45 protein-coding genes and 1 pseudogene are annotated in these 48,388 nt (G+C 58.9%); 16 read left to right on the top strand and 30 right to left on the bottom strand.

Annotated features, from left to right (window positions below):
* From D8U18_RS08145 to D8U18_RS08130, 4 genes are all read right to left on the bottom strand, one after another.
* The coding region (locus tag D8U18_RS08145) for an FAD-dependent oxidoreductase (RefSeq protein ID WP_177435003.1) at window positions 1-649 on the bottom strand (649 nt) is incomplete at its 3' end.
* Between the two features lie 60 nt (window positions 650-709).
* Complete coding sequence (locus tag D8U18_RS08140) at window positions 710-883, bottom strand: DUF3094 domain-containing protein (protein WP_007970531.1); 174 nt, start codon at window positions 881-883, stop codon at window positions 710-712.
* A 51-nt stretch (window positions 884-934) separates the two neighbouring features.
* A complete protein-coding gene (locus D8U18_RS08135) occupies window positions 935-1,462 on the bottom strand; it encodes an MOSC domain-containing protein (RefSeq protein WP_056855645.1) in 528 nt (175 codons plus the stop codon).
* Complete coding sequence (locus D8U18_RS08130; protein WP_007970534.1) at window positions 1,459-2,085, bottom strand: DUF1780 domain-containing protein; 627 nt, start codon at window positions 2,083-2,085, stop codon at window positions 1,459-1,461. The genes D8U18_RS08135 and D8U18_RS08130 overlap by 4 nt, the downstream gene beginning before the upstream one ends.
* Window positions 2,086-2,304: 219 nt before the next feature.
* On the opposite strand from D8U18_RS08130, the gene D8U18_RS08125 reads away from it, so the two are divergent.
* The 3 genes from D8U18_RS08125 to D8U18_RS08115 are packed head-to-tail and all read left to right on the top strand — an operon-like array spanning window position 2,305 to window position 6,142.
* On the top strand, window positions 2,305-3,648 hold the full coding sequence (locus D8U18_RS08125) for an aromatic acid/H+ symport family MFS transporter (protein ID WP_131107423.1): 1,344 nt from the start codon (window positions 2,305-2,307) through the stop codon (window positions 3,646-3,648).
* 3 nt (window positions 3,649-3,651) lie between these two features.
* A complete protein-coding gene (locus D8U18_RS08120) occupies window positions 3,652-4,863 on the top strand; it encodes a benzoate/H(+) symporter BenE family transporter (protein ID WP_131107422.1) in 1,212 nt (403 codons plus the stop codon).
* 10 nt (window positions 4,864-4,873) lie between these two features.
* Complete coding sequence (locus tag D8U18_RS08115; protein WP_131107421.1) at window positions 4,874-6,142, top strand: OprD family porin; 1,269 nt, start codon at window positions 4,874-4,876, stop codon at window positions 6,140-6,142.
* Between the two features lie 8 nt (window positions 6,143-6,150).
* Here D8U18_RS08115 and D8U18_RS08110 read toward each other — a convergent pair whose 3' ends face one another.
* Entirely contained in the window at window positions 6,151-6,393 is a 243-nt protein-coding gene (locus tag D8U18_RS08110; protein WP_056855641.1) for a DUF2790 domain-containing protein, read from the bottom strand.
* Window positions 6,394-6,642: 249 nt separating this feature from the next.
* On the opposite strand from D8U18_RS08110, the gene D8U18_RS08105 reads away from it, so the two are divergent.
* Window positions 6,643-7,332 carry an energy-coupling factor ABC transporter permease gene (locus D8U18_RS08105; protein WP_056855640.1) on the top strand — a complete coding sequence of 230 codons (690 nt, stop codon included), beginning with the start codon at window positions 6,643-6,645 and terminating at the stop codon, window positions 7,330-7,332.
* A gap of 27 nt (window positions 7,333-7,359) precedes the next feature.
* On the opposite strand, the gene yacG is transcribed toward D8U18_RS08105, so the two are convergent.
* The 5 genes from yacG to pilB are packed head-to-tail and all read right to left on the bottom strand — an operon-like array spanning window position 7,360 to window position 11,971.
* Window positions 7,360-7,560 (bottom strand): DNA gyrase inhibitor YacG, encoded by a 201-nt coding sequence (yacG, locus tag D8U18_RS08100; RefSeq protein WP_056855639.1) that lies wholly within the window; start codon window positions 7,558-7,560, stop codon window positions 7,360-7,362.
* Entirely contained in the window at window positions 7,557-8,180 is a 624-nt protein-coding gene (gene coaE / locus D8U18_RS08095; protein ID WP_131107420.1) for a dephospho-CoA kinase, read from the bottom strand. The genes yacG and coaE overlap by 4 nt, the downstream gene beginning before the upstream one ends.
* The gene (locus D8U18_RS08090; RefSeq protein WP_056855637.1) at window positions 8,177-9,049 is read right to left on the bottom strand and encodes an A24 family peptidase; all 873 of its coding nucleotides are present in this window, start codon (window positions 9,047-9,049) and stop codon (window positions 8,177-8,179) included. Before D8U18_RS08090 ends, coaE begins: the two co-directional genes overlap by 4 nt.
* A 1-nt stretch (window position 9,050) precedes the next feature.
* A complete protein-coding gene (locus tag D8U18_RS08085; protein ID WP_056855636.1) occupies window positions 9,051-10,268 on the bottom strand; it encodes a type II secretion system F family protein in 1,218 nt (405 codons plus the stop codon).
* A 2-nt stretch (window positions 10,269-10,270) separates the two neighbouring features.
* The gene (gene pilB, locus D8U18_RS08080) at window positions 10,271-11,971 is read right to left on the bottom strand and encodes a type IV-A pilus assembly ATPase PilB (RefSeq protein ID WP_056855635.1); all 1,701 of its coding nucleotides are present in this window, start codon (window positions 11,969-11,971) and stop codon (window positions 10,271-10,273) included.
* Between the two features lie 225 nt (window positions 11,972-12,196).
* On the opposite strand from pilB, the gene D8U18_RS08075 reads away from it, so the two are divergent.
* Both D8U18_RS08075 and D8U18_RS08070 read left to right on the top strand, forming a co-directional pair.
* Window positions 12,197-12,604, top strand: a complete 408-nt coding sequence (locus D8U18_RS08075; RefSeq protein WP_056855634.1) for a pilin — start codon at window positions 12,197-12,199, stop codon at window positions 12,602-12,604.
* A gap of 305 nt (window positions 12,605-12,909) precedes the next feature.
* Window positions 12,910-13,263: a BON domain-containing protein gene (locus D8U18_RS08070; protein WP_130903548.1), complete on the top strand. Its 354-nt coding sequence runs from the start codon at window positions 12,910-12,912 to the stop codon at window positions 13,261-13,263.
* Between the two features lie 277 nt (window positions 13,264-13,540).
* On the opposite strand, the gene D8U18_RS08065 is transcribed toward D8U18_RS08070, so the two are convergent.
* The 15 genes from D8U18_RS08065 to dksA form a co-directional block, all read right to left on the bottom strand.
* On the bottom strand, window positions 13,541-13,837 hold the full coding sequence (locus D8U18_RS08065) for a DUF2845 domain-containing protein (protein WP_056855632.1): 297 nt from the start codon (window positions 13,835-13,837) through the stop codon (window positions 13,541-13,543).
* On the bottom strand, window positions 13,837-16,788 hold the full coding sequence (locus tag D8U18_RS08060; protein WP_131107419.1) for a DUF748 domain-containing protein: 2,952 nt from the start codon (window positions 16,786-16,788) through the stop codon (window positions 13,837-13,839). Before D8U18_RS08060 ends, D8U18_RS08065 begins: the two co-directional genes overlap by 1 nt.
* A 93-nt stretch (window positions 16,789-16,881) precedes the next feature.
* Window positions 16,882-17,898 (bottom strand): class I SAM-dependent methyltransferase, encoded by a 1,017-nt coding sequence (locus tag D8U18_RS08055; protein WP_131107418.1) that lies wholly within the window; start codon window positions 17,896-17,898, stop codon window positions 16,882-16,884.
* A gap of 192 nt (window positions 17,899-18,090) precedes the next feature.
* A complete protein-coding gene (locus D8U18_RS08050; protein WP_131107417.1) occupies window positions 18,091-18,963 on the bottom strand; it encodes an oxygenase MpaB family protein in 873 nt (290 codons plus the stop codon).
* Window positions 18,964-19,091: 128 nt separating this feature from the next.
* Window positions 19,092-21,029: an acetate--CoA ligase gene (gene acs, locus D8U18_RS08045; protein ID WP_130907400.1), complete on the bottom strand. Its 1,938-nt coding sequence runs from the start codon at window positions 21,027-21,029 to the stop codon at window positions 19,092-19,094.
* 191 nt (window positions 21,030-21,220) lie between these two features.
* A complete protein-coding gene (pgi, locus tag D8U18_RS08040; RefSeq protein WP_131107416.1) occupies window positions 21,221-22,885 on the bottom strand; it encodes a glucose-6-phosphate isomerase in 1,665 nt (554 codons plus the stop codon).
* 362 nt (window positions 22,886-23,247) lie between these two features.
* Entirely contained in the window at window positions 23,248-24,108 is an 861-nt protein-coding gene (panC, locus tag D8U18_RS08035) for a pantoate--beta-alanine ligase (RefSeq protein ID WP_130907401.1), read from the bottom strand.
* Window positions 24,105-24,905, bottom strand: coding sequence for a 3-methyl-2-oxobutanoate hydroxymethyltransferase (panB, locus tag D8U18_RS08030; protein WP_130903546.1), 801 nt, complete (start codon window positions 24,903-24,905; stop codon window positions 24,105-24,107). Before panB ends, panC begins: the two co-directional genes overlap by 4 nt.
* A 361-nt stretch (window positions 24,906-25,266) precedes the next feature.
* On the bottom strand, window positions 25,267-25,752 hold the full coding sequence (gene folK / locus D8U18_RS08025; protein ID WP_130903545.1) for a 2-amino-4-hydroxy-6-hydroxymethyldihydropteridine diphosphokinase: 486 nt from the start codon (window positions 25,750-25,752) through the stop codon (window positions 25,267-25,269).
* Window positions 25,753-25,755: 3 nt separating this feature from the next.
* Window positions 25,756-27,156 (bottom strand): polynucleotide adenylyltransferase PcnB, encoded by a 1,401-nt coding sequence (locus D8U18_RS08020; RefSeq protein WP_056855623.1) that lies wholly within the window; start codon window positions 27,154-27,156, stop codon window positions 25,756-25,758.
* A gap of 745 nt (window positions 27,157-27,901) precedes the next feature.
* Window positions 27,902-29,341 carry a sigma-54 dependent transcriptional regulator gene (locus D8U18_RS08010; protein WP_056855622.1) on the bottom strand — a complete coding sequence of 480 codons (1,440 nt, stop codon included), beginning with the start codon at window positions 29,339-29,341 and terminating at the stop codon, window positions 27,902-27,904.
* A 22-nt stretch (window positions 29,342-29,363) separates the two neighbouring features.
* The gene (locus D8U18_RS08005; protein ID WP_177434431.1) at window positions 29,364-32,318 is read right to left on the bottom strand and encodes a sensor histidine kinase; all 2,955 of its coding nucleotides are present in this window, start codon (window positions 32,316-32,318) and stop codon (window positions 29,364-29,366) included.
* Window positions 32,302-32,478 carry a hypothetical protein gene (locus tag D8U18_RS08000; RefSeq protein ID WP_003176118.1) on the bottom strand — a complete coding sequence of 59 codons (177 nt, stop codon included), beginning with the start codon at window positions 32,476-32,478 and terminating at the stop codon, window positions 32,302-32,304. The genes D8U18_RS08005 and D8U18_RS08000 overlap by 17 nt, the downstream gene beginning before the upstream one ends.
* Before the next feature lie 77 nt (window positions 32,479-32,555).
* Window positions 32,556-33,452, bottom strand: a complete 897-nt coding sequence (gene gluQRS, locus D8U18_RS07995; RefSeq protein ID WP_056855620.1) for a tRNA glutamyl-Q(34) synthetase GluQRS — start codon at window positions 33,450-33,452, stop codon at window positions 32,556-32,558.
* 203 nt (window positions 33,453-33,655) lie between these two features.
* Window positions 33,656-34,099 (bottom strand): RNA polymerase-binding protein DksA, encoded by a 444-nt coding sequence (dksA, locus tag D8U18_RS07990; protein ID WP_131107415.1) that lies wholly within the window; start codon window positions 34,097-34,099, stop codon window positions 33,656-33,658.
* A 333-nt stretch (window positions 34,100-34,432) separates the two neighbouring features.
* On the opposite strand from dksA, the gene D8U18_RS07985 reads away from it, so the two are divergent.
* Both D8U18_RS07985 and sfsA read left to right on the top strand, forming a co-directional pair.
* A complete protein-coding gene (locus tag D8U18_RS07985; protein WP_056855618.1) occupies window positions 34,433-35,605 on the top strand; it encodes a pyridoxal phosphate-dependent aminotransferase in 1,173 nt (390 codons plus the stop codon).
* Window positions 35,605-36,318: a DNA/RNA nuclease SfsA gene (gene sfsA, locus D8U18_RS07980; RefSeq protein ID WP_056855617.1), complete on the top strand. Its 714-nt coding sequence runs from the start codon at window positions 35,605-35,607 to the stop codon at window positions 36,316-36,318. The genes D8U18_RS07985 and sfsA overlap by 1 nt, the downstream gene beginning before the upstream one ends.
* On the opposite strand, the gene D8U18_RS07975 is transcribed toward sfsA, so the two are convergent.
* A complete protein-coding gene (locus D8U18_RS07975; protein ID WP_056855616.1) occupies window positions 36,315-36,632 on the bottom strand; it encodes a Rieske 2Fe-2S domain-containing protein in 318 nt (105 codons plus the stop codon). The genes sfsA and D8U18_RS07975 overlap by 4 nt on opposite strands.
* 162 nt (window positions 36,633-36,794) lie before the next feature.
* Here D8U18_RS07975 and D8U18_RS07970 point away from each other — a divergent pair, with 162 nt between their 5' ends.
* Window positions 36,795-37,667, top strand: a complete 873-nt coding sequence (locus D8U18_RS07970; protein ID WP_131107414.1) for an ABC transporter substrate-binding protein — start codon at window positions 36,795-36,797, stop codon at window positions 37,665-37,667.
* A 302-nt stretch (window positions 37,668-37,969) separates the two neighbouring features.
* On the opposite strand, the gene D8U18_RS07965 is transcribed toward D8U18_RS07970, so the two are convergent.
* The 3 genes from D8U18_RS07965 to D8U18_RS07955 all read right to left on the bottom strand — a co-directional run bounded on the left by D8U18_RS07965 (window position 37,970) and on the right by D8U18_RS07955 (window position 40,478).
* Window positions 37,970-38,242, bottom strand: coding sequence for a TfoX/Sxy family protein (locus D8U18_RS07965; RefSeq protein ID WP_056855614.1), 273 nt, complete (start codon window positions 38,240-38,242; stop codon window positions 37,970-37,972).
* A 244-nt stretch (window positions 38,243-38,486) separates the two neighbouring features.
* Complete coding sequence (locus D8U18_RS07960; RefSeq protein WP_056855613.1) at window positions 38,487-38,831, bottom strand: pentapeptide repeat-containing protein; 345 nt, start codon at window positions 38,829-38,831, stop codon at window positions 38,487-38,489.
* Window positions 38,832-38,921: 90 nt separating this feature from the next.
* Window positions 38,922-40,478, bottom strand: coding sequence for a bifunctional aminoglycoside phosphotransferase/ATP-binding protein (locus D8U18_RS07955; protein WP_131107413.1), 1,557 nt, complete (start codon window positions 40,476-40,478; stop codon window positions 38,922-38,924).
* Between the two features lie 116 nt (window positions 40,479-40,594).
* On the opposite strand from D8U18_RS07955, the gene mrcB reads away from it, so the two are divergent.
* From mrcB to D8U18_RS07940, 3 genes are read left to right on the top strand one after another with little or no spacing between them, the layout of a single operon-like run.
* Window positions 40,595-42,913, top strand: a complete 2,319-nt coding sequence (gene mrcB / locus D8U18_RS07950; RefSeq protein WP_056855611.1) for a penicillin-binding protein 1B — start codon at window positions 40,595-40,597, stop codon at window positions 42,911-42,913.
* Window positions 42,914-42,929: 16 nt separating this feature from the next.
* Window positions 42,930-43,664 carry a hypothetical protein gene (locus D8U18_RS07945; protein WP_131107412.1) on the top strand — a complete coding sequence of 245 codons (735 nt, stop codon included), beginning with the start codon at window positions 42,930-42,932 and terminating at the stop codon, window positions 43,662-43,664.
* Window positions 43,664-43,999 (top strand): YqcC family protein, encoded by a 336-nt coding sequence (locus D8U18_RS07940; RefSeq protein ID WP_130907405.1) that lies wholly within the window; start codon window positions 43,664-43,666, stop codon window positions 43,997-43,999. Before D8U18_RS07945 ends, D8U18_RS07940 begins: the two co-directional genes overlap by 1 nt.
* Before the next feature lie 49 nt (window positions 44,000-44,048).
* On the opposite strand, the gene D8U18_RS07935 is transcribed toward D8U18_RS07940, so the two are convergent.
* On the bottom strand, window positions 44,049-44,471 hold the full coding sequence (locus D8U18_RS07935; protein WP_131107411.1) for a DUF4124 domain-containing protein: 423 nt from the start codon (window positions 44,469-44,471) through the stop codon (window positions 44,049-44,051).
* Between the two features lie 400 nt (window positions 44,472-44,871).
* On the opposite strand from D8U18_RS07935, the gene D8U18_RS07930 reads away from it, so the two are divergent.
* From D8U18_RS07930 to D8U18_RS07915, 4 genes and pseudogenes are all read left to right on the top strand, one after another.
* Complete coding sequence (locus D8U18_RS07930; RefSeq protein WP_131107410.1) at window positions 44,872-46,596, top strand: acetolactate synthase 3 large subunit; 1,725 nt, start codon at window positions 44,872-44,874, stop codon at window positions 46,594-46,596.
* A 2-nt stretch (window positions 46,597-46,598) separates the two neighbouring features.
* Window positions 46,599-47,090, top strand: coding sequence for an acetolactate synthase small subunit (ilvN, locus tag D8U18_RS07925; protein WP_003176102.1), 492 nt, complete (start codon window positions 46,599-46,601; stop codon window positions 47,088-47,090).
* A gap of 45 nt (window positions 47,091-47,135) precedes the next feature.
* The gene (ilvC, locus tag D8U18_RS07920) at window positions 47,136-48,152 is read left to right on the top strand and encodes a ketol-acid reductoisomerase (protein WP_003228216.1); all 1,017 of its coding nucleotides are present in this window, start codon (window positions 47,136-47,138) and stop codon (window positions 48,150-48,152) included.
* Between the two features lie 145 nt (window positions 48,153-48,297).
* A pseudogene (locus tag D8U18_RS07915) lies at window positions 48,298-48,388 on the top strand (CDP-diacylglycerol--serine O-phosphatidyltransferase); the annotation flags it as partial.

Raw genomic sequence — 48,388 nt, 5'->3', positions numbered from 1 at the left:
GTGGCCCGGCTTCGATCAGGGTGATGTGCATGTTTTCCGGTTTGATCCGGTCCAGACCATAGGCTGCCAGCTCATGTGCCGCGTTGTGCAGTTCGGCGGCCAGTTCGACCCCGGTGGCGCCGGCGCCGACGATGGCCACGCTGATCTGCTCGACTTTGTCGGTCTGCCCGGCATGGGCGCGCAGGTAGTGGTTGAGCAATTGCTGGTGGAAGCGTTCGGCTTGTTTGCGGGTATCGAGGAACAGGCAGTGCTGGGCCGCGCCCAAGGTGCCGAAGTCGTTGGTGGTGCTGCCGACGGAGATCACCAGCGAGTCGTAAGGTACTTCGCGGGCGGGCACCAGTTCCAGCCCGGCTTCGTCATAGGTGGCAGCCAGCTGGATTTTCTTGTTCGCACGATCGAGCCCGCTCATGCGCCCCAACTGAAACTCGAAGTGGTTCCATTTGGCTTGGGCAACATAGTTGAGTTCATCTTCGGAGGAGTTCAGCGACCCGGCCGCCACTTCGTGCAACAACGGTTTCCAGATGTGGGTCAGGTTCGCGTCGACCAGCATCACGCTGGCCGTACCGCGCTTACCCAGAGTCTTACCCAGACGGGTAGCCAACTCCAGACCGCCGGCGCCGCCGCCGACAATGACAATACGATGGGACATGGGGATAACTCGCAAGGCTAAAGGAAATCGGTGCAATTACCCGTGCGAGCGCGAGGCAGCTCATAGCGTCAGGTAACTGATAAGTCGGCTCAACAGGCCCAAACCAATGGTCACTGCCAGCACCAGCACAAGGAGCATCCACGGCCGGAAAGGTCGGCGCTCGACTTGGTGCTGGGACAGTTGCAGGTACTCTTCGACATGCTTTTGGTCGTCGGGGTTCAGGCGGCTGGTCATAAAGGCCTCGTCAGGTAGACGTTGCTGAGTGTGTAGAAGCTACAGGCTGATTTAACGAACGTTGAACGGAGCATAGCCGGTGTCCGGAACAGGCTCGACGCTCAGCGTATCGTCCAGACGGATGATGCCACTTTGTAACACTCGGGCAGTGATCCCGCCATGTCCGCGTACGGCCTGAAATGTCCCTGGGCCGAGGTTGTTTTGCAGGCGAGCGCACGGTTGGCACCAGCCGGTGGTTTCGAAAATCGCCTGGCCGATACGGAAGCGCCGGCCCTTGAGACTGAACAGGTTGATCCCGCTGATAACGAGATTGCGCCGCAGATCCTCAGGCTTGACCGGTCGATCATCCGGGCGGCCCATCAATGAGCTGATCACAGCCAGATGCTCCCACTGAATCAGCGTCACCTGCCGCGCATTGCGCACACCGGGACGTGCGCGATCACCGGTCAACCCGGCCTCGAGCCGGGCTTCCACGGCATCCAGCTCGATCATTGGCACGTGCGGTGCGGGGCGCACGCCGATCCAGCGAACGCGGCCGGTTTGCGGGACTTGGGCAATCAGTTCCTGCAATGGACTCACAGGCTGATCCCTACATCGAACACGATGCTGCGTCCCAGGTTGCTGCGCAGAAAGTCCGGTGCATCGGGATGGGCGAACAGCACACGGGCGAATGTAGGCCCCACCAGCGACAGCGAGCGCCAACCCTGGCGCAGGTACTCGGTGGGCGGCGGGAAATGGCTGTTGAGGTCCAGCACCTCGCGCTTGAGGCTGGCGAAGGCAATGATGTCCAGTTCGCCCAGGTCCATGCCGCGTTCTTTGTAGTTATGCGCCTTTTTGCGCAAGGTCGGCGCCAGCCGCAGCAGGAACTCGTTGGCCGGGATGCGTCGTGGCTTGGCCTCGCGACGCACCAGTTGGCTCAGGGAAAACGCACTGCGTCGACGTTGCAGTTCATCGCGCCACTCATCATTGAGGCGCCGGCCCTCATCGAGCACGAAGAACACTTCGAAACTGGCATCGCGAAACAACACATCCGGCGGTTCCCCGGCCGGGGCGAATTCGTCGGCGCGATAGGGAATGTTCAGCCCTTGCAGCAGGCGTTGGCAGACCCAACGCTCACGCTCCCATTTGCGGGCATTGGACAGGAACGCGTTGGCTTGCTCGGCCGCGATGGTCAGCAGGCGTAAGTAATCTGAGTCATCCATAGGCCCAAGCTTAGCGTCCAAATGTGTTCGCAAAGAAGACAATTTGTCGCAGAGGGCCGATTCCTCACGTTCCCATGCCCGTTTCAGGGCGCTGCACAAAACGGATAGTGATCTGCGCGCACTGGATATTGCCGCGTATCCGCTGGCTCTACCCTCGGCTGTACGGACGTAAGCCGTGTTACCGACGCTCTAAAAAAACAACAACAAGAGATATATGCCATGCGCAAGATCGACGTACATGAGGTTATCGACAACGCTCGTTTCAACCGCTTTCACTGGATGGTGCTGTTCTGGTGTGCGCTGATCATCATCTTCGACGGCTACGATTTGGTGATCTACGGCGTGGTCTTGCCAATGCTGATGAAAGAGTGGGGGCTCAGTCCCCTGCAGGCCGGTGCTCTGGGCAGCTATGCCCTGTTCGGCATGATGTTCGGCGCGCTGTTTTTTGGCCCGTTGTCTGACCGGATCGGCCGCAAGAAAGCCATCACTCTCTGCGTAATACTCTTCAGTGGCTTCACCGTGCTCAACGGTTTTGCACGAAACCCCACCGAGTTCGGCATTTGCCGCTTCATTGCCGGGCTCGGCATTGGCGGCGTGATGCCCAATGTCGTGGCGCTGATGAACGAATACGCGCCAAAAAAAATCCGCAGCACGCTGGTAGCGATCATGTTCAGTGGTTACTCGGTGGGCGGCATGTTGTCCGCTGGGCTGGGCATTGTGCTGATCCCGAGTTTCGGCTGGCAGTCGGTGTTTTACGTAGCGATCCTGCCGTTGCTGTTGTTGCCGCTGATCATGTATTTCCTGCCGGAGTCGGTGGGCTTCATGTTGCGTCATGGGCGAAATGAAGAGGCGCGCAACGTTCTGCAACGCATTGATCCCGCTTACGTCGCGCAAACGTCTGATCAATTGCACATGGCTGAAGTCAAGGGCACGGGCACTCGGGTGTTGCAGCTGTTCCGCGAGGGCCGTGCGTTGCGTACGCTGATGCTGTGGCTGGCGTTCTTCTGCTGCCTGTTGATGGTCTACGCGTTGAGTTCCTGGTTGCCGAAGCTGATGGCGAATGCCGGTTACAGTCTGGGTTCGAGTTTGTCGTTCCTGCTGGTATTGAATTTCGGGGCGATTTTCGGCGCTGTGGGCGGCGGGGTATTGGGCGACAAACTCAATCTGCCGAAAGTGCTGGCGGGGTTTTTTGCCATGGCGGCGGTGTCGATCACCCTGTTGGGCTTTAACAGCCCGATGCCGGTGTTGTACCTGCTGATCGCCATTGCCGGCGCCACTACCATCGGTTCGCAGATTCTGTTGTACGCCTGCGCCGCGCAGTTTTACTCCATGACCATTCGATCCACCGGCCTGGGCTGGGCTTCGGGCATCGGACGCAACGGCGCCATTGTCGGTCCGCTGCTGGGCGGTGCCTTGCTCGGGATCAGCCTGCCCCTGCAACTGAACTTCATGGCGTTTGCCGTGCCCGGTGCGGTGGCGGCCCTGGCCATGACCGTGTTCGCCATCAGCAGCCGACGCAGCGCCTTGAGCGTCAGCCCGGCGCTGCCAGCGACCGGTGCCTGAGTCATGAAACGGTTTTTCCAGGACTTCTCGCTATCAGCGGCCGTGGCTGGATTCATCGCCACGGTGATTTCCTACGCCGGGCCGCTGGTGATCATCTTTCAGGCGGCTGAAGCGGCAGATCTTTCTCGGCAAGTGTTGTCGTCCTGGATCTGGGCGATCTCCATCGGCAGCGCTGTGCTCGGAATCGGTTTGAGCCTGCGCTACCGCGTCCCGGTGATCATCGCCTGGTCGGCGCCGGGCTCGGCGTTGCTGGTGGCGCTGTTGCCGGAAATTTCCATGGCGCAGGCGGTCGGCGCTTATCTGGTGAGCAGCCTGATCATTTTCCTGGTCGGCATTTCCGGAGCTTTTGACCGGATCATCAGCAAGCTTCCCGCCGCCATTGCCGCGGCGATGCTGGCGGGGATCCTGTTCAGTTTCGGTACCGGGTTGTTTGTGTCGATGCAGCACAAGCCGTTGCTGGTGCTGACCATGTTTGCCAGCTACCTGGTGTGCAAGCGGGTGATGCCGCGTTATGCGGTGATGATGGTGTTGCTGGTGGGCTGTTCGATTGCCGCATTCACTGGCGATTTGCATCGTGAAGCGTTGGTGATCGGCCTGGCCACGCCGGTGTGGATCACGCCCGAGTTCAGCCTGGGTGCAATCCTGAACATCGCCTTGCCGCTGGTGATGGTGGCGCTGACCGGTCAGTTCGTGCCCGGTATGGCGGTGCTGCGCGCCAGCGGTTATCCGACGCCGGCCAGCCCGATCATCGCCAGCAGTGCGCTGGGCACGGCGCTGCTGGCGCCGTTCGGTTGCCATGGGCTGAATCTGGCGGCGATCACCGCCGCGATCTGCACCGGTCGCGAAGCCCACGAAGACCCACGCAAACGCTATGTAGCCGGGGTTGTTGGCGGCCTCTGCTACCTGCTGCTCGGGATCTTCGGTGCCACGCTGGTTTCGCTGTTTTCGGCGTTCCCCAAAGAGTTGATCGCGGCGCTGGCCGGGTTGGCGTTGTTCGCCGCCATTGCCTCGGCATTGGCGGGTGCGATGGCTGTGCCGAGCGATCGTGAAGCCGCGCTGGTGACCTTTCTGATCACGGCCTCGGGCATGTCTTTGTTTGGCTTGTCCGCGGCGTTTTGGGGATTGATTTTCGGCATGGTCACCCATGCGCTGTTGAACGTCCGTCGCGAATCCGCTGCAACTGAAGCTCTTCAACCTGTCGATCAAAAACAATAAGAGAAAGACAATGAAACAGAGTCTCCCAACAACCGGTTCAGCGTTGTCCCTGGCTGTCGTCTCGGGTTTTTCCACGGGCGCAATGGCCGCAGAAAAAGGCTTTATCGAAGACACCACAGCGACGTTGCAGGCGCGCAACTATTACTTCAGCCGTGACTATTCCGACATCGTCGGCGCCAACCGGCAATCGAAGGCCGAGGAGTGGGCGCAAGGCTTCATTCTCAATGTGAAATCCGGTTACACCCAGGGTACCGTCGGCTTCGGTGTGGACGTCATTGGCCTGCTCGGCCTCAAGCTCGACAGTGCCCCTGACCGGACCAATACCGGTTTGTTGCCGGTGCAGGACGACGGCCGTGCGGCGGACAACTACAGCCGTCTGGAGGGCGCATTGAAAATGCGCTACTCCAGAACCGAGCTGAAAGTCGGTGAGCTGCAACCCAATCTGCCGGTATTGGTGTTCAGCGATATTCGCCTGCTGCCTCCGAGTTACCAGGGCGCAAGCATCACTTCCAACGAGATCAATGGCCTGACCCTGCAAGGTGGTCATTTGCGTTCAACCAGCCTGCGCAACGAGGCTGGCGATGAAAAGATGCAAGCCATGCTTGGCCACGTTCCGCAGCGTCAGGCCAGCAGTGACGGGTTCAATTTTGCCGGTGCTGATTACGCCTTCAACGAAAAGCGCACCTCGGTCAGCGCCTGGTACGGTCAGCTGGAAGACATCTACAACCAGCGCTTCCTCGGTCTGAAGCACAGTGAGCCTTTGGGCGACTGGATTCTCGGCGCCAATCTCGGTTACTTCGATTCGCGCGAGGACGGCAAAAAGTTACTGGGCAACATCGACAACCAGGCGCTCTTCTCGTTGCTGTCGGCCAAGCGTGGTGGCCATACGTTTTACGTCGGCTATCAGGGCATGTTCGGCGACAGCGCGTTCCCACGGGTGTTTGCCAACATCTCGCCGCTGGGCAACGAAGTGCCGACCTACGAGTTCGCCTACACCGATGAACGTTCCTGGCAGGCGCGCTATGACTATGATTTCGCGGCGCTCGGAGTTCCGGGGCTGACCAGTACCGTGCGCTACATCAGTGGTAACAATGTCGATACCGGGCAAGGCTTCGAAGGCAAGGATCGCGAGCGAGACCTGGACATCGGCTATGTGCTGCAGAGCGGCAGTCTCAAGGGTTTGGGCATACGCGTGCGCAATGCCATGGCGCGATCCAACTACCGCAGCGATATCGATGAGAACCGCTTGATCTTCAGTTACACCTGGACCTTGTTATGAAGCGCTGATCACAGATTGCTGGTGCAATCACCCATGACGTCGTAGGTCACGCGATGGGTCTGGCCCTGATGATCGATGTACACCATGGTCGCCGGTACAACCCCGCAGGCGGTCGCTGTGTCGGACACCGAAACCACCTTGGCGATGTCCAGTGGCTGCGCCGGGTTGTACATCACCGCGGCAGGTTGGTTGTCGGCAGCCATGGCCGAGGTGGCGATGACGGTCAGCAACAGGCTGATCAACGTTTTCATGCTGGCGTGCTCCGGTTCGGTTTCATGGGTAAATTTTAGTCTTCGCCAGCGTCCGATAAAGGGGCGAATGCCGGATGCAGTCTTGCGTAAAACGTAACAATCACGGCCTGCTCTGTGCAGCGTTGGCGAAATTGTTCGCCGGGTGGGAGGCGGTCATCGACGATCTCCAGCATTGGGCATGAGATCGAAAGGGGCGGTGTAGACTGGAGGCCTGTCCGCCTACGGCAAGAAAAGGGAGTGCGCTTCGTCATGATCGGTGCCGAGTTACTGTCTTGCGCAACCCTCACCGTGGGTTGGTTGATCTACGTACCGGTTTTGATTTGGGCTGCTGCGCGTGCGCCTTGGGTCGAACTGTTCACCGACAGTCGTCGCCAGCATTTGCTGTTCGGGACGGTGTTCGCGTTGTTTCTGTTGTGGTTGGTACGGCGCGATTTCGATACCGGCGTGTCTTACCACTTCATCGGCATGACGGCGGTGACCCTGCTGCTGGACTGGCCGCTGGCACTCGTCGGCGGGTTGGTGGCGCAGATGGGGCTGGTGCTGCTGGGGCGTCAGGACCTGGCCGCTGTCGGGGTCAACGGCGCCTTGTTGATCGCCTTGCCGGTGCTGGTGACCGAATGCTGTGCAATCCTTGTGGAGCGCGCGCAGCCGCGTAACCCCTTCGTGTACATCTTCGTTTCCGGATTTTTTGCGGCGGCTCTGTCGGCGTTACTGTGCCTGCTGCTGGCGCTTTGGTTGCTGTGGTTCGACGAACGTTTCGCCATGCCGTACTGGCTGGAAGATTTCGTCGGTTACCTGTGGCTGATCATTTTTCCGGAGGCGTTCATCAACGGCATGGTGGTCAGCGCGTTGGTGGTGTTCTGTCCCGAGTGGCTGGAGACCTTCAACCGCACGCGCTATCTGTCGGCGCCGTGGAAGGACGACGATCCCAAGTCTTGATGAGCCCGGGATCGTCGTTGCGACGGCTCAGTGGCGCGGATCGAAATCGCCGCTGAACAGTTCGTCCTCGGCATCGGGGGCGACCGGAATTTTATGCTCTTCCGACGCCCAGGCGCCGAGGTCGATGAGTTTGCAACGGTCCGAGCAGAACGGCCGGAATTTACTCTCTGCACTCCATTCCACAGGGGCGCCGCAGGTCGGGCATTCGACGGTTGGGGTTTGGCTCATGACTGGCCTCCACGCAAAGTTAGGTAAAAGTGATGCAGGCGTTCGACCTCGCTGTGCAGCCAGGCGAGGTCGCGGTCATTGACCACCACATCGTCGGCATGGCTGATGCGATCCTGACGGCTGGACTGCGCCTTGAGAATCGCCTGGATCTGCTGTTCGCTGGTCTTGTCGCGCTGCAAGGTGCGTTCGATCTGTAGCTGTTCAGGGGCATCGATGACCAGCACCCTTTGGGTCATCGCGTATTGGCCGGACTCGATCAGCAGTGGTGATACCAGGATCGCGTAAGGTGATTTTGCCAGTGCCAGGTGATGGGCGATTTCTTCACCGATCAGCGGATGCAGCAAGGCTTCCAGCCAGCGACGTTCATCCGGGACTTCGAAGATCAGATTGCGCAACGCGGCGCGATCCAGTTGGCCATCGGCCTGCAATACGCCGGGGCCGAAGTGTTCGGCGATTTTCGCCAGCGCTGGCCGGCCCGGTTCCACCACCCAGCGTGCGGCGTGATCGGCATCGACCGCGTGCACACCCAGGTCGATGAAATGCTGGGCAGCCGCGCTTTTGCCGCTGCCAATGCCGCCGGTCAGGCCGAGAATCCAGGGTTTTTCCACAGGGGTATTCATTTCAAACCGACAAACTGCCAATAGAAGTCGGTTATTTGACCACCCCAGAGCAAGGCAATCCAGCCGGCAATTGCCAGATAGGGGCCAAAGGGGATCGGCGTCGACGTTCTGGCGTTGCGCACACGCAGGTAAATCACGCCAACAACAGCGCCCACCAGGGACGACAACAGGATCGTCAGCGGCAGAATCTGCCAGCCGCCCCAGGCGCCAAACATCGCCAGCAGCTTGAAATCTCCATGACCCATGCCGTCCTTGCCAGTGAGCAGCTTGAACAGCCAGAACACCGACCAGAGCGCCATGTAACCGGCAATCGCGCCCCACAACGCATCAGGCAACGGCACGAACAGAGCGAAACTGTTGACGATCAACCCCAGCCACAGCAAGGGCAGTACCAGCACATCCGGCAACAGTTGGTGCTCGGCGTCGATCAGGCTCATGGCCAACAGGCCCCAGCTGAGGGCTAATGCCATGCACGCTTGCCAGCCGAAACCGAAATGCCAGGCAATGAATGCCGACCCGAGGCCGCAGGCCAGTTCGATCAGCGGATAACGCTTGCTGATCGGTGCTGCACAGCCAGAGCAGCGCCCGCGCAGGAACAGGAAACTGAGCAGTGGAATGTTTTCCCACGGGCGAATCCGGTGGCCGCACTGTGGGCAATGGGAGTGCGGCAGCATCAGGTTGAACGTCGGCAGCGGCGATTCGCCGGGCAGGCCGAGGATTTCATGGGCCTGCACGCGCCATTCGCGCTCGAGCATTTTCGGCAGGCGCCACACCAGTACGTTGAGAAAGCTGCCGACCAGCAGGCCGATCACCCCGGCGATCACTACGAACGCCAGCGGGTGTTGAATCAATATTTCGCTCAAGGGCATGTCAGATCGCTGAACCGAGTTGGAAGATGGGCAGGTACATGGCAACCACCAATCCCCCGACGATAACACCCAGCACCACCATGATGAACGGTTCCATCAGGCTGGTGAGGTTATCGACCATGTTGTCGACCTCGTCTTCGTAGAACCCGGCGACTTTGTCGAGCATGTCATCCAGTGCACCGGACTCCTCGCCGATGGCGGTCATCTGCACCGCCATGTTTGGAAAAATGCCGGATGTACGCATGGAGAAATTCAGCTGCATGCCCGTCGACACGTCTTGCTTGATGCGCAGTACCGCACGCTTGAACACGATGTTGCCGGTGGCCCCGGCCACCGACTCCAGGGCTTCCACCAACGGTACGCCGGCGGCGAAAGTGGTCGACAGCGTGCGGGCAAAACGTGCCACGGCGGACTTGTACATCAACGTGCCCACCAGCGGCAGCTTCAGCAGCCAGGCGTCCGTGCGATCGCGAAAGCCCTGTGACGTCCTGAAGGCGTGGCGCACTCCAAAAATCGCCGCAATCAGCGCGCCGAGCATGACCCACCACCAGTCCTGCATGAACCGTGAAAGGCCGATGACCATGACGGTGAACGCTGGCAGTTCGGCACCGAAGCCTTCGAACACCGACTGGAACTGTGGCACCACCTTGACCAGCAAAATGCCGGTCACGATGATCGCGACGAACACCACCACCAGCGGGTAGGTCATGGCTTTCTTGATCTTGGCCTTGAGACTTTCGCTCTTTTCCTTGTAGGTCGCTACCCGTTCCAGCAGCGTATCCAGCGCGCCGGCCTGCTCACCGGCGTCCACCAGGTTGCAGTACAGCTCATCGAAGTATTGCGGTTTTTTGCGCAAGGCGGCGGCGAAGCTGTTACCCGCCGCGACTTCCTGTTTCACCTCGTCCACCAGCTTGCGCATCATCGGGTTGTCGAAGCCTTCGCCGATGATGTCGAACGATTGCAGAAGCGGTACACCGGCTTTCATCATGGTCGCCATTTGCCGGGTGAAGAGGGCAATGTCGTGGGCCTTGATGCGTTTGCCCATGTCGAAAATCGACGTGGTTTTCTTGCGTACCTTGCCCGGGTTGATGCCTTGCTTGCGCAGTTGGGCCTTGACCAGCGCCGGGTTCTGCCCACTCAGCTCACCGCTGATTTTAGTGCCTTTGCGGTCTGTGCCTTCCCAGGCATACACGCTGATTTTCGCTGCCTTGACCGCCATGTTCAGTCCTTGGTGACCCGGTTGATTTCTTCCAGGCTGGTGATGCCCTGCATGGCCTTGAGCAGCCCTGAGGTGCGCAGGTCGTTGAAACCATCCTTGCGCATCTGGTCATCGATTTGCAGTGCGTTGCCTTCGGCCATGATCAGCCGTTGCAGGTCCGGCGTGTTCTTCACCACTTCATAAATCCCCACTCGCCCTTTGTAACCGCCATTGCAGTGATCGCAACCGACCGGTCCATAGATCGTGAAGGTGCCGATGCGTTCCTCAGGAAAGCCTTCCTTGATTAACGCTTCGCGGGGAATTTCCAGCGGAACGCGGCAATGGCTGCACAACTTGCGCGCCAGGCGCTGGGCAATGATCAGGCTGACGGAGGTGGCGATATTGAAACCCTGGATGCCCATGTTGTGCAGACGGGTCAGGGTTTGCGCGGCGCTGTTGGTGTGCAGGGTCGACAGCACCAGGTGCCCGGTCTGCGCAGCCTTGATGGCGATTTCGGCGGTTTCGAGGTCGCGAATTTCGCCGACCATGATCACGTCCGGGTCCTGCCGCAGGAATGAACGCAGCGCCTGGGCGAAATCCATGCCCTGTTTCGGGTTGACGTTGACCTGGTTGATGCCTTCCATGTTGATTTCGACCGGGTCTTCGGCGGTTGAAATATTGATATCCACGGTATTGAGAATGTTCAGCCCTGTGTAGAGCGAAACCGTTTTGCCCGAACCCGTGGGGCCGGTCACCAGAATCATTCCCTGCGGCTGTTTCAGCGCAGCCATGTACAGGTCTTTCTGGTCCGGCTCGTAACCGAGGGCGTCGATGCCCATTTGCGCGCTGGTGGGGTCGAGAATCCGGATGACCACTTTCTCGCCCCACAGTGTCGGCAGGGTATTGACCCGGAAGTCGATGGATTTGCTTTTGGACAGACGCATCTTGATCCGGCCGTCCTGGGGTCTGCGGCGTTCGGAGATGTCGAGGCTGGCCATGACCTTCAATCGTGCGGCGATGCGGTTGGCCAATTGGAACGGCGGCCGGGCGACTTCATGCAACACGCCATCGGTGCGCATCCGCACGCGGTAGTTCTTTTCGTAGGGCTCGAAGTGCAGGTCTGAAGAACCGCTCCTGATCGCATCGAGCAGCATTTTATGGACGAAACGCACCACCGGTGCGTCATCGGCCTCCTGACCGCCGATAGCGTCCTGGCGTTTGTCGTCGGTGGTCTCGATGTCGAGGCCATCGAGGTCTACATCGGCGATGTCTTCCAGGCCAGAGCCATGGCTGTCGAAGAACTTCTCGATGGCATCGCTGAGTTTGTCGTCTTCGACCAGGATCGCTTCGGTCGTGAGCCCGGTGCTGAACTGGATGTCATTGATGGCTTGATGGTTGGTCGGGTCGGAAACGCCGACGAATAACTTGTTGCCACGGCGCCAGAGGGGCAGGGCGTGATGCTGGCGGACCAGTTTCTCGCTGACCAGGCCTTTGGGCTGAATATCCTTGTCCAGGGTATGCAGGTCGAGCAGGGCCATGCCGAAATGTTCCGAGGCGATCTCGGCAACCTGGCGGCTTTTAACCAGCTTGTTCTGGACCAGGTAGGTCACCAGGGAAATACGGTTGCGTTGGGCTTGTTGATACGCCTGTTGCGCGCTTTTGTCAGTGAGCAGCTCGGCCAGGACCAATTGCTTGGCCAGACCGCTGAGGGCGATGTCATTCATTGGGATACCGGACGCAGACATTTAATGACTTATAGCCTAGTCAAGCAACGGAACCAAACCAGCAGCGCCGAGGTGACAAAAAGTGTCAGATAGTGCGGATCCTGGGAGTAGGAAAGGTCTTCAAGGCTGGCGAGTACCCCGCCAACAGGGCGTGCAGGGCTTGGCATGGGCTGTGCTGCGACAGGTTCAGATCATGAGATTTCGACTCATGCACGGAGGCTGTCTATGAACACTCAAAAAGGTTTTACCCTGATCGAGTTGCTGATCGTGGTGGCGATCATCGGGATTCTCGCGACGTTTGCGATACCGGCGTATTCCAAGTATCAGGCGCGGGCCAAGGTCACGGCGGGGCTGGCGGAGATTTCGGCGTTGAAGGTGCCTTTTGAGGACGTTATCAATCAAGGGACCGACCCTGATCTAACCAAGGTAGGCGGAACTGCGACTACGGCTAATTGCACTACGACCGCGTCGGGCAAGGCTGTTGATGGAACTGGCACGATCGCTTGCACGATTCTAAATGCGCCAGGGCCGGTACTAAACAAGACCATCACTCTTACGCGTGCTCTGACCGGGTGGACCTGTACGACCACTGTGGATCAGGAATATGCACCTAAAGGCTGCACCAAAGTCTGACCTTTTTTGGTATATCCACCCCTGCTTATGCAGGGGTTTTTTTTTCGCGTCAGGCAGTTGGATTGAGTATTGATAAAAATTGCCGAAATTTCATGGCCTTAGGCCGGCGAGAAAACCCGCAACTTGCATGTAGATAAAGTTCAACTCATGCATTTTGCACGAATCCGGAAAATTGCGTTTTTCATAACGTATTGATTTTTAAGGATTAATTGTCTGTCTCAAACTTGGCACAGCGTTCGCAATATCTCTGGTAACCCTGCTGACATGAACCCAGCAGACTTTCCAGAAAAACAGGAGTTACTCGTATGAAGAAGTTCGCTATCTCTGCCGCTGCTGCTACCGCGCTGACCCTGACCATGGCCAACGTTGCATTTGCCCAGACTCAGGCCACTCAAGCACCGATGATGCTGGCCGCCGGTGAAGTCACCGAAGCGAAAGAGGATGTTTCCGATACCTGGATCACTACCAAAGTCAAATCAGACCTGATTACCGAAAAAGGCATCCCAGGTACCGATATCAAAGTTGAAACCAACAAAGGCGTCGTGTCCCTGTCGTCCACCGTTGCGGTGACCGATGCTCAGAAAGACACCGCCGTGGCGATCACCAAAAAAATCAAAGGCGTCAAAGCAGTATCCGCTGACGGCCTGAAATCCGAGTAAGGCAAGGCTTCTCGCCTGGACCGGGAGAAGACGCGATAGACGGGCCGAGTCATACGTCTATCGCTTCTTGAGTGTTCATGCGAACGGCCACAAGGACGTGGCCATTACAGGCCCCGACATTCGTGTCGGGGCCTGTTCTATTTCAAGATCAATGCAAAACCCTGTGGGAGCCTGCTGATATCTGCCGAACATGCCGCAATCCTTGTAGGAGCCAGCCTGCTGGCGAAAAACGTCCAGACACCGCAGGCTCGCTCCTTCATGGGTTCTATTGGCTGCCTTAATTCCCGCGCTTGCTGGTGATCTGCACCAGCCGATTTCCTTCAAAGCGCAAGTACTGGTACATCCCGCCATTCGGACCGTAAGTCCATTCCTCGACCTGGAACTCTTCCCGTCGATTGGCACTGCGCTTGTAACCGAGCAAATCGCGACCGACCGGTTCGCCGCATTTTTGCAGTACTTCGCTCGACCGGTCACCGACGCTGATCAGTTGGCTGCCACAGCGCAAAGTATCCGCCGCCCAGGCCTGGCTCGCCGCTGCCGTCAACGCCAGTGCTAGCAGGCGATGCTTGTACATCACTCGGCGTCCAGATGCATTGGCGTGACGACCTTGCCGTCTTTTTCGGCTTCGCCCAACTGTGCGTCGATGAAGTACACACGGTCATCGGCGAGCTGACCTTTGTCGACCAGATAATCCTTGATGCTGCTGGCCCGGTCCTGGCCCAACTGACGCAGCAGCACATCGCTGGAGCTCCAGAACTGAATGACGCCTTCGCGCATCTTCGCTGTGCGTTCTTCCTTGCCCAGGTCTTTCCATTCGGCCGGTGGCTGGGTTTTCAGGCGTGTGCGGTAGATGCCTTCAAGCAACGGCCCTTTTTCGCTGTCCGGAACATCCAGCAACGACGCTTGGGCCGGGACTTTATCGCCTCGACGCTGGAGCATTTTGTAGTAGTTGTATTGGTATTCCCGCTCCAGACGCTGCTCGGCGATCAGCGGACCATCGCTGCTTTTCGCCGCCGTACCTTCGATTTCCAGGCGCAGGGCCGGGCGCTCCTTGAGCGCCTTCGACAGTTTGTCCAGGGCACCTTCGGCATCCTTGCTCAGATCGCTGGAACCGGGCGCGAACGACACGCTGCCAAGATCTTCCGAACCTCCCCCCGAGACCAGACCGCCAATCAGTTTGAACGGCGCGGCAGCGGCCTTGACGATCAGGTTGCGCAGGGTCTGCCAGACAATCGGCATGACGCTGAACTGCGGGTTGTTGAGATCGCCGGTGACTGGCAGTTCGATGGAAATCTTGCCGTCGACATCCTTGAGCAGAGCAATTGCGAGTTTCAGCGGCAGGCTGACGGCGTCGGGGCTGTCGACTTTTTCACCCAGTTGCAACTGTTCGACCACCACTTTGTTTTCGGCTTTCAGCTGGCCCTTGGTGATTTGGTAATGCAGGTCGAGGTTCAGCCGGCCCTTGCGGATGCGATAGCCGGCAAACTTGCCGGAGTAAGGCGTCAGCGTGGTCAGTTCCACTCGTTTGAAACTGGTAGCGATATCGAGGCTGGCCATCGGATCGAACGGGTTGACCGCACCTTTGATGGTCACCGGTGCATAGCGGTCGACCTTGCCTTTGACGTCGACACTGGCCGGCTTCGCCTGGCGGCTGTCAATGGTGCCGATCTGGCCGTTGAGCTGCTGGATGGCGGTGGCGAAATTCGGCGTCAGGCTGAAGTCGGCGAAGTTGGCCGAGCCGTCATTGATGGCAATGCCGCCAATGTGAATACCCAGCGGTTTGTCTTTGTTGGCGGCGGGTTTGGCGACGGCAGGTTTGGCGGCGGTGTCGGGGGGTTGCGGGATCAACAAGTCATCGACGTTGGTGGTGCGGTCATCGTTGATCATGAAGCGTACATAGGGTTGCAGCAGGTTGATCTTGTCGATCGACAGGCTGTCGCCATGCTGATAATTCAGGCCTTCGACCATCACCTGCTGCCACTTGAGGAAGTCGCGGGTTTTCAGGGTGTCGAGGGTATGCAGTTGATCGACCTGGGCGCGACCGGTGACGCTGAAAGCCAGCGGCTCGGTGCTTTTCAGGTTGACCGCCAGATCGCTGCCGAGCATGCCGCTGCGCAACTCCAGGCGAATGAACGGGCTGATGTAGGACTGGGCGACGCGCAGGTCAATGTCCTTGGTCTGCACATTCAGCCTGGCGCTGATCGGCGCCAGGTTGACCTCGCCATCGGCCATCAGCTTGCCTTGCTTGCCGACACCGGTGTCGAGCTTGAGCAGGAAGGGTGAACCATTGAGGCTGTCGAACTTCTGCAGGTCGAGATTCAGCGGACCCAGTTCCAGCGCCACCGCAGGCTGGGCCTTGCGGTCTGCCAAGTGCACCTGGTAATCGCGCAGTTGCACGTCATTGAGCAGCACTTGCCAGGGCTTGCTCGGGACGGGGTCCGCTTTCGGCGAGTCAGCGGCAGCGGGCGTGTTGGTCGGTTCGGCGTTCGCTTTGGCGGCGGGTTTGGAAGGCTGGCTGGCGAACAGTTTCTGCCAGTCGAGCTGGCCATCGGCTTCCAGCGCGGCCCAGGTTTCCAGTTTGTGGCTGCGAATCTTGCCAACCACCACTTGTTGCTTGGCCAGGTCGACGGTGGTTTCGCTGACGTCCAGACGCTCAAGCCTGACCAGCGGCCGACCGTCCGGCGCCTTGATCGCGAAGGGGGCGATGGTGGCCGAGACGTTGCTCAGCAGCAGTTCGGTTTCCTTGGACAGGTTGAGCTTGTAGTCGGTGCTGATGCTCATGACACCGCTTTCGAGGTCCAGCGGGACAGCGTCGCGCACATAGGGCCAGAAGGCTTTCATCTTGCCATCGGTGATTTTCAGCTTACCTTCGGAGGCAATCGGGATCAGGCTGAAGTTACCGGTCCAGTCGATTTGCCCGCCGTTGGGGCCGACGGCCACCAGGGTCATATCGGCGCTGTCTTCGGGCAGGGTGCTGAGGTTTTTCAGCTCGAAATCGAGTGAGTCGTAGATGAATTCGATGGGCTCGCTGGGCCGGGCATCCTCAAAGTGCACGGCACCGCCAGCCAGCTTGATCCGTTCGATGCGCAACGGAAACGGCTTGGCATCCGGGTCGGCGGGTGTCGGTTCGCTGGCCGGAATCTTGAAGAGCCCGAGCAGGTTGAGTTTGCCGTCCTTGCTGAAGAGGATTTCGGTCTTGGACTTGTCCAGTTCGATATCCGACAGATGCAGCGCCTTGGTCCACAGGCTGTCGAGTTGCAAATTGGCGTATAGACGTTCGAAGCCGATTTGCTCTTTGCCGGGCTCGCCAATGCTCAGACCCCAGAGCGTGACTTCGAGGCTGAACGGGTTGAGTTCGATCCGCTGGAGCGTGGCGGGCATCGTGGAATAATTGGCCAATTGCTGGTTGGCGATGCGCAGGGCAATGCCCGGCAAAATCAAGAAGCCCAGCAAACTGTAGAGGGCCAGAGCAGTCAACAAGGCGCCGACGGCGCGAATCAATCCTTTGTACATGCGTGGCTTCATCTGTGTGAATCGGAGTGCCTTGGAGTATGGCACGCGATTCCGGTTCCGAAGCAATCAGCCTGTTCAGCTTTTTTCAGATTTATCTGACACGGATCAAAGCTGCAGGATCAGGGTTTTCAGCGGTGGTTGTTGGTCCATGGACGGGAAATCGGCACCCGGTTTCATGACCGTCCACTCGCGCACCGGCCGTCCTGCTTTCTCGGCGCAACGCAAAACCTGTTCACGCCAATCGTCCATGCTGACTTTCGCCAGGTTGTTGCAGCAGATCAGCACGCCGTCGACGGCGGTGGTCAGCAGCGCGGGTTTGAGCAGGCTCTGATAATCGCGCAGCAGGTCGACGGTGCCGAACGCGCTCTTGGCCCAGGCGGGTGGGTCGAGCAGTACCAGGTCGTACTGGCGCTGTTCCAGGCGCGGATAGCTCGGCAGCTTCTGCCCGCGACGCTGGCTGATCGGCAGGCCGGCGAGTTGGCGAATGGCCGGGAAATAATCGGACTGGATGAACGCCATGGTCGGCAACTGCGGGTTGAGCATGCCGTTTTCGCGACCGACCGCCAGGTTGCCTTCGGCGAAGTCCAGGTTGCACACCTCGCGGGCGCCACCGGCTGCTGCGCTGAGGCCAACGCCGCAGGTGTAGGCAAACAGGTTCAGTACACTTTTGTTCTTGCTGTGATCCTTGACCCAGCCACGGGTATTGCGCAGGTCGAGGAACAGCAGCGGATCCTGCCCGGCGTGACGGCCGCGAACGCGGTAATTGAGGCCCCACTCGTGACCGACCAGATCTTGCAGCGCTGCTTCCTCCGCGCGGTAGACGCTGTCTTCGCGGTCGATGCGCGAGTTGCCGCGGGAGCGGTCGTTGTAGACCAGCAGGGTTTCAAGGCCTAGATGGTTGTTGATCGTTTCGTGCAGGTTCAGCAGGTCTTCGCGTTCCAGCGATTGATGAAAGCTCTGCACCATCAGCTGCGGACCATAACGATCGATGGTCAGGCCACCGGCGCCTTCCTGGCTGCCATGGAACAGGCGATAGCAATCGGTGCCCTGGCTGTGCAGCTCGGCCAACAGGTCCTGGCGATGATTGAGGGCGGCGCGCAGCGCCTGGTTCAAGGAAGACATGCTGGGCGCCTTGCAGGAGGTGATTTGGCGCGGGAGTTTAACACTGTGGAGTTTGGATGAGGGGCTTGCCTGTGGCGAGGGAGCTTGCTCCCGCTCGAGTGCGCAGCGCTCGCAAAAAATCGAAATGTCCCTGGGTTTTGGGGCCGCTTCGCAGCCCTGCGGGAGCAAGCTCCCTCGCCACAGAGTCCGGGGTCAAGTCAGCAGGCCCATCCGTCGCTTGGCCCGCTGTACCGAGCCATTGCGTACCGCCCAGCGCAACATCGGCGCACTGCGATTGACGCTGGCGCGGATCAGTTTGCGTTGCAGCGGGCTCTGGCGCACGTCGAGCATGTCACTGGCCCAGTCCGGCAACAGGTCAATGCCGGCCTGCATCATCAATCCGCCGAAAGGCCTGGCGAGGCGGCTGGGGGATGGCGCATTCAACAAAAGCCGCAACACTTCCCGACTGCGCTCATCGCACAGCAATTGCGGGCGAATGCGCTCAAGGTATGCGGAAATTTCCTCCCGTGAGCGCGGCACATTCCGGGCACCCAAGCGTTCTGCCACCAGCGCTATTTCAGCGTAATAGCGGTCCTGATCTTCCGGCGACAGATGTGGATTGCGATAGCGCAAATGTGCGGCGAGGAAGTTGCTGACCTCGGCTACATGCACCCAGGTCAAGAGCTCGGGATCGCTGGCGGCGTAGGGGCGGCCGTCAGGCGCAGTGCCGGTTATTTGCAGGTGAATGGTGCGGACTTTTTCGATCAGCCAGTCGGCATCCTGTCGCGAGCCGAACGTGGTGCCGGAAATGAACTGCCCGGTGCGGCGTAATCGGCCGAGCATGTCCTCGCGGAAATTCGAATGGTCCCAGACGCCGGCGAGGGCCAGCGGATGCAAAGCTTGCAGCATCAGCGCGCTGATGCCACCGATGAGCATGCTGCTGAAGTCACCATGAACTTGCCAGCTCACGGAGTCAGGCCCGAACAGCCCGGGATCGCCCTTGGGGTTCTCCAGATCGAGCTTGCCCAAGGATAGACCGGTCAGGCTCATGATCTGGGTTTCAATGCGGGTGCGGATGAATTCCATGGTGTCCCGGTGATTTCCTGTTTTTCTGTGGGCGCATGGCTTGCCCGCGATGAACGATCACGCCATCTGCTGTTGAAGCGCGTTATCGTTCATCGCGAGCAAGCTTTGCTCCTACCGACAGCAGTGCGTTATTGGTTCAGGCGTTTATCGATCAGGCCTTGCACCACGCTGGGGTCGGCCAGGGTCGAGGTGTCGCCCAGACTGTCGAGTTCGTTGCAGGCGATCTTGCGCAGAATGCGCCGCATGATCTTGCCCGAACGGGTTTTTGGCAACGCGGGTGCCCACTGGATCAGATCCGGTTTGGCGAAACTGCCGATTTCCTTGCTGACCAGCGCCAGCAATTCTTTCTTCAGTTCGTCGCCGGGTTCGACGCCGTTCATGGGGGTGACGAAGGCGTAGATGCCCTGGCCCTTGACGTCGTGAGGGTAACCCACCACGGCGGCCTCGGCGATGCTGTCGTGCAGCACCAGGGCACTTTCCACTTCGGCGGTGCCGATGCGATGCCCGGACACGTTGATCACATCGTCGATGCGCCCGGTGATCCAGTAATCGCCATCTTCGTCACGACGGGCGCCGTCACCGGTGAAGTAATAGCCGGGGTAGGGCTTGAAGTAGGTGTCGACCATCCGTTGCGGATCGCCATAGACGCTGCGGATCTGCGCCGGCCAGCTTGATTTTATGGCGAGCACGCCGCTACCGGCGCCCTTGATTTCCTTGCCTTGTTCGTCGAGCAATACCGGTTGCACACCAAACATCGGTTGTGTGGCGCAGCCGGGTTTGATCCGTTGCGCGCTCACCAGCGGGCTGAGCATGATGCCGCCGGTCTCGGTCTGCCACCAGGTATCGACAATCGGGCAGCGCTCTTCGCCGACTGCATGAAAGTACCACTCCCACGCCTCCGGGTTGATCGGCTCACCGACCGTGCCGAGCAATCTGACGCTGGCCCGGGAGGTTTCCTTCAACGGTTGCGGACCTTCACGCATCAGTGCGCGCAAAGCGGTGGGTGCTGTGTAGAAGATGTTCACTTTGTGCTTGTCGATCACCTGCCAGAAGCGCGAAGTGCTCGGGTAGCTCGGCACGCCCTCGAAGATCAACGTGGTCGCACCATTGGCCAACGGCCCGTAGACAATGTAGCTGTGGCCCGTCACCCAGCCGACATCGGCGGTGCACCAGAACACTTCGCCATCACGGTAGTCCAGCACGTACTTGAAGGTCATCGCCGCTTGCAGCAGGTAACCGCCGGTGGTGTGCAGCACGCCTTTGGGTTTGCCGGTGCTGCCGGAGGTGTACAGGATGAACAACGGATCTTCGGCGTCCATCGGCTCGGGTGGACAGTCGTCGCCGACATCGCGCAATGCCTGGTGATACCAGATGTCCCGGCCTTCGACCCAATTCACCTGATTCTGTGTGCGCTCGACCACCACTACGGTGCTCACGTCCGGGCAGCTTTGCAGCGCCTTGTCGACATTCTGTTTCAACGGCACGAATTTGCCACCGCGCACGCCTTCATCGGCGGTGATCACGGTGCGACAGTCGGCATCGAGAATCCGGTCGCGCAGCGAATCCGGGGAGAAACCGCCGAACACCACCGAGTGCACCGCACCGATACGCGTGCAGGCGAGCATGGCGTAGGCTGCTTCAGGAATCATCGGCATGTAGATGCACACGCGGTCGCCTTTCTTCACGCCACGGCTTTTAAGCACGTTGGCCAGGCGGCAGACATGGTGATGGAGTTTTCTATAGGTGATCTGGGTGGATTCGGCCGGATCGTCGCCTTCCCAGATGATCGCGATCTGATCACCGCGTTTTTCCAGGTGACGGTCGATGCAGTTGTAGCTGACGTTGAGTTTCGCGCCGGCAAACCAATTGGCCTCACCGGTTTTCAGGTCGTAGCGCTGGACGGTGTGCCAAGGCGTGCTCCAGTCGAGGAAGCGGGTGGCTTGCTCGGCCCAGAACGTACTGGGGTGTTCGATGGATTCGCGGTACAGGCGGTGGTAGTCGTCTTGACTCAGTTGTGCAGCCCGGCGGACGGCATCGGCCTTGGGGAACGTGCTGATATCGAACATGACGGTTCCTTATTCTTGTTGTGCGACAAGAATAAAGATGCGCCGAGAGACCGAAGGGTTCAAGTCGTACCCAAAACAACTGCAGGAGCGAGCCTGCTCGCGATGGGGCATGACATTCAACGCAAAGGTTGATTGTCAGACCGCAATCGCGAGCGGGCTCGCTCCTGCAGGGATAGCTATGTGGGGCTGGATTACCCGCGGTGACGCCCGCGGAAGTAGTTGATCAGGCCTTGGGTGGACGCGTCGTCAGCCGGGGTTTCCTCGCTGCCGACCAGGCGGTTGTAGACGCCTTTGCCCAGTTCCTTGCCCAGCTCCACGCCCCACTGGTCGAAGGCGTTGATGCCCCAGATCACGCTCTGCACGAAGACTTTGTGTTCGTACATTGCCACCAGTGCGCCGAGGCGACGCGGGCTGATGCGTTCGACCACCAGGGTGTTGCTCGGACGGTTGCCCGGAATCACCTTGTGCGGTGCGAGTTTCTGCACGTCGTCTTCACTCATGCCTTTCTCACGCAGCTCGGCTTGCGCCTCGGCCAGTGTCTTGCCCAGCATCAACGCCTGGCTTTGCGACAGGCAGTTGGCATACAGCCACTGGTGATGGTCGGACACCGGGTTGAAGCTGACGATCGGCACGATGAAGTCGGCCGGGATCAATTGGGTGCCCTGGTGCAGCAACTGGTGATAAGCGTGCTGACCGTTGCAGCCGACGCCGCCCCAGATCACCGGGCCGGTATCGGTGGACACTGGCGTACCGTCCTGGCGCACGCTCTTGCCGTTGGATTCCATGTCCAGCTGTTGCAAATGCTTGGTGATGTTCCGCAGGTAGTGGTCGTAAGGCAGGATTGCGTGGCTCTGCGCGCCCCAGAAATTGCCGTACCACACGCCGAGCAACGCCAGCAGCACCGGCATGTTCTGTTCGAACGGCGCGCTCTGGAAGTGCTGGTCCATGGTGTAGGCACCGGACAGCAATTCCTTGAAGTTGGACATGCCGATGGCGAGGGCAATCGGCAAACCGATGGCCGACCACAGCGAGTAACGCCCGCCGACCCAGTCCCACATCGGGAAAATGTTTTCCTCGCGGATACCGAAGGCGACGGCGGCGGCATTGTTGCTCGAAACCGCGATGAAGTGGCGATACAGCTCGGCTTCCGAACCACCCTGGGCCAGGTACCAGGCGCGGGCGGCCTGGGCGTTCTTCAGGGTTTCAAGGGTGTTGAAGGATTTCGACGAGACGATGAACAGCGTGGTCTCGGCGCGCAGTTTCATGGTCAGCTCGTGGAACTCGCTGCCGTCGATGTTTGCCAGATAGTGGCAACGCACGCCTTTCTGCGCGTAGGACAGCAAGGCTTCGGACACCAGCTCTGGGCCGAGGAACGAGCCACCGATACCGATGTTAACCACGTCGGTGATCGGCTTCTCGGAGTAACCGCGCCACAGACCGTCATGGATGCGGCCCACCAGATCGGTGATCTGGTTCAGCACCTTGTGCACTTCGGGCATCACATTGACACCGTTGACCGACAGCTTGTCGCCAACCGGACGGCGCAGCGCGGTGTGCAGGGCTGGGCGGCCTTCGGAGGCGTTGACGATTTCGCCGTCGAACAGCGACTTGATCGCACCCTGGAGGTCGACCGCATTGGCCAGACCCACCAGCAGGTTGCGGGTCTCGGCGTTGATCAGGTTCTTCGAATAGTCGAGAAACAGGCCGCAACTGCTGAGGGTGAACTGGGTAAAACGCTGCGGGTCGGCATTGAAAGCCTCGCGCATGCTGAAATCCTGCATGGCTTGGCGGTGGTCATTCAACGCTTGCCAGGCGGGCAGAGCGGTCACGTCGTGAGGAGTGCGGTAATACGCCATCGCTGCGGGTTTCCTTTTTACTTGAACGGCCTTTTGAACACTAAAAATACCGGAGCGCCAGGGGTCGGCGGTCCGGTCAACTGCGTCGACACGAATTCATGGCGCAGGGCGACTACAGTAAACCCCGCGCAGTGATCTGTCTTGACTTTGTCTGACCCGTTTCCGGTACTTTTTTAACATCAAGGTTAGGAACGGTCCGACAAACGGAAGGGGAGAGGTCTGGAATCAGGCAATTTGGACTGGCGAAGATCGCCTTCGTGGCAGCCAGCCTGCTGGCGATGGCGGTGTGTCCGTCAAAAAACATGGGTGACTGAACATTCACGATCGCCAGCAGGTTGGCTCTCACAGAGGGTTTGTGCTGTTTAGATGGGGGTGTCGAGATTCAGGTGCAGGTTGTCGATCAACCGCGTCGTCCCGAGGAACGCCGCCACCAGAATCACCAGGTCGCGATCCTCGGCCGTTGCCGGGCGCAAGGTCAGGGCGTGGCGAATTTCCAGGTAGTCCGTGCGTAAGCCTGCAGCTTCAAGCTGTTGGATCTGCGCATTGATCAGCGCCGGGAAATCCCGCTCACCCTGCTTGATCGACTCGGCAATCTCGCGCAGCGTGCGATAAACCACTGGCGCCACGGCCCGTTGTTCTTCGCTGAGGAAACCATTGCGCGACGACAGCGCCAACCCATCGGCCGCACGGACGGTCGGCTCGCCGATGATCTGGATCGGCATGTTCAGGTCATGAACCAGCGCGCGAATCACCGCCAGTTGCTGGAAGTCTTTCTCGCCGAAAATCGCCAGGTCCGGCTGGACCATGTTGAACAGTTTGCTGACCACCGTCGCCACGCCTTCGAAGTGTCCCGGACGGCTGGCGCCGCACAGGCCTTCGGACAGCTGCGGGACGCTGACACGGGTCTGGCCGGTCATGCCCTCGGGGTACATCTCTTCAACGGTGGGTGCGAACAACAGATCGCAACCAGCTTCGAGCAGTTTTTCCTGATCCGCCGCGAGAGTGCGCGGGTACTTGTCGAGGTCTTCGCCGGCGCCGAACTGCAGCGGGTTGACGAAAATGCTCGCGACCACGAAATCCACCCGCTGGGTGGCCTTGGTGATCAGCGCAACGTGACCGCTGTGGAGGTTGCCCATGGTCGGCACGAAGCCGATGCGCTTGCCTTCGCTGCGGGCGCGGGCCACGGCGGCCCGCAGTTCGCGTACGGTTTTTACGGTGTTCATGCAGAGAATCCGTGTTCGATGCCTGGGAAGGTCGCTGCCTTGACTTCGCTGACGTAGGCGCTCAAGGCCGCGTGAATGCTTTCCTGGCCAGCCATGAAGTTTTTCACGAACTTCGGTACGCGACCAGTGATCGACAGGCCGAGCATGTCGTGCAGGACCAGTACCTGGCCGTCAGTGCGGTTGCCTGCGCCAATGCCAATCACGGGAATCTTGACGGCCTGAGTGATTTCTTCGGCCAATTCGCTTGGCACACATTCGAGCAACAGCATGGCTGCGCCGGCCTGTTCCAGCGAAATTGCGTCGGCGCGCATCTGCCGTGCCTGGTTTTCGTTGCGGCCCTGGACTTTGTAGCCGCCAAGGATATTCACCGATTGCGGGGTCAGGCCCATATGCGCGCAAACCGGGATACCGCGTTCGGCGAGCAGGCGAATGGAATCTGCCAGCCACAATGCACCTTCGACCTTGACCATGTGCGCACCCGCTTGCATCAACAGGGCGCTGTTGGTCATGGCTTGTTCGGTGGTGGCATAGGCCATGAAAGGCAGGTCGGCGAGAATCAACGCATCGCTGTTACCGCGTTTGACGGCGGCGACGTGGTAAGCCATTTCGGCGGTGGTGACCGGCAAGGTGCTGTCGTGACCCTGCAAAACCATGCCGAGTGAGTCGCCCACCAGCAGTACTTCGACGCCAGCCTGATTGCAGGCGTGGGCGAAGGTCGCGTCATAGCAGGTCAGCATGGTGATTTTCTCACCTTTCTGCTTGAGGCTCTGGAGCGTGGTCAGGGTGATGGCTGGCATGTCAAAAAATCCTCGTTCAGGCGCTATGGAAACTACTGCGAGTAACGCGCGTGATTCGTCATGTACTCAGGCGCACGGTCTTTTGTCGTGCTTATAAGGCCTGGATTGCGCCCTTGTGTGCCGCATTGGCGGCAGCGGGACGCCTATAGTCGTGATGAGAACTCGGGAAGTCAATCCGGTGTGTTACCGCATTGTTACGGGTGGGGTGTTACCGAAGTAACTGATGCGTTTCAGCAGACTGCCGGACGCAAAGGAACCCAATTAAGGAGCAAGCCTGCTCGCGATAGCGGCGTGTCAGTCAACAATCCTGGTGATTGTTCAATCGCCATCGCGAGCAGGCTCGCTCCTACAGGGGGCTGCGTCAATCTTGGGACAGGCGTTCAAGTCCGACGAACGGGCAGGCGGCCAGCAGTTCGCGGAGGGTGCGGCCATCGGCCAGGTGCAGATCCGCGGGCGCCAGTTCGGCCAGCGGGTATAGAACGAAAGCCCGCTCCTGCATGTGATAGTGCGGCACTTTCAGGCGCGGCTCATCGATCAACCGCTCGCCGAACAGCAGGATATCGAGGTCCAGCGTACGTGGTCCCCAGCGCTCCAGTCGCTCGCGGCCCTGGCCGTTTTCGATGGCTTGCAAGGCATCCAGCAGGTCCAGTGGCGCCAGCGTGCTGTCGAGGGCGGCCACCGCATTGGTGTAACGCGGTTGGCCAGGGAGCAGCGAGTCGCTTTGATAAAACGCGGACACCCCGACCAGTTTCGATTGCGGCAGCTGCGCCAGCGCTTCAACAGCGCTGCGCAATTGTTCAGCCGGGTCAGCCAGGTTGCTGCCCATGCCGATGTAGATGCGTTCCATCGATTACTCGCCCGTGGTACTCGAAGCGCCCGCTGCGCGTTTGCGCTTGGAGCCGCCGCTGCGACGACGCTTGCGCGGCGCGCCGCCAGCTTCGTCCTTGCCGCTGAGGTCGCGAATCATGTCGCGACGTTCGCTTTCATTGGCATCCTGATAATCGGTCCACCATTCGCCCAGGCCATCGGTCTGCTCGCCGGCGCTTTCGCGCAGCAAGAGGAAGTCGTAACCGGCACGGAAGCGTGGGTTGTCCAGCAGCAGATCGGCGCGCTTGCCGCTGCGGCGGGGCAGGCGTTCCTGCATGTCCCAGATCTCGCGGATCGGCATGGTGAAACGTTTCGGGATCGCGATGCGCTGGCATTGCTCGGCAATCAGTTCGTGGGCTGCTTCCTGCATCGCCGGAATCGGCGGCATCCCACGTTCCTGCAAGCGCAGGACGCGAGCCGGCAAGGCTGGCCAGAGCAGCGCCGCAAACAGGAAGGCCGGAGTCACCGGTTTGTTCTGCTTGATCCGCAGGTCGGTGTTGATCAGCGCTTCGCTAATCAACGTATGGGTGTAAGTCGGGTTGTACTCCAGGGCCTCGGCACTGGCCGGGAACAGAGGATCGAACAGTTGCAGGTCGACCAGCATCTCGAAGGTGTCCGCGGCGTGGCCGGAAAGGAACAGCTTGAGTACTTCCTCGAACAGACGGGCCGATGGAATCTCGCGCAGCATCGGTGCCAGGTCGCGGATTGGCGTAGCGCTGTGTTTTTCGATGCCGAAATTCAGCTTGGCGGCAAAACGCACGGCTCGCAACATCCGCACCGGGTCTTCCTGGTAGCGCTGTTTCGGATCGCCGATCAGACGGATCAATTGATTGCGAATGTCGTGTACGCCGTTGGCGTAATCGAGAATCCGTTCGCTGACCGGATCGTAATACAGGGCGTTGATGGTGAAGTCGCGGCGTTGTGCGTCTTCTTCCAGGGTGCCATACACGTTATCGCGCAGGATGCGCCCGCTTTCGTTACGCGAGGATTGATTGTTGTCTTCCTCTTCATCGTTTTGCGGGTGATTGGCGCGGAAGGTCGCAACTTCGATGATTTCGCGACCAAAGTGGATATGCACCAGTTTGAACCGGCGACCGATGATTCGCGCATTGCGGAATTCGGCCCGAACCTGCTCAGGGGTGGCACTGGTGGCAACGTCAAAGTCTTTCGGCGTAATGCCGAGCAGCATGTCACGCACGCAGCCGCCAACCAGATACGCCTGGTAGCCAGCGCCCTGCAGGCGTTCGACGATGTTCACCGCGTAACGGCTGAATTGCCCCTTTTGCAGCGAATGTTGCCCGCTGTTGAGCACTTCAGGCGTGCTGCGGATGTGTTGCGTACGACGCAGGGGAGTACGGAATGACTGGAACAGCTTCTTCAGCATGGGATGCACTGTTTGAAGGAATGTTCGGCCAAAACAGAAGAATGACCGCATGATGGGCGGGGATTCTAGCATTTAGTCGGGGGATGGTGTAGGAAGCTGCGCAAGAGCTTGAAGGGGCTGTCTGCGGACGCAATAGGCATAGCGGCAGACTCTGGGAGCGCAGGGCGCCAAACGCCAGAAACTACAAGGGGAGCCGAAGCTCCCCAAGAAGTAGTTGCATGCTCTATTTTTGTTATTGGTTTCGGGCTTTTTGTTTTTGTTAAGTGCCCTCGCCATGAAGCTTTCCTTCATGACCCTCCCAATCGGGAGCCAAGAGCAAACGGATTGCTTTGGTCGCTGAATTGCAGTGATCTCTCGATCCAACCAGTACAGGCTCTGTCTTAAGACAGTTTTTGTTGTTCTCGGCCTGGTCGTGGGGCAAGCCCCAAATACAACGCCTCTCCAAAAGAATCAGTTAGCTGCGCCTCTCGCCGTCTTGTTTTTATTGTGCGTGAGTCGATTCGTCTTATTTTTATTGTCTTGTGCATTGCTTGTTATTGTTCTTGTACCAAACATATAGCAGGGTGCGTGCCAACTTTTGTGAAACCCAGTAAAACAAGGGGTTAGGCGTGCTGATGAGGTTTGCGCAGGCCAAAAAAAGCCGGGGCTTCGTTACCGTAAGCCCCGGCTTCTGTTACGTGAAAAAAACTGAGGTAACAGTTTTTTCACAAAGTCACCTGTTACCCGCACATGAGGTAGCTGCGGTTCAGCTCTCGCTGGCCACCCCGGTTTTGCGCCGTGGAATGCCCAGGCGCTGACGGCGTTCCCACAGGCACTTGCGGCTGACCCCGAGTTTGCGGGCCAGTTCGGTTTCGGTCATGTGGTCCTGGTGCTCGAGCACGAAATGCTGGAAATAATCCTCCAGGGACAAATCTTCGGTCGGCTCATGATTGTTGTTACCGGTGCTGGCGCTGCCCTGTTGCGGGGGCAGGCCGATGAACTCGTCGTCTTCCAGATCACCGAGTTCGATATCGATGCCCAGCAGCTCGGCGGAGATTTCCGGGCTCTCACAAAGAATGACTGCGCGCTCGACGGCGTTCTCCAGCTCACGCACGTTGCCTGGCCATGAGTAATGACGAATGGCTTGCTCCGCGTCCGGGGCGAATTTCAGGTCGGTACGATTGATCCGTGCGCTCTGCCGCGCCAGGAAGGCATTGGCGATTTCGTTGACGTCGGCACCTCGCTCGCGCAAGGCGGGCAATTTCAGCGCAATCACGTGCAGGCGGTAGTACAAGTCTTCACGGAACTGGCCGATCTTGGCCAGGCTCTTGAGGTCGCGGTGGGTCGCGGCAATCAAGCGCACATCGACTTTCTGCGACTGAACCGAGCCGACCCGGCGAATCTCGCCTTCCTGCAACACGCGCAGCAGTCGAGCCTGGGCTTCCAGTGGCAACTCGCCGATTTCATCGAGGAACAGCGTACCGCCATCAGCGGCTTCCACCAGGCCTGCACGCCCGGCGCTGGCGCCGGTGAACGCACCTTTTTCGTGGCCGAACAATTCGGACTCGATCAGGCTTTCCGGAATCGCCGCACAGTTCACCGAGATCATCGGTGCCTTGGCGCGCTTGGAGAGGTTGTGCAAGGCGCGCGCCACCAATTCTTTACCCGTGCCGGATTCGCCCTGGATCAGGACATTGGAATCGGTCGGTGCGACTTTGCGGATCTTGCCGTACAGATCTTGCATCGGCGGGCACGAGCCAATGATGCCGATTTCACCGTTGCTGTTGTCCGGGCCGGATTTGGCTGCGCCATTACTGGTTTTGCCGACAACCGGTTCACCGCTGGTCTGCAACGATTGGCGGTCGCGCAGGATGCGCGCGACGGCCTGGAGCATTTCGTCGTGATCGAAAGGCTTGGCGATGTAATCCACCGCGCCCATTTTCATCGAATCCACCGCCGAGCGCAGACTGGCGTAACTGGTCATGATCAGCACCGGAGTGCCCTGGCCGAGTTTGATCAGCTCGGTGCCCGGGGCGCCCGGAAGACGCAGGTCACTGACGATCAGGTCGAACGTGGGAATGGTGAAGCGTTCTTGTGCTTCCTGCACTGAACCGGCTTCGCTGACCTGATACTGGTTACGTTCCAGCAGGCGGCGCAAGGCGGAGCGGATAATTGTTTCGTCTTCGACGATCAAAATGTGCGGCATTGATTCGATACTCTCGACGGTCTCAGTTCACAGCGGACGTCGCTTCGACATGACGCGGCAATGTCACCCGTATACGGGTGCCGCGCTGGCTCTGAACATCAGCCGGGCTGTCGATGGTGATTTGTCCATAATGCTCTTCAACGATGGAATAGACCAGTGCAAGGCCCAGACCGGTACCTTCACCCGGGTCCTTGGTGGTGAAGAAGGGTTCGAACAATCGGTCCATGATGCTCGAGGGGATACCGCTGCCTTCGTCTTCCACGATCAGGTCGACCGTGTGTTCGCCGGCTTCGCTCTTGACCCGCACTGCGCTGCCGGGAGGTGAGGCATCGCGGGCGTTTGAAAGTAGATTGATCAATACCTGCGCCAGCCGCTGCGGGTCGCCTTCGACCCAGTGATCGGGGTCGCACAGGTTGTAGAACTGCACTTCGAAATTACGTCGGTTCAGCGCCAGCAAACCGATTGCGTCCTGGGCGACCTCCGCCAGACAAACGGGCTCGTCGCTGTGCTGGTGGCTGCCCGCATGGGCAAAACTCATCAGCGATTGCACGATGCGCGACACACGTTTGGTCTGTTCGAGGATCTGCCCGCTGATTTCTTTGAGCTCGCCATCCTCTTCGCGCTCCTCGCGCAGGTTTTGCGCCAGGCAAGCAATTCCGGTGATCGGGTTGCCGATTTCGTGGGCTACCCCGGCGGCCAGTCGACCGATGCTGGCCAGGCGTTCGGAGTGCACCAGTTTGTCTTCGAGCATCTGGGTTTCGGTCAGGTCTTCCACCAGCAGCACCAAGCCGCTGTTGCCTGGCGCGAGCGGCTCGTCGATCGCCGCTTTGTGCAGGTTGAGCCAGCGCGTCTGGCCGTCGAGGGCCAAGTGCTGCTTGTGCAAATGCTCGTCGGGGACGTTGATGAAGCCTTGCAGCAGTTCTTTCCATGGGTCGGCGATCGTACTCAGGCGCGAACCGACCACGCGCTGCGCGGCGATACCGGTCAACTCCTCCATGGCTTTGTTCCACATGAGGATTTCCTGATCCTTGGCCAGCGAGCAGACGCCCATCGGCAACTCCTGCAGGGTCTGGCGGTGATAGCGGCGCAGGGCATCGAGTTCAGCCGCCAGGCCGGTCAGGCGCGAGTGGTAATCCTCGAGGCGGCTTTCGATGAAGTGAATGTCTTCGGTGACATAGTTTTCGCCACCCGCCTTGTAAGGCAGGAACGTCTCGACCATGTCCTGGGCCACGCTCGGCCCCATCAGACCGGAGAGGTTGGCCTCGATGCGGTCACGCAAGCGGCGCAAGGCGTAAGGTCGACGCTCGTCGAAGGGCAGATAGAGGTCGCGCAGTGCCTGTTCGACTTCCTTCTGTGCCGCTTTGGCGCCCAACGGTTTGGCCAGTTGCGTGGCGAACTCCTGTGGCGAGGCGGCATGCAGTTCGCGGCGTTGCGGGCGACGCACGTTGTCCACGGCGCAAGCTTCGGCGGCGCTGGCTTCTTCGGTGCTGGCGTTGGTGAACAGCGAGATCAGGGTGAACATCAACACGTTGGCGGCCAGCGAGGCGATTGCGGCCATGTGCCAACTGGTGTCGTCCAGCACGTAGATCATGTTCAACAGCGGAATGTAGAAGCCTTGCAGATTGCCGACCAACGGCAACAGCATGGTCACCAGCCACACCAGAATCCCCGCCAGCAAACCGGCGATGAAGCCGCGGCGGTTGGCGGTCGGCCAGTACAGGACCGAGAGTACGCCGGGCAGGAACTGCAAGGTGGCAACGAACGCGACGATGCCGAGATTGGCCAGATCCTGTTCGGCACCCAGCAGCAGATAGAAGCCGTAACCGGCCATGATGATCGCGACGATCAGGGCGCGGCGGGTCCACTTCAGCCAGCGGTAGATGTTGCCCTCGGCTGGCGGCTGATAGAGCGGCAGCACCAGATGGTTGAGCGCCATCCCCGACAACGCCAGCGTAGTGACAATGATCAGGCCGCTGGCGGCGGACAATCCGCCGATATAGGCCAGCAACGCCAACGCCTTGCTATTGGCGGCAATACCAATGCCCAGGGTGAAATATTCCGGGTTGGTGGTGGCGCCGAGTTTCAGGCCGGCCCAGAGAATCAACGGTACTGCCAGGCTCATCAACAGCAGGAACAGCGGCAAGCCCCAGCTTGCACTCACCAATGAGCGCGGGTTGAGGTTTTCGGTAAAGGTCATGTGATACATGTGCGGCATCACGATGGCGGAGGCGAAGAACACCAGCAGCAAGGTTCGCCACGGGCCTTCCTGCAGCGGCGTGTGAAGCGCGGCGAGAGCGGTCTGGTTTTGCAGCAGCCAAAGCTCGAGTTGCTGCGGGCCATCGAATACGCCGTACAGCGCATACAGGCCGACGCCACCGAGTGCAATCAGCTTGATCACCGATTCGAAGGCAATCGCAAACACCAGCCCTTCATGTTTCTCACGGGTGGCGATGTGTCGGGAGCCGAAGAAAATCGTGAACAGCGTGATCAGCGCACAGAAACTCAGGGCCACGCGATGCTGCACCGGCTCGCGGGTGAGGATGCCGATGGAGTCCGCCACCGCCTGAATCTGCAACGCCAGCAGCGGCAATACGCCGACCAGCATGAAAATCGTGGTGAGCGCACCAGCCCAGGTGCTGCGAAAGCGGAAGGCAAACAGGTCCGCCAGGGACGACAGCTGATAAGTACGGGTAATTTTCAGGATCGGATACAGCAACACCGGCGCCAGCAGAAATGCGCCGGAAACACCGAGATAGCTGGACAGGAAGCCGTAGCCGTACTGATAGGCCAGGCCGACCGTGCCGTAAAACGCCCAGGCACTGGCGTAGACGCCCAGCGACAGGGTGTAGGTGAGCGGATGGCGAATGATCGCCCGCGGGATCATGCCCCGTTCGCTGATCCAGGCTACGCCGAACAGCACCGCCAGGTACGCGGCGCTGATCAGGATCATCTGGGTCAGGCTAAAGCTCATCGGCATCTTTTTGGCTCTGCAGGATGAAGGTCACGACAATCAGGATCAGCCAGAGCAGATAAGGGCGATACCAGGCGCCCGTGGCGTCGATCCACCAATCCATGATGGCCGGGGAAAACAGATAAATCCCCACTACCAGGAGCAGGACCAAGCGATAGATGTACATCCCGGCCTCTCTTTTTTATCCGCGTGCCCGAAAACGTGCGGCGATGGTAACGGATGGGCGTGCCACTGCAAGCATGATCACTGTAGTTGTGCCTCGGGAAGGCTCAGTGTGCGCGGGATCAGCGAGGCGTCCCAATGGGCGATGCCCCAGTCGAGCACTTCCCGTGGTGTGCCATGAACCAGTTCGGCGCCGGGGTTTTGCCCCAGTGCGCGCAAGGCTCGCAGCAACAAAGGTGTGGCCTGGTCTTCCGTCAGCGGTGGCGAACGGTAGGACTTGCCCAGTTTGTTGCCGTCGGGCTGGGTAATCAGCGGGATGTGCAAGTACCGCGGTTGGCGCAAGCCAAGCAGTTCCTGCAAGTAAAGCTGGCGCGGCGTGGAGTCGAGCAGGTCGGCGCCACGCACGATGTCGGTAATGCCTTGCCAGGCATCGTCCAGCACCACCGCCAATTGATAGGCGTAGAGTCCGTCGCGGCGGCGAATGACGAAATCACCGACGTCCCGGCCCAGGTGTTGGTGGAACTCGCCTTGTACGCGGTCGATGAAGTGGTAATCCAGTTCAGGGACGCGAATCCGGATGGCGGCATCTTCAGTGCCATGCCCGGCGTTGCGGCACAAACCCGGGTAAATGCCGTGATACGGCTCCAATTGTTTGCGCGAGCACGTACAGGCGTAGGCCAGACCGATGTTGAACAGGCGATTGAGCACTTCAGCGTAGGCGTCGTGACGCTCGCTCTGGCGAACCAGTTCGCCATCCCACTCGAAACCGTAACTTTCCAGCGCCCTGAGTATGGCGGCCTGGGCACCGGGCTCTTCTCGGGGCGGGTCCAGGTCTTCCATGCGCATCAGCCAACGGCCACCCACCGCACGCGCATCCAGGTAAGAAGCCAGTGCCGCGACCAGCGAACCAAAATGCAAATGGCCGCTTGGCGTGGGGGCGAAGCGCCCGATGTAGGTGGGGGAGGTGATGGTGGTCATAAAGCGATGTCGGGCTGTCCAATCGTTTTGAGCATGGCTCGAGCGGCCTTCGCGAGCAAGCTTCGCTCCTACAGGAGATATCGCCAGTCTCTGTAGGAGCGAAGCTTGCTCGCGAAGGCGATTCCGAAGGCGTAACAGGTATCGGCAAATATCGGAAACAAAAACGGAGCGTTCGCACGCTCCGTTTTTCATTCAAGTCGCCATTATTTGCCGACTTGCTTTTCCTTGATTTCCGCCAGGGTCTTGCAGTCAACGCACATGTCGGCGGTAGGGCGGGCTTCCAGTCGCTTGACGCCGATTTCGACGCCGCAGGACTCACACCAGCCGTATTCTTCGTCTTCGATCAATTGCAGGGTTTTGTCGATTTTCTTGATCAACTTGCGCTCGCGGTCGCGGGCGCGCAATTCGAGGCTGAATTCCTCTTCCTGGCTGGCACGGTCTGCCGGATCAGGGAAGTTGGCCGCTTCGTCTTTCATGTGATCAACCGTACGGTCGACTTCCTGCATCAAGTCCTGTTTCCACTTGTTCAGGACCTTGGTGAAATGAGCGCGCATGGGCTTGCCCATGTACTCCTCGCCCGGAACTTCTTTATAGGGTTCGAAGCCGCTGATCGACGGGACTGCCTGTTGCTTTGCTTGGGTGGACATGAAATAGACCGCCTCTACTCTTGTAATCCATTGCGCAGGATTGCTCCATCACCGACACCTGCCGGCCCTGCGGCTGCAAGCGGGCGAACTTACCAGATCAAATCAGACCGCGCTACTCCCGGATGTCGAGCCCGCGGCCTGTGGCGCTTGCAAATGCTGGCAAAGCGCTGTCTGGTGGGTCTGGAGCGCTGCTCAAATATTGATTTTAGTCAAACCTTGGGCGCTCGCTTGAGTCGTTTTGGGTCTGGGCCATAACGCCTCTGACCGCTTTAGGTTCTCGCTCGTTCCTGCGCTTGGGTAGAATCGATTCTTTTCTTCGTTGAAGGAAGGCCAATGGCTCAGTCCTACAGTGCTCGCAGTCGCGCGATCGAACCTTTTCATGTCATGGCGTTGCTCGCACGGGCCAATGAATTGCAGGCCGCCGGCCACGATGTCATCCACCTGGAAATCGGCGAGCCGGACTTCACTACCGCCGAGCCGATCATTCGTGCGGGGCAAGCCGCGCTGGAGGCAGGCCGGACCCGTTACACCGCGGCCCGTGGCATTCCTGAACTGCGTGAGGCCATTTCGGGCTTTTATCAACAGCGTTACGGGTTGAACATCGACCCGCGCCGCATTCTCATAACGCCCGGGGGTTCCGGTGCCCTGTTGCTGGCCAGTGCCTTGCTGGTCGATCCGGGCAAGCATTGGCTGCTGGCAGACCCGGGATACCCGTGCAACCGACACTTTTTGCGATTGGTCGAAGGCGCGGCGCAATTGGTGCCGGTCGGCCCGGATGTGCGTTATCAATTGACGCCCGGCTTGATCGAGCGGCATTGGGATCATGACAGCGTCGGCGCGCTGGTTGCGTCACCGGCCAATCCGACCGGGACAATACTGACCCGCGATGAGCTGGCCGGGCTGTCTCGCGCGATCAAGGAGCGCCATGGTCACCTGGTAGTGGACGAGATCTACCATGGCCTGACCTATGGCACCGATGCCGCCAGTGTGCTGGAAGTCGACGACAGTGCCTTCGTGCTTAATAGTTTTTCGAAGTATTTCGGCATGACCGGCTGGCGCCTGGGTTGGCTGGTCGCGCCAGAAGCCGCGGTCGGCGAGTTGGAGAAGCTTGCGCAGAACCTGTACATCAGCGCCCCAAGCATGGCTCAACACGCCGCGTTGGCCTGCTTCGAGCCGGCGACCATCAGCATTCTCGAAGAGCGTCGTGCCGAATTCGGGCGGCGTCGGGATTTCCTGTTGCCAGCGCTGCGTGAGTTAGGCTTCGGGATTGCCGTCGAGCCGGAAGGTGCCTTCTATTTGTACGCTGATATCAGCAAGTTCGGCGGTGATGCCTTCGCGTTCTGCCGCCATTTCCTCGAAACCGAACACGTAGCGTTTACCCCTGGGCTGGATTTCGGTCGCTATCAGGCGGGGCACCATGTGCGGTTTGCTTATACCCAAAGTCTGGATCGCCTGGAGGAAGCGGTGGATCGGATCGCTCGTGGTCTGCGGAGTTGGCAAGGCTGATGCGCTTTCATCCTCCTCTCGAAGAAGGTCGGCTGATACGTCGTTACAAGCGTTTTCTTGCCGATATCGAGACCGTTAGCGGCGAGTTGCTGACTATTCATTGCCCAAACACCGGCTCGATGCTCAATTGTCAGGTCGAAGGCGGGCAAGTCTGGTTCAGCCGCTCCAATGACCCCAAACGCAAATTGCCAGGTACCTGGGAAATTGGTGAGACGCCACATGGGAGGCATTTTTGCGTGAATACCGGTCGGGCCAATGGCTTGATCGAAGAAGCGCTGCGGGCGGGTGTCATCACGGAACTGAACGGTTTTACCGAGCTCAAGCGCGAAGTGGCCTATGGTCAGGAAAAGAGCCGGATCGATTTCCGTCTCGACTACCCCGAAGGGCCGGCCTATGTAGAGGTGAAAAGCGTCACCCTGGGTTTCGGCGGCATCGCCATTGCCGCGTTCCCTGATGCCGTGACCCAGCGTGGGGCCAAACACCTTCGGGAGCTTGCCCACTTGGCTCGAGACGGGATTCGTGCGGTGCAACTGTATTGTGTCAACCTGACCGGGATCGACGCCGTGCGCCCGGCACAAGAAATCGACCCGGTCTACGCGACGGCGTTACGTGAGGCTGTGGCTTGTGGTGTTGAAGTCCTGGCTTATGGCGTGAGCCTGACCCATGAAGAAATGGTGGTGGATCGACGGCTGGAGGTGCTGTTGGGCGATTAAAGGCTGACCCAGATCCCTTGGCTATCCTCACGGCAGGTAACGCGGGTCAGCGATTGGCCCGCGCAAGGGCCGGACACACATTCGCCATCCTCGATCAAGAACAGCGCGCCGTGGGTGGCGCACTGGATCAAGCTGTTGCTGGGGTCGAGAAACTGGTCAGGCGTCCACTCCAGGCCCACGCCCCGGTGCGGGCAGCGATTGATGTACACATAAACCTGGCCGCCCCGGCGCACGGCAAAGAGTTTCTGGCCATCGATCTCGAAGCCGCGGCTACTGGCATCGGCCAGCTCAACGCCGGCACACAGAAGTTTCATGTTGGTCCTCAGGTCCCGCAATGGTGACCGGATGTGTATGAGCTTGACGTAAAAATGCGAGTGATTATCAAATGACTGACTAGCCGGCCTAGCGGCAGCCAGATGCGCAGGATACTTGGCTTGTCGATTCAGTGCCCGGGAAACCCTAAAAGGAAGCTCTTCATGCGTCTGACTACCCGTGTTGCTGCACTCTGCGTCGGATTCTTCGTTTGCTATCACGCGACTGCCGGCGAGTTACCGCAACGCTGGGTGAGTGCGGGGGGAGCGCTGTCCGAGTGGGTGACTGAGTTGGGCGGTGAGTCGAAATTGGTGGGGGTCGATACCACCAGTCAACATCCTGAAATCCTCAAGGCACTGCCCAGTATCGGCTATCAACGCCAGCTTTCGGCGGAGGGCATCTTGAGTTTGCGCCCGCAGATATTGGTCGGCACAGAGGAAATGGGGCCGCCGCCGGTGCTGTCGCAGGTACGCAGTGCGGGTGTGCAGGTCGAATTATTCTCGGCGCAACCGGACCTCTCCACGCTGCAGAATAACCTCCAGCGTTTGGGCAAGTTACTCGGCGCGGAAGACCGGGCTAGTCAATTGCTGGCCACTTATCAACAGGCCCTCGAGCAACAGAAAGTCCGGGTGACCCGTGCACAGCTGACGAAACCATCGCCCGGCGTTCTGATGTTGCTCGGTCATGCAGGTGGCAAACCGCTGATTGCCGGCAAGGACACCGCTGCCGATTGGCTGCTGCAACGGGCCGGCGGCCACAATCTGGCGACCCACACCGGATACAAACCATTCTCCAACGAGTCGCTGGTGAGCCTGGATCCCGATGTCCTGGTGTTTGCCGACAGGGCATTGAGCGGCAATGCGGCGCGGGCCGCGTTGTTCAAGGAAAACCCGATTCTGGCATCCACTCGTGCCGCCAGGGATGGGCGGGTCATCGAGCTCGATCCAACCTTGCTCGTAGGTGGATTGGGGCCACGTTTACCTGAAGTTCTGAAAAAGCTCGCCGACGAGTTCTATCCCGAAACAGACGGTCAGTAAGTCGTGTGACTTTTCCAAGGCAAAAAAAAGACCCGGCAAGAGCCGGGTCAAATAACCGTGATTAGCCTGATGAGGAGATAATCTGAGAGTCCGAACCAAGGGCTATTCAGAAAATCGACCAGTCTCGCGACCAGTTGTGATAATCATAGCGATTCTCATTAGCGAGTCAACATCTGATTACCCGTTTTCCAGCCTGTTGATGAGCTTTCGATGTAAGTCGTTGAAATAGCTGACTTTGGTCGATCGTTTTTGATGAGTTAATTTTTCATTGGCTTGATTCCAAGGGAAGCGACAGCCGTCATTCAGCTCTTGTGGCGTGAAGAAATAGCCTCCAATTGTTTGTTCAGGGCTTCTTTGCGTTCGGCAGGAATGTCATTCCAGTGCACATCCATCAGGGCGCCTTCTATTGCATACAACAACACCTTGGAAGCCCTGAAGCCGCGCGTGCGCACGGCCCGATAAGCATCCACCGCCCCGAGGCGACGCAAGTCAGAGGCGCTGTGGATGCCCACGGCATGCAGCCACTGCGCCGACGTCTTGCCAAGATTTTTCAGGTGTTGCAGTTCATCATTCATCAAGCCTCCTTGCGATGGCCGAATGGTGCGTGGGCAAGCTTCTGAGGAGTGTAGCCATCAGCAGGAAAAGCGTTATCGTTTGGTCGTTTTCGACGCAAAAGCTTCTAAGCGTCGTTGAAAAAGCACGCGGATAAAATCCGCGAAACGGGCAGGAAGCAGCGGGGAACAGCTGGAAATCAGAGGAAATACACCTGAAGTCCAGCGCAAGGCGGGGGCGCTGGACTTGTCAATTTACGCACGGGATTCAGCGTGTGCGATAACGCAATCGGGTACCGAAGTTCATCGACATCAGAATTTCGTCAGCGCTGAGTTCCGCTGGAAAGTAGGCGCCGGAAATCTGTGCATGGGCCAGGCTCGCGCCTTCAAGCGAAGCCTTGCGAAAATCGATGCCACGCAAATCGGCGGATCGAAAATAAGCATCGGTGAAGTCGATACCATCAGCATTGAGTTCGCGCAGGTCCAGGCCTCGGAAATCGCCTCCGACCATGTCGATCGGTCCTTCCTTTGGTCGTTCGTTATTGAATCCTGTGATGTCGTCCTTGTGCAGCAAGGCATACAGCGGGGTGTCGAGAAGTTTCGGCTGGCTCATGTCGCATCACCTGTTGGTTTTATGACGCCAGTATAGTGCCACTATTTGACAGCCGTGAAGCCGCAGAGGGCTTCACGACCGAAATACTTTTTACAGCCCCGGAAGGCGTTGGCGAATCTGCTCTACCACGGTGTCAAGCGTCCCGCTTTCATTGGTCTGGACGCGTTTGCTGCAGAGAATTTCCGCTGGCGTGAGGGCTTCGCGACTGGCTTGTTGAGCCTCGATAACGGCCAATGTCGCGTCGGATGGATCCGATTTCTCGGCCTGACGTTGTTGCAGCCAGCTTTCGATGACAGCTTGAGGGGCATTGCAATCCAGAATCAGGAACGGTGCGCCAGTCGCTTCTGCCACCTTTGCTGCACTGTCACGTTGATCGTGCTTTAGGTAGGTCGCATCAACCACCACCGGGAAACCGGCGTGCAGAATCACCGCGGCAATTTCATGCAGGCGCTGGTACGTGGCGGTACTGGCTTCGCTACTGTAGATGCCTGCCTGCAGATCGTTCGCCATCGTCTGTTCACCAAACAGGCGTTTGCGTTCTACGTCGGAGCGCAGGCGAATGGCGCCCAGTGCTTCCACCAGACGCATGGCCACATGGCTTTTGCCTACTGCGGAGACGCCGTGGGTGATGGCCATGAAACGGGAAGGAATGGTGCTGTAGCTTTCCGCCAGGTTGGCGTAATTGCGGTACTGGCGCAGGCTGGTGGCACGTTGCACCGGCGTGGCATCGGCCGGCATGCTGAACAGTGCGACCTTGGCGCGCACCAGCGCACGGTAGGCTTTATAGAAGTTCAGCAGTTCCAGGCCCTGATAATCGCCAGTCAGTTCCAGGTACTGGCTGATGAAACGCCGTGCCAGGCATTTAAGGCCGCGGTCTTCCAGGTCCATCGCCAGGAAAGCGCTGTCGGCGTAAACATCGGTGAAGCGGAAGGGCTCGTTGAACTCGATGCAGTCGAAGATCACGACCTTGCCGTCGATCACCGTGGCGTTACCCAAATGGATGTCACCATGGCATTCGCGGATGAAGCCATCTGCCTTGCGTTGCACGAGCAGTGGCTTGAGGCGTTCGAAGCTGCTTTCGGCCCAGGCTTGCAGGGCGTCGAGTTGTTGAAGGTCAGCCTTGTCGCTGATGAACGGCAGGATTTGTTCGAAGTTCTGGCGCACGGGGGCCATCACGCTGTCGGGGGTGCCGGCTTCATGTTCCGCCGGGACTTTCGGTGCGTTGAGGTGGAAGCGAGCAATCTGGGCTGCCATCTCATCGATGTGTGCGGTAGTCAGTTCGCCGTTGGCTTGCAGGGTGCTGAGCAAGCCGGTCTGGGGGAACTGGCGCATTTTCAGCGCGTATTCGATGGCCGGGCCATCCCCGCCCAATTGAGGTGCTTCGGCACTGCCGGTAATCGGCAATACTTCAAGATAAAGATCGTCAGTCAGGCGCTGGTTCAAGCGAAGCTCTTCGCCACAGAAATGCTTGCGGGCTTCGAGGGTCGTGAAGTCGAGGAAGCCGAAATTCATCGGTTTCTTCACTTTATATGCAAAGTCGCCAGTCAGCAGTACCCAGGAAATGTGGGTTTCGATGAGCTGGAACCCGTCTACGGAGTGCGGGTAGAGGGCCGGGTTTTGCAGGGCGGCGATCAGGGACTGGCTCACAGGCGATCCTTCAGAGTCTGGAAAAATTTCAGGTCGCTATTATGGCGGCTAGCCAGCCTAACGCAAACTCGGAGGGCTCCTGTTGGGGACGAATAAAGTGCGTATAATCCGCCGCCATGACTCGTACCCGATCCCCCCGTACCCCTAAAAAACCACCTTCCCGAGGCTTGCGGCCTTGGCTGGGCTGGGCCCTTAAACTCAGTCTGGTCGGCCTGGTAGTGCTGGCCGGATTCGCGGTTTACCTCGATGCCGTCGTGCAGGAGAAGTTTTCCGGCAAGCGCTGGACCATTCCGGCGAAGGTATACGCGCGCCCGCTCGAGCTGTTCGTCGGACAAAAGCTGAGTCGCGACGACTTTCTTACCGAGCTCGATGCTTTGGGCTATCGCCGTGAAAGTGTGAGCAATGGCCCCGGCGCTGCGGCGGTCAACGGTAATACTGTTGATTTGAATACCCGTGGTTTCCAGTTTTATGAAGGCATGGAACAGGCGCAGCCGGTGCGTGTGCGTTTCTCCGGCGACTATGTGGCCGAACTCTCGGCGACGAACGGTTCGAAGCTTTCGGTAGTGCGCCTGGAGCCGCTGCTGATCGGCGGGATTTATCCGAAGAACCTCGAAGACCGCATTCTGATCAAAATCGATCAGGTCCCGCCCTATTTGCTGGAAACCCTGGTCGCAGTGGAAGATCGGGATTTCTATAGCCATTGGGGCGTGTCGCCCAAGTCGATTGCGCGAGCTGTCTACGTCAACACTTCTGGCGGCAAGATGACTCAGGGCGGCAGTACGCTCACGCAACAACTGGTCAAGAATTTCTACCTGACCAGCGAACGCAGCCTGAGTCGTAAACTCACCGAAGCCATGATGGCGATGTTGCTCGAGTTGCATTACGACAAACGGGAAATTCTTGAGGCCTACCTCAATGAAGTGTTCGTCGGTCAAGACGGTCAGCGCGCTGTGCACGGTTTCGGTCTGGCCAGCCAGTTTTTCTTCGGGCAGCCATTGTCCGAACTGAAGCTGCATCAAGTCGCGATGCTGGTAGGCATGGTCAAGGGGCCTTCCTATTACAACCCGCGTCGCAATCCTGAGCGGGCACTCGAGCGGCGCAATCTGGTGCTGGACGTGCTTGAACAACAAGGTGTTGCCAGTGCCGAGCAAGTCGCCGCCGCGAAAAAAATGCCGTTGGGCGTGACAACGCGAGGCAAGCTGGCGGACAGCTCGTTCCCTGGCTTCCTTGATCTGGTCAAGCGTCAACTGCGTGAAGACTATCGCGACGAAGACTTGACCGAAGAAGGCCTGCGCATCTTCACCAGTTTTGACCCGATCCTGCAGATGAAGGCCGAAGCGTCGGTCAACGACACCTTCAAGCGTCTTTCCGGGCGCAAAGGATCTGACGACGTCGAGGCGGCCATGGTCGTGACCAATCCGGAAACCGGTGAGGTCCAGGCCATGATTGGCAGTCGCCAGGCCAGTTTTGCCGGTTTCAACCGGGCACTGGATGCTGTGCGACCTATCGGCTCGTTGATCAAGCCAGCGGTGTATCTGACCGCGCTTGAGAAACCCAGCCAGTACACATTGACCAGTTGGTTGTCGGACGAATACTTTTCGGTCAAAGGGGCGGATGGCCAGGTCTGGAAGCCGCAAAACTATGATCGTCGTTCTCACGGCACGGTCTTCCTTTATCAAGGTCTGGCGCATTCCTACAATCTGTCGACTGCGCGTCTCGGTCTGGCGGTGGGTGTGCCCAATGTCCTCAAGACTTTGGGGCGTCTGGGCGTAAGCCGCGAATTTCCGGCCTTCCCTTCGATGTTGCTGGGCGCTGGCGGCATGACGCCGATTGAAGTCGCGACCATGTATCAGACACTCGCCAACGGTGGCTTCAATACGCCGATGCGCGGGATTCGCAGCGTGCTGACGGCGGAGGGGGAGCCGCTCAAGCGTTACCCTTTCCAGATTCAACAGCGTTTCGACCCGGCTTCGATTTATCTGATCCAGAGCGCCATGCAGCGGGTCATGCGGGAAGGCACCGGCAGTTCGGTTTACAACGTGTTACCGAAAACCTTGACCCTGGCGGGCAAGACGGGGACCAGTAACGACTCCCGAGACAGTTGGTTCGCTGGCTTCAGTCAGGACTTGCTGGCGGTGGTCTGGTTGGGGCGCGATGACAATGGCAAGACGCCATTCACCGGCGCTACTGGCGCATTGCAGGTCTGGACCAGCTTCATGCGTAAGGCAGACCCACTTCCCCTGGACATGCCGCAGCCGGACAATATCGTTCAGGCCTGGGTTGATTCGCGAACCGGACAAGGCTCCGATGCCGGTTGCCCAGGTGCCGTGCAGATGCCGTATATTCGCGGCAGCGAACCGCCTCCCGGTGCCGCTTGTGGGGGTGAAAACCCTGCAGAGACGGTGATGGATTGGGTCAAGGGCTGGATGAATTAAGCAAAGAGGGTTTCAAGTGAACAAGTGGTTGATTCCAGCGGTTACCGCCGTGGCTTTGCTCAGCGGTTGTTCTTCAGTGCAGCGTGGTTCGATTCCGGTTGTGGATTCCGGTACCGCGGTTTCCAACAGCGAGCGCGTTTCCGCGAACGGTGGTTATCGCCAGACGACGTTGAAGCGTCCCGTGCAATCGCAAACACAGGCGATTCCACAAGGCGATACCGGTGTGGTTGTGATGATCCCGGGCGGGGGCGCAACGACGTCGACACCGATCAGCACCACACCGATTACTCCTGGGCCGATCACGCCAGGGCCGATTGATACATCGCCGGTTCAATCTGCGCCGGTCAATCAGGGCAGCTACAGCATGCCGTCGACGCCGAGCGGAATTCCGTCGGCGAGTTCTGGTGGCCTGTCTGCCGACGAGCAATTGGACGGCCCGGTCCTTGCGTTGCTGACCACTGCTCAGCAACAACAGGCTGGCGGCGACCTGAACGGTGCGTCCTCGAGCCTGGAGCGCGCCCAACGAGTAGCCCCGCGTGAACCTCAAGTGCTTTATCGCCTGGCGCAAGTGCGCATGGCCCAAGGTGATGCCGCGCAAGCCGAGCAATTCGCCCGTCGTGGCCTGACCTTCGCCAATGGCCGTCCGGCTCTTCAAGCCAGCCTCTGGGAGCTGATCGCTCAGGCTCGCGAGAAACAGGGTGATTCCTCTGGTGCGGCACTGGCCCGTCAGAAAGCCAAGGTTACGTCGTAATGGACGCACGTTTTCTCCAGATCGCCGATCAGTTGCTGCTGATCGAGCGAGAGCTGCGGATACAAGGGTGGTGGGACGACGTTCGGCCATCCGCCGAAGCGCTTTCCAGCGTGGAACCCTTTTCGGTCGATACGCTGGACTTCGAACAATGGCTGCAGTGGATATTCCTGCCGCGCATGAAAGCGATCCTCGAGCAGGACCTGCCGTTGCCGAATGCTTCAGGGATTCAGGAAATGGCCGAAATGGTCTTCGCTGGACGCAATGTCCAGGGCCGGGATCGCCAGTTGCAAGTGCTGCTCAAAGAGTTTGATCAACTGATCACCGCGGCCCGCTGACTCCCCCCGCCCATTGCAGGAGCCGACCAAACTCGGCTCCTGCAGGCGTTCACTGGCAGTTGTCCGCGATCTGTTTCTGCGTTTCGCCGATGCGCTCTTGCCGCTGTGCATCGTCCAGACGGCGCAACTGTCCTTCCACTTCCTCCCTGAGTCGCGGATTGTTCTGCAACTGCGCAAGATTCGTTCGCGCCTGCTCACAAAACACTTTCAACTGTTCCTGCTGCTCGGCAACCTGCTTCTTGACGCTGTTGTCGATGGCCTGTTGATTGCCGATGGCGCCGCCGTTGCCGGGGATGGGTGGTTTGCCCGGCGATGAAGCGGGGGTGACAATGGTCGTGGCTGGCAGGCCTGGGGGCGGCTGGCCATCGAAATGGGTAACGCCTTGGGCGTCGACCCATTTGTAAATCTGCGCGGCCATGGCCGCCGGGCTGAGGACGACCAACAGGCCGGCGATGAAGAAGTGCGTACGCATGCCAATTCCTAGTCAAAAGTTGCGCAATTGAAGCTAACACACATGGGATTTATAGGTTTTTTCTTGCGTTCTCATGCGGTTACTAGAATAAAGCACATAGACGGCTTGACTTGCGAAGGGCGAAACAGAAGAATCCAAAGTCCGCTGTACAGGGACTGCCAGAAGCAGACCCTCTCAGCAGATCATGAGGCGCACATCCGCGCCGACCTGTTACACCCGCAACGCGTTACCTCGCGCTGGGTGGGAGAAGCCCGCAACACTTGGGACGATCCCAATACTTGCTCAGTCAGTGCTGACGTAGTCGGCGACCACCGTCGCTCATGCTCTGCCGAGAAGTAAACCTATTAAGACCCGTCCCTTTTTCATGGGTCGGTATTCTGGCGTTTTAGAGGTGAACAACGTGGAGCTTTTATCTGGCGGTGAGATGCTCGTCCGCTTTTTGCGTGACGAAGGCGTCAAATATATCTACGGGTACCCGGGTGGTGCTCTTCTTCATGTCTACGATGCCCTGTTCAAAGAACCGGAAGTGACCCACATCCTGGTTCGTCACGAGCAAGCGGCTACCCATATGGCTGACGGCTACGCCCGTGCCACCGGTAAAGCCGGTGTGGTACTGGTGACGTCCGGTCCTGGCGCTACAAACGCCATCACCGGTATTGCCACCGCCTACATGGACTCCATTCCGATGGTGGTTATTTCCGGCCAGGTGCCGAGCACCATGGTCGGTACCGACGCCTTCCAGGAAACCGACATGATCGGTATTTCCCGGCCGATCGTGAAGCACAGCTTCATGATCAAGCATGCGTCGGAAATCCCGGAAGTCATGAAGAAAGCTTTCTACCTGGCGCAATCCGGTCGTCCTGGTCCGGTCGTTGTCGATATCCCGAAAGACATGACCAACCCGGCCGAGAAGTTCGAATACGTCTTCCCGAAAAAAGCCAAGTTGCGCTCCTACAGCCCGGCCGTTCGCGGTCACTCCGGGCAAATCCGCAAGGCGGCAGAAATGCTCCTGGCGGCCAAGCGCCCTGTGCTGTACTCGGGCGGTGGCGTGATTCTCGGTGGTGGCTCCGCGCCGCTGACCGAGCTGGCGAAAATGCTTAACCTGCCAGTGACCAATACCCTGATGGGCCTGGGCGGTTTCCCTGGTACGGATCGTCAGTTCATCGGCATGCTGGGCATGCACGGCAGCTACACCGCCAACCTGGCGATGCACCACGCTGACGTGATCCTGGCTGTCGGCGCACGGTTTGACGACCGCGTGATCAACGGCGCCTCCAAGTTCTGCCCGAATGCCAAGATCATTCACATCGACATCGACCCGGCTTCGATTTCCAAGACCATCAAGGCCGATGTGCCAATCGTTGGTCCGGTCGAGAGCGTCCTGACCGAAATGGTCGCGATCCTCAAGGAAATCGGCGAGACCCCGAACAAGGAGTCCGTTGCCAGCTGGTGGAAGCAGATCGACGAGTGGCGCGGTGATCTTGGCCTGTTCCCTTATGACAAGGGTGACGGCAGCGTCATCAAGCCGCAGGCCGTGATCGAGACCCTTTGCGAAGTGACCAAGGGCAATGCCTTTGTTGCTTCTGACGTGGGTCAGCATCAGATGTTCGCGGCGCAGTACTACAAGTTCAACAAGCCGAACCGCTGGATCAACTCCGGCGGCCTGGGCACCATGGGCTTCGGTTTTCCGGCGGCCATGGGCATCAAGTTGAGCTTTCCGGATGATGACGTCGCCTGCGTAACGGGCGAGGGCAGCATCCAGATGAACATTCAGGAGTTGTCGACCTGCCTGCAATACGGTTTGCCGGTAAAGATCGTCATCCTGAACAACGGTGTACTGGGCATGGTTCGCCAGTGGCAGGACATGAGCTATGGCAGCCGCCACTCTCACTCCTACATGGAATCGCTGCCTGATTTCGTCAAGCTGGCAGAGGCTTATGGTCACGTTGGCGTGCGCATCACCGATTCGAAAGATTTGAAGTCGAAGATGGAAGAAGCGTTTGCCATGAAGGATCGCCTGGTAGTGATCGATATTTCGGTCGACACCAGCGAGCACGTCTACCCGATGCAGATCAAAGACGGCTCCATGCGCGATATGTGGCTGAGCAAGACGGAGCGTACTTAATCATGCGGCACATTATTTCCTTGCTTCTGGAAAACGAACCGGGCGCTTTGTCTCGTGTGGTTGGTCTGTTCTCGCAGCGCAACTACAACATCGAAAGCCTGACCGTGGCACCAACCGAAGACCCGACCCTGTCGCGTCTGACGTTGACCACTGTCGGTCACGATGAGGTCATTGAGCAGATCACCAAGAACCTCAACAAACTGATCGAAGTAGTCAAACTGGTCGACCTGTCGGAAAGCGCGCACATCGAGCGTGAGCTGATGCTGGTCAAGGTCAAGGCTACCGGTGCCCAGCGCGCCGAGATCAAACGCACCACCGATATTTATCGTGGACAGATCGTCGATGTCAGTGCCAGCGTGTATACCGTTCAATTGACCGGTACCAGCGACAAGCTCGACAGCTTCATTCAGTCCATTGGCACCGCCTCGATTCTGGAGACCGTCCGCAGTGGCGTCACCGGTATTGCCCGCGGCGACAAAGTACTCAGCATCTAAACCAAATTAGCGAATGGCCTGAACGGCCTGATATAGGGGAAATTCATGAAAGTTTTCTACGATAAAGACTGCGACCTGTCGATCATCCAGGGCAAGAAAGTTGCCATCATCGGTTACGGTTCCCAAGGCCACGCTCAGGCGTGCAACCTGAAAGACTCCGGCGTTGACGTTACCGTTGGCCTGCGTAAAGGTTCGGCCACCGTTGCCAAGGCTGAAGCTCATGGCCTGAAAGTGACTGACGTTGCTTCCGCTGTTGCAGCTGCCGACCTGGTCATGATCCTGACCCCGGACGAGTTCCAGTCCTCCCTGTACAAGAACGAAATCGAACCGAACATCAAGAAGGGCGCTACCCTGGCCTTCTCCCACGGTTTCGCGATCCACTACAACCAGGTAGTGCCACGCGCTGACCTCGACGTGATCATGATCGCGCCGAAGGCTCCAGGTCACACCGTACGTTCCGAATTCGTGAAAGGCGGCGGTATCCCTGACCTGATCGCTATCTACCAGGATGCTTCGGGCAACGCCAAAAACGTTGCACTGTCCTACGCCGCTGGCGTTGGTGGCGGTCGTACCGGCATCATCGAAACCACCTTCAAGGACGAGACTGAAACCGACCTGTTCGGCGAACAAGCCGTTCTGTGCGGCGGTACCGTTGAACTGGTTAAAGCCGGTTTCGAAACCCTGGTTGAAGCTGGCTACGCGCCGGAAATGGCCTACTTCGAATGCTTGCACGAACTGAAGCTGATCGTTGACCTCATGTACGAAGGCGGTATCGCCAACATGAACTACTCGATCTCCAACAACGCCGAATACGGCGAGTACGTGACTGGCCCGGAAGTCATCAACGCCGAATCCCGTCAGGCCATGCGCAATGCCCTGAAACGCATTCAGGACGGCGAATACGCCAAGATGTTCATCAGCGAAGGCGCTACCGGCTATCCTTCGATGACCGCCAAGCGTCGTAACAACGCCGCTCACGGTATCGAGATCATCGGCGAGCAACTGCGCTCCATGATGCCGTGGATCGGTGCCAACAAGATCGTCGACAAAGCCAAAAACTAAGTCTGACACTTGTACGAAAAACGCGGCTTAGGCCGCGTTTTTTCGTTTGGATCGCCGGTTCTGGTATAAAGCTGCATCGTTTGCGATGCGAACCGCTGTCGCAGACACCTGTCGAAACTTTCCACCCCGTTGCAAGGTATTGTCCATGAGCGAACGTCCCGAAGAGCCAAACCAGGCCTCTGACGCCGAAAGCCTGCTGCCCATCGATGAACATATCGAAGAAGGGCACGACGCTG

Source organism: Pseudomonas sp. Sample_10 (assembly GCF_004321495.1).
GTDB lineage: Bacteria > Pseudomonadota > Gammaproteobacteria > Pseudomonadales > Pseudomonadaceae > Aquipseudomonas.
The sequence above is the reverse complement of the archived record's forward strand: the minus strand, read 5'-3'. Positions and strand labels throughout refer to the sequence as shown.

What these genes read in the sequence shown, in the direction of transcription:
- D8U18_RS08140 (WP_007970531.1), bottom strand. Translation starts at nt 883, where the DNA reads ATGACCAGCCGCCTGAACCCCGACGACCAAAAGCATGTCGAAGAGTAC.
- D8U18_RS08130 (WP_007970534.1), bottom strand. Translation starts at nt 2,085, where the DNA reads ATGGATGACTCAGATTACTTACGCCTGCTGACCATCGCGGCCGAGCAA.
- D8U18_RS08125 (WP_131107423.1), top strand. Translation starts at nt 2,305, where the DNA reads ATGCGCAAGATCGACGTACATGAGGTTATCGACAACGCTCGTTTCAAC.
- D8U18_RS08120 (WP_131107422.1), top strand. Translation starts at nt 3,652, where the DNA reads ATGAAACGGTTTTTCCAGGACTTCTCGCTATCAGCGGCCGTGGCTGGA.
- D8U18_RS08115 (WP_131107421.1), top strand. Translation starts at nt 4,874, where the DNA reads ATGAAACAGAGTCTCCCAACAACCGGTTCAGCGTTGTCCCTGGCTGTC.
- D8U18_RS08110 (WP_056855641.1), bottom strand. Translation starts at nt 6,393, where the DNA reads ATGAAAACGTTGATCAGCCTGTTGCTGACCGTCATCGCCACCTCGGCC.
- D8U18_RS08105 (WP_056855640.1), top strand. Translation starts at nt 6,643, where the DNA reads ATGATCGGTGCCGAGTTACTGTCTTGCGCAACCCTCACCGTGGGTTGG.
- yacG (WP_056855639.1), bottom strand. Translation starts at nt 7,560, where the DNA reads ATGAGCCAAACCCCAACCGTCGAATGCCCGACCTGCGGCGCCCCTGTG.
- coaE (WP_131107420.1), bottom strand. Translation starts at nt 8,180, where the DNA reads ATGAATACCCCTGTGGAAAAACCCTGGATTCTCGGCCTGACCGGCGGC.
- D8U18_RS08090 (WP_056855637.1), bottom strand. Translation starts at nt 9,049, where the DNA reads ATGCCCTTGAGCGAAATATTGATTCAACACCCGCTGGCGTTCGTAGTG.
- D8U18_RS08085 (WP_056855636.1), bottom strand. Translation starts at nt 10,268, where the DNA reads ATGGCGGTCAAGGCAGCGAAAATCAGCGTGTATGCCTGGGAAGGCACA.
- pilB (WP_056855635.1), bottom strand. Translation starts at nt 11,971, where the DNA reads ATGAATGACATCGCCCTCAGCGGTCTGGCCAAGCAATTGGTCCTGGCC.
- D8U18_RS08075 (WP_056855634.1), top strand. Translation starts at nt 12,197, where the DNA reads ATGAACACTCAAAAAGGTTTTACCCTGATCGAGTTGCTGATCGTGGTG.
- D8U18_RS08070 (WP_130903548.1), top strand. Translation starts at nt 12,910, where the DNA reads ATGAAGAAGTTCGCTATCTCTGCCGCTGCTGCTACCGCGCTGACCCTG.
- D8U18_RS08065 (WP_056855632.1), bottom strand. Translation starts at nt 13,837, where the DNA reads ATGTACAAGCATCGCCTGCTAGCACTGGCGTTGACGGCAGCGGCGAGC.
- D8U18_RS08060 (WP_131107419.1), bottom strand. Translation starts at nt 16,788, where the DNA reads ATGAAGCCACGCATGTACAAAGGATTGATTCGCGCCGTCGGCGCCTTG.
- D8U18_RS08055 (WP_131107418.1), bottom strand. Translation starts at nt 17,898, where the DNA reads ATGTCTTCCTTGAACCAGGCGCTGCGCGCCGCCCTCAATCATCGCCAG.
- D8U18_RS08050 (WP_131107417.1), bottom strand. Translation starts at nt 18,963, where the DNA reads ATGGAATTCATCCGCACCCGCATTGAAACCCAGATCATGAGCCTGACC.
- acs (WP_130907400.1), bottom strand. Translation starts at nt 21,029, where the DNA reads ATGTTCGATATCAGCACGTTCCCCAAGGCCGATGCCGTCCGCCGGGCT.
- pgi (WP_131107416.1), bottom strand. Translation starts at nt 22,885, where the DNA reads ATGGCGTATTACCGCACTCCTCACGACGTGACCGCTCTGCCCGCCTGG.
- panC (WP_130907401.1), bottom strand. Translation starts at nt 24,108, where the DNA reads ATGAACACCGTAAAAACCGTACGCGAACTGCGGGCCGCCGTGGCCCGC.
- panB (WP_130903546.1), bottom strand. Translation starts at nt 24,905, where the DNA reads ATGCCAGCCATCACCCTGACCACGCTCCAGAGCCTCAAGCAGAAAGGT.
- folK (WP_130903545.1), bottom strand. Translation starts at nt 25,752, where the DNA reads ATGGAACGCATCTACATCGGCATGGGCAGCAACCTGGCTGACCCGGCT.
- D8U18_RS08020 (WP_056855623.1), bottom strand. Translation starts at nt 27,156, where the DNA reads ATGCTGAAGAAGCTGTTCCAGTCATTCCGTACTCCCCTGCGTCGTACG.
- D8U18_RS08010 (WP_056855622.1), bottom strand. Translation starts at nt 29,341, where the DNA reads ATGCCGCACATTTTGATCGTCGAAGACGAAACAATTATCCGCTCCGCC.
- D8U18_RS08005 (WP_177434431.1), bottom strand. Translation starts at nt 32,318, where the DNA reads ATGCCGATGAGCTTTAGCCTGACCCAGATGATCCTGATCAGCGCCGCG.
- D8U18_RS08000 (WP_003176118.1), bottom strand. Translation starts at nt 32,478, where the DNA reads ATGTACATCTATCGCTTGGTCCTGCTCCTGGTAGTGGGGATTTATCTG.
- gluQRS (WP_056855620.1), bottom strand. Translation starts at nt 33,452, where the DNA reads ATGACCACCATCACCTCCCCCACCTACATCGGGCGCTTCGCCCCCACG.
- dksA (WP_131107415.1), bottom strand. Translation starts at nt 34,099, where the DNA reads ATGTCCACCCAAGCAAAGCAACAGGCAGTCCCGTCGATCAGCGGCTTC.
- D8U18_RS07985 (WP_056855618.1), top strand. Translation starts at nt 34,433, where the DNA reads ATGGCTCAGTCCTACAGTGCTCGCAGTCGCGCGATCGAACCTTTTCAT.
- sfsA (WP_056855617.1), top strand. Translation starts at nt 35,605, where the DNA reads ATGCGCTTTCATCCTCCTCTCGAAGAAGGTCGGCTGATACGTCGTTAC.
- D8U18_RS07975 (WP_056855616.1), bottom strand. Translation starts at nt 36,632, where the DNA reads ATGAAACTTCTGTGTGCCGGCGTTGAGCTGGCCGATGCCAGTAGCCGC.
- D8U18_RS07970 (WP_131107414.1), top strand. Translation starts at nt 36,795, where the DNA reads ATGCGTCTGACTACCCGTGTTGCTGCACTCTGCGTCGGATTCTTCGTT.
- D8U18_RS07965 (WP_056855614.1), bottom strand. Translation starts at nt 38,242, where the DNA reads ATGAATGATGAACTGCAACACCTGAAAAATCTTGGCAAGACGTCGGCG.
- D8U18_RS07960 (WP_056855613.1), bottom strand. Translation starts at nt 38,831, where the DNA reads ATGAGCCAGCCGAAACTTCTCGACACCCCGCTGTATGCCTTGCTGCAC.
- mrcB (WP_056855611.1), top strand. Translation starts at nt 40,595, where the DNA reads ATGACTCGTACCCGATCCCCCCGTACCCCTAAAAAACCACCTTCCCGA.
- D8U18_RS07940 (WP_130907405.1), top strand. Translation starts at nt 43,664, where the DNA reads ATGGACGCACGTTTTCTCCAGATCGCCGATCAGTTGCTGCTGATCGAG.
- D8U18_RS07935 (WP_131107411.1), bottom strand. Translation starts at nt 44,471, where the DNA reads ATGCGTACGCACTTCTTCATCGCCGGCCTGTTGGTCGTCCTCAGCCCG.
- ilvN (WP_003176102.1), top strand. Translation starts at nt 46,599, where the DNA reads ATGCGGCACATTATTTCCTTGCTTCTGGAAAACGAACCGGGCGCTTTG.
- ilvC (WP_003228216.1), top strand. Translation starts at nt 47,136, where the DNA reads ATGAAAGTTTTCTACGATAAAGACTGCGACCTGTCGATCATCCAGGGC.